This is a genomic window from Bradyrhizobium iriomotense (genome assembly GCF_018130765.1).
In the GTDB taxonomy this organism is placed as follows: domain Bacteria; phylum Pseudomonadota; class Alphaproteobacteria; order Rhizobiales; family Xanthobacteraceae; genus Bradyrhizobium; species Bradyrhizobium iriomotense_A.
On record NZ_JAFCJZ010000009.1, the window covers coordinates 170,441 to 227,101 of the forward strand.

A 56,661-nucleotide genomic window follows, 5' to 3' on the forward strand; every position below is an offset into this window, starting at 1 on the left:
TTTCTCTCGAAGCAGGCCTTCATAGGTCTGGTCGGCTATGCCTATCAGCAGGTCTCCGACGATACCGGCGGACTGCCAGCCCTCGGTGGCTTCAGGTCACGGGTTCTCGGCATCGGTCCGCAGTTCGGCTATCTTTTCCCGGTTGGCGGCATGCAGGGATATCTGAACATAAAGGGATATGGCGAATTCGATGCGGCGAACCGGCCGTCGGGCTGGAATACCTGGCTGACCTTTGCGATCTCGCCCGCCGCGCCTGAAAGCACCGTTGCGCCGACCCGGCACAGGGTGACGAAGTAAGGGGATCAACTGGAGGCACAAACCGGCAACCGGCTCTAGCGGCACGTAGGGAAATTGGTGCCGAGCTTGGTCGGAGGGGGCCCTATTGATCTGAGGGGCAAAAAATGCCGAAGAGCAAAACCATCTGGTTCGGTTCGTTGGCCTCAATCGCCGCCGTAGCGATTACAATCGCACCTACCGCAGCGCAGCAACCTAGGAATCCCAACATTGTCGTCATGCTCGCGGACAATTTGGGCTACGGCGAACTGGGCGTATACGGCGGCGGTATCCTTCGCGGCGCGCCCACGCCACGTATAGACGCACTCGCCAGTGAGGGCACGCGCCTACTCAATTTCAATGTTGAAGCGCAGTGTACGCCGTCCCGCTCGGCCCTGCTCACGGGGCGCTTTGCCATCCGTTCCGGCACGTACGAAGTTCCGGTCGGCGGCATCCCCGACGGATTGACACAGTGGGAAATCACCACCGCCGAGCTGTTGTCCGGGCGGGGCTATGCAACCGGGATGTGGGGCAAATGGCATCTTGGCAGCGCCGAAGACCGGATGCCTACCAATCAGGGCTTCGACGAGTGGTATGGCATCCCGCGCACATATGACGAGGCGATGTGGCCATCCCTCGACGAGACAAAAAGCATGTGGCCGTCGGTCGGAAACAGGCAGGGCTGGAATGCGACAGTCGTTCACCCCGAACATATCTATGAAGCACGCAAGGGCGATAAGCCTCGACAGGTCGCTGTGCTGGATGTGGATCACCGCCGCACCATGGACGCGGAGATCACCAGCCGTGCAGTGGAGTTCATCAAGCGCAACGCGAACTCAGGCAAGCCGTTCTATGCCTACGTTCCGTTCGCGCACGTTCACATGCCGACGCTTCCAAATCTTGAGTTCGCGGGCAGAACCGGTAATGGCGATTGGGCCGATTGCCTGGCCGAACTGGACTACCGCACCGGGCAAATCCTCGATGCCATCAAGCAAGCAGGCATCGAAAACGACACACTTGTGATATTCGCCAGCGACAATGGCCCGGAGGCAACCAACCCCTGGGAGGGTGACAACGGGCCCTGGCGCGGAACGTACTTCACGGCGATGGAAGGTTCACTGCGGGCACCGTTCATCATTCGCTGGCCCGGCAAGGTGCCGGCGGGCCGCATAAGCAACGAAATCGTTCACATCGTCGACCTCTTCACGACGCTTGCGCGGGTCGGGGGCGCAGAGGTCCCTACGGATCGCCCGATTGACGGTGTGGATCAGCTGGATTTCTTTTTGGGCAAGCAGGAGACCTCAAACCGCGAAGGGTTTCCCGCCTACGTGGCCGACCGGCTGTCAGCCGTCAAATGGCGAAACTGGAAAGTCCATTTGATCTGGCAGGAAACTATGTACGCCACGCCGCAGAAATTGCCCTTGCCGAGAATCATCAATCTTCTGACCGACCGGAAGGAGGAACGCGATGTTGCGGCGCAAAACTCCTGGGTCGCCGATCCCGCAGTGAGAATCATCGGAGAACTGGAAGCGAGCTTCAAGAGGTACCCTCCGATCAAACTTGGCACCCCAGATCCCTACACGCCGCCAGAGCCGGGTTTGATGCGCACGCGCCCTTGATTCCCCGCCTTCGGGGAAAGACAGCCGTAACTGGGTTGCAATCCGACCGCTACGTCGCCGTCAGCTTCACGCCCAGCCGTCCCGCCAGCTCCTGCACGAATTGCCAGGCAACACGACCCGAGCGGGAGCCGCGCGTGGTCGACCATTCCAGCGCCTCGCGCTCCAGGGCCTCGTCCTCGATCTTGATGCCGAAATGGCTGCAATAGCCGCGCACCATGGCGAGATATTCGTCCTGGCTGCAACGGTGAAAGCCGAGCCAGAGGCCGAAGCGATCCGACAGCGACACCTTTTCCTCGACGGCTTCGCCGGGATTGATCGCGGTCGAGCGCTCGTTCTCGATCATCTCGCGCGCCAGCAGATGGCGGCGGTTGGAAGTGGCGTAGAGGATGACGTTCTCGGGCCGGCCCTCGATGCCGCCTTCGAGCACGGCCTTGAGCGACTTGTATGAGGCGTCATTGCCGTCGAAGGAGAGGTCGTCGATGAACACGATGAAGCGGAAGCTGGCGTCGCGGAGCTTCTCCATCAGCATCGGCAGGCTCTCGATGTCCTCGCGGTGGATCTCGATCAGCTTCAGCCTGTCGGCGGCCTTGCGGTCCGCATTGATGCTGGCATGTGCCGCCTTCACCAGCGACGACTTGCCCATGCCGCGCGCGCCCCAGAGCAGGGCGTTGTTGGCGGGCAGGCCGCCCGCAAAGCGCTCGGTGTTCTCCATCAGGATGTCGCGCATCCGGTCGACGCCCTTGAGCAGGAACAGCTCGACGCGGCTCACCCGCGGCACGGCCGAGAGGCGGCCGTCGGGGTGCCAGACATAGGCATCCGCCCGTTCGAACGACTCGCGCTCGACGGCCGGGCTGCCCTGGGCGGCGAGGTGCGCCGCAATGGTCTCCAGCGCGCGGACGAGGCGCTCCTGGGAGAGGTCCGGGGACGCCTTAATGGTTGCCGTGGGGCGTTTTGCCGCGACGCGGGCGGGCTTGCCGGCAGAGGTACGGGGGCCTTTGCCGGCCGGGCTTTTGCTTGGTTTTTTGGGCATGTCCGAAGTTCCTGAGAATGCAGCCTTATCGGGCCTGACGGCGCGCCGCAAGGTGGCCAAATCGACGGTCTGGCAGCGTTGCAATTGGGGCAATGGCCGCTATAGTCCGCGCGAATTTGACCGAACCGGTCGCCCTTGAGGGCCTGACCGGCTTTCCCCCGTTCTCACGAGGATCGTCCGAATGTTCATTACCCCTGCGTATGCCCAGGCTGCGGGCGCCGGTGACACCAACAGCATGTTGATGTCGCTGCTGCCGTTCGCCCTGATCTTCGTGATCATGTACTTCCTGATTCTGCGCCCCCAGCAGAAGAAGGTCCGCGACCACGCCGATCTCGTGAAGAACATTCGCCGCGGCGACACCGTGGTGACCTCGGGCGGCCTCGTCGGCAAGGTCACCAAGGTCGTCGATGAGGACCAGATCGAGTTCGAGATTTCTGACGGCGTGCGCGTGCGGCAGATGCGCCAGATGATCTCCGGCGTGCGTGCCAAGGGCGAGCCGGCCAAGGAATCCAAGGATAGCGCGAAGGAAGCCGCCAAGGACGACGCCGCGTCGAAGTGAGCGCTTCCGCGAGTCTTCCGAATCTCCTGATCTGACAGGTCCAGTCGATGTTGTATTTCACGCGGTGGAGGGCGCTGGGGATTATCCTGACAGCGCTGATCGTGTGCCTCTGCGCGGTCCCGAATTTCTTCCCCGAGGCGCAGGTGAAGACCTGGCCGGCCTGGGCACAGCGCCGGCTCGTGCTCGGCCTCGACCTTCAGGGCGGCTCCTATCTGCTGCTCGAGGTCGATTCCAACTATGTGAAGAAGGAGCGGCTGGACCAGATCCGCGACGACGTTCGCCGGACGCTGCGCGACGCCAAGATCGGCTTCACCGGCGGCGTGACCGTGCGCAACGACGCGGCCGAGGTGCGCATCACCAAGGAAAGCGATGTGCAGCCGGCGCTCGCCAAGCTGCGCGAACTGTCCCAGCCGCTGGGCGGTCTGATGGGATCCAGCGGCCAGCGCGACCTCGAGGTGGCTGACGCCGGCGGCGGCGTGATCCGCCTGGGCATCCCGCAGGCCGCGATGCTCGACCGCATGCGCAAGACCATCGAGCAGTCGATCCAGATCGTCGAACGCCGCGTCAACGAGCTCGGCACCGTCGAGCCCGTCATCCAGCGCCAGGGCAATGACCGCATCTTGGTGCAGGTCCCCGGCCTCCAGGATCCGACCCGCCTGAAGGAGTTGCTGGGCAAGACCGCGAAGATGGAATTCCGCATGGTCGACACCTCCGTGCCGCCGGATCAGGCGCAGCAGGGCAGGTTGCCGCCGGAGTCCGAACTGCTGATGAGCGCCTCGCCGCCGCCCACGCCCTATGTGGTCAAGAAGCAGGTGCTGGTCGCCGGTGGCGATTTGACCGATGCCCAGGCGAGCTTCGACCAGCGCACGGGTGAGCCGGTCGTGAGCTTCAAGTTCAATACTTCGGGTGCGCGCAAGTTCTCGCAGGCGACCCAGGAGAACGTGGGGCTGCCCTTCGCGATTGTGCTCGACAACAAGGTGATCTCGGCGCCCGTCATCCGCGAGCCGATCACCGGCGGCCAGGGCCAGATCTCCGGCAATTTCACCGTTCAGTCCGCCAACGATCTCGCGATCCTGCTGCGCGCCGGCGCGCTGCCGGCGCCGCTCACGGTGGTCGAGGAGCGCACCGTCGGTCCCGGCCTCGGCCAGGACTCGATCGAGAAGGGCGAGCTCGCGGCCTATGTCGGCTCGATCCTGGTCATCGTCTTCATGCTGCTGACCTACCGGCTGTTCGGCGTGTTCGCCAACGTCGCGGTGGCCATCAACGTCGCCATGATCTTCGGCCTGTTGTCGCTGCTCAACGCCACGCTGACGCTGCCCGGCATCGCCGGCATCGTGCTCACCGTCGGCATCGCGGTGGACTCCAACGTGCTGATCTACGAGCGCATCCGCGAGGAGCTGCGCGGCGGCCGCAACGCGATCTCGGCGATCGACGCCGGCTTCAAGCGGGCGCTCGCGACCATCCTCGATTCCAACATCACCACCTTCATTGCCGCCGCCGTGCTGTTCTACATCGGCACCGGCCCGGTGCGCGGCTTCGCCGTGACGCTCGGCATCGGCATCATCACCACGGTGTTCACCGCCTTCACCCTGACTAGGCTGATCGTCGCCGGGTGGGTGCGGTGGAAGCGGCCGCAGAGCGTGCCGATCTAGGAGCCTGATCGTGACTCACACCGTTCTCATCGGGCTCGGCGTCCTCATTGCCATCCTCACCGTCGTCGCGGCGCTTGGCCTGCTGCCGTCGCTGCGCATCGTCCCCGACAATACCCATTTCGACTTCACGCGCTTCCGCCGCATCAGCTTCCCGATCTCGGCGGTGCTGTCGATCGTCGCGATCACGCTGTTCTTCACCCACGGGCTGAACCTCGGTATCGACTTCAAGGGCGGTACGCTGCTGGAGGTGAAGGCGAGGTCCGGCACCGCCGACATCGCGGCGATGCGCACCACGCTCGACGCCCTGGGTCTCGGCGAAGTCCAGTTGCAGCAGTTCGGCGGCCCCGAGAACGTGCTGATCCGCGTTGCGGAACAGCCGGGCGGCGACGCCGCACAGCAGGCCGCCCTGCAGAAGCTTCGTGGCGCGCTCGGCGACAGCGTCGACATTCAGCGCACCGAGGTGCTCGGTCCGCGCGTCGCCGGTGAGCTCCTGGCCTACGGCATGCTCGGCCTGATGCTCGCGATCGTCGCGATCCTGATCTATCTCTGGTTCCGCTTCGAATGGCAATTCGCGCTGGGCGCCATGATCGCCAACGTGCACGACATCGTGCTGACGATCGGATTCATGTCGATCAGTCAGGTCGATTTCGACCTGACCAGTATCGCCGCGCTTTTGACCATCCTGGGCTATTCGCTCAACGACACCGTCGTCATCTATGACCGGATCCGCGAAATGCTGCGGCGCTACAAGAAGATGCCGATGCCGCAGCTGCTCAACGAATCCATCAACTCGACGCTGTCGCGCTCGATCATCACCCATGTCACCGTGACGCTGGCCCTGCTGGCGCTGCTGCTGTTCGGCGGTCACGCCATCCACAGCTTCACGGCGGTGATGATGTTCGGCGTGGTGCTGGTCGGCACCTATACCTCGATCTTCATTGCGGCGCCGATCCTGATCTATCTCGGCGTCGGCGAGCATCGCGAGGATGCGCCCGATACGGCTACGCCGGCGAAGAAAAACAAGGCATGATCCGAACTGCAGGCCCTCGCAGGCGTTTGCGAGGGCGATAAGCTCATTCGGACGAACCAGATGGCCGGCGATCCCAACGCACCGCATTTCCCGCGCTCGGCGCCGATCGACGCCTATGGCAAGGGCGGCTTCGCCTTTGCCGGCATGTCGCATCGAGGATCGCTGCTGTGCCTGCCCGACGCGATCTGGGCCTGGGACGTGACGGACCCTGCGAAGATCGACCGCTATTCGCTGGATCGGGTATTCGCGGCCGCCAATAGCATCGACACGCTGCTGGTTGGCACTGGAACCGGCCACTGGCTGCCGCCGCCGGAGCTGCGCCAGGCGCTGAAGGCGGTGAGGGTGGTGCTGGACACGATGCAGACCGGCCCGGCCGTGCGCACCTACAACATCATGATCGGCGAACGGCGGCGCGTCGCAGCCGCGCTGATCGCCGTGCCATGAGCAGCGCTGCGCCGCCGGCCGATTCCGCTGCCTTCTGCGCCGATCTCGTGCGCGGCCACGACTTTCCGCGCTACGCCGCGACGCTGTTCGCGCCAGCCGCCGAACGCCGCGCGCTGCTGGCGCTCTATGCCTTCAATGTAGAGATCGTCCGCGTCCGCGACCAGGTGAGCCAGCCCTTGCCCGGCGAAATCCGCCTGCAATGGTGGACCGACATGCTGTCGGGCCATGTCCATGGCAGCGCCGAGGGCAATCCGGTCGCGGCCGAGTTGCTGCGCGCGATCCGCGATTTCGAGCTGCCGGTCGAGCCGCTGTCGCTGCTCGCCGACGAGCACCAGTTCGATCTCTACAACGATCCGATGCCGACCATGGCGGCGCTTGAGGGCTATCTGGCTGCGACCTCATCGGCGCTGTTCGGTCTGGCGGCCCAGGTTCTGGGACCATCGTCGGAGGCGGCCGAGCATCTCGCAAGGCACGCCGGGCTGGCGCAGGGCATCGCGCAGATCATCGCCAATCTGCCGCGCGATGCAGCGCACCGGCAATTGTTCCTGCCGCAGCAGGTGCTGGCGAGCCATGGCTGCAGCATGGAGGACGTGTTCGCCGGCAAGGAGACGCCGAACCTGCGTGCCGTGCTGGAGCAGCTCACGGGCGAGGCGCAGCAGCACGTGACCACGGCCTTGTCGCTGCTGGCGCAGGTGCCGCCGTCGGTGCGACCGGCGTTTCTGCTGCTAAGCCAGGCGCAAGCCGACCTCAGGCGCCTGTCACAGCCCGGGCGCAATCCGTTTGCGCCGCAGATTCCGTCGCGGCTGCGTACACTGTGGACGCTATGGCGGGCTTCACGTTCTCGGGAATTTACCAAATAGCGGTTGGCTTATCGCCTGGCCCAGGCAAATGCTCTATGCTGTCCCATGGCTGAGTTATCCCAAACCACGTCCTCCGATCTCAGCGGCCTTCCGGTCGCGCCTGATGACATTCACGCCGCCGCCGCGACCATCCACGGCGCCGTCGTCGAGACGCCCTGCAGCTACAGTCGCACGCTCAGCAGCATCTGCGGCTGCGATATCTGGCTCAAATTCGAGAACCTCCAGTTCACCTCCTCGTTCAAGGAACGCGGCGCGTTGAACCGGCTCACCGCGCTGACGCCCGAGGAGCGCGCGCGGGGCGTGATCGCGATGTCGGCGGGCAATCACGCTCAGGGCGTCGCCTATCACGCCAAGCGGCTCGGCATTCCCGCCACCATCGTGATGCCGATCGGCACACCGATGGTGAAGGTCGAGAACACCAGGCATCACGGCGCCGAAGTGATCGTGACGGGCGCGACGCTGGAAGAGGCGGCCGCCTTTGCGCGCAGCCGCGGCGAAGCCCGCGGCATGATCTTCGTCCATCCCTACGACGATCCGCTCGTCATCGCGGGGCAGGGCACAGTCGGCCTCGAGATGCTCAAGGCCGTCCCTGAACTCGACACGCTGGTCGTCCCGATCGGCGGCGGCGGGCTGATCAGCGGCATCGTCATTGCCGGAAAGTCGATCAAGCCGTCGCTGCGCGTGCTGGGCGTCGAGGCCTGGCTCTATCCGTCGATGTACAATGCGATCCATGACGGCAATCTGCCGGCGCGCGGCGACACGCTCGCGGAAGGCATCGCGGTGAAATCGCCGGGCAAGATCACCACCGAAATCGTCCGTCGCCTCGTCGACGATATCGCGCTCGTCAACGAAGCCGAGCTCGAGCGCGCGGTCGCGACCCTGATCTCGATCGAGAAGACGGTTGTCGAGGGCGCCGGCGCCGCTGGCCTTGCCGCGCTGATGTCCGATCCCTCCCGCTTCGCCGGCCAGAAGGTCGGCCTCGTCCTGAGCGGCGGCAACATCGACACGAGGCTGATCGCCTCCGTCCTCACGCGCGAGTTGGCGCGCGAAGGACGGCTGACCCAGCTTTCGCTCGATATTCCCGACAGGCCGGGTCAGTTGGCCGCCGTGGCGGCGCTGCTGGCCGAAGCCGGCGCCAACATCATCGAGGTCTCGCACCAGCGCACCTTCTCCGACCTGCCGGCCAAGGCGACGCTGCTGCAACTCGTCATCGAGACCCGCGACAGCGCGCATCTCGACGAGGTCATGGCGCGGCTCAGCGCATCCGGACTGAGCGCGCGCTGCACCTGAGCGCGCCGCTATTGCGGCGTCAGGCTCGCGAGGTGGTCGATCAGCCGGTCAATCTCGGCTTCCGTGTTGTAGTAATGGGGCGAGGCGCGCACGAGCGGCGGCAGCGCGCGGAGTTCGGCGTCGATGCGGGTGCTTGATGGATCCGAAGCGCCGATGGTGATGCCCGCCGCGGCAGCGCTGCGAACAATGGCGTCAGCCTCATGCCCCTCCATCGTGAAGCTGACGATGGCGCCCGGCGTGCGGCCGAGGTCGCGAATGGTGATGCCGCGAATGGAGGCGAGGCCGCTGCGAAGACGGCCCGCAAGCAGGCGGCAGCGCTGCTCGATCGGTCCCATGCCGATATCGAGGGCATAGTCGACGGCGGCGCCGAGTCCGAGCCGGGCCGCATAATTATTTTCCCAGGTCTCGAAGCGGCGTGCATCGTCGCGGAGCCGATATTCATCGCGCGACACCCAGGGTGCCGCGAAATGGTCGATCATCGGCGGTTCGAGCTGTTGCAACAGGGCGCGGCGGATATAGAGAAAACCGGTGCCGCGCGGACCGCGCAGGAATTTGCGCCCCGTCGCCGACAGCATGTCGCAGCTGATCGCTTCGACGTCGACCGGCATCTGGCCGACCGCCTGGCAGGCGTCAAGCAGATAGGGAATGCCGTGCGCCCGCGCGATCCTGCCGATCGCCGCCGCGGGATTGACCAGCCCGCCATTGGTCGGGACCCAGGTGATGGCGATCAGCTTCACGCGCGCGTCGATCATGCGTTCGAGCGCCTGGATGTCGAGTTCGCCCGTTGCGTCGCTCGGCACCACGTCGATGATCGCGCCCGTACGTTTGGCGACTTGCAGGAACGCGACATAGTTGGCGGCGTATTCCGCCTCGGCGGTCAGGATGCGGTCGCCCTTGCGGAACGGCAGCGCGTAGAACGCCATCTGCCAGGCAACCGTCGCGTTCTCCACGAGAGCGATCTCATGGGGCGCGACGTTCAGCAGACGCGCGACCGAGCCGTAAACCGCGTCGAGCCGTCGCGCCTCGCGGTCGGCGGCGGCATAACCCCCGATCTCGCTCTCGAGATCGATATGCCCCTTCATCGCCGCGACAACGGGAGCCGGCATGAGGGCTGCGCCTGCATTATGGAGATAGGCGAGCCGGGCGGCGGCCGGTGTGTCGGCTCGTATCTGGTCGATGTCGATCAAGTGCCGTCCCCACCTCTGCCATTGCCGGCCCTACGAATTAGGCTCGATGACGGGCGGGGGCAAGTTCGTGTGGTTGGACCGGTCGGCGCAGCCGTTTGGAATAAAATGACCGGTCCAGAGTCCATCCTGGTATCAGATTCCAATTCTGTGGCTATTTACCTGAACTTTTGAGAAATCCAGTGCCCCCGAACGCTATATCCTCCTGCATTGGAAAACCGGCCATGCAAGAGAAAACGCAGTCGTCGCGCCCGACCGGCGGGGCGCCCAGAACCAACATCGCCAGGCGGATCGACCTCACGACCCTGCGGCTGTTCATCGCCATCTGCGAAGAGGGCAATTTGACGCGTGCCTCGCAGCGCGAGGCGATTGCGCCCTCTGCCGTCAGCAAGCGCATGCATGACCTCGAGGAGGTTCTCGAGGTCGCCCTGTTCGAGCGGCATTCCACCGGCATGGCGCTGACGCCGGCCGGCGAGTCGCTGCTGCATCATGCGCGCGTGACGCTGCTCAATGTCGAGAAGATCGCGGTCGACATGGCCGAGCATGCGCGCGGCGTGCGTGGCCATGTGCGGATGCTCGCCAACCTGTCGTCGATCGTGGAGTTTCTCCCCGATGATCTGCCCGGCTTCTTTCGCTCGCACGAGCTCGTGCGCCTCGATCTGCAGGAGCGTCCCAGCGCCGATGTCGTTCGCGGCGTCGAGGAGGGCGTGGCGGAAATCGGCATCTGCTCGGCGGATGTGTCGACGCGCGGGCTGGAGCGGTTCTCCTATCGACGGGATCGCCTCGTCATCGTGGTGCGGTCCGACCATCCGCTTGCATCGGCCAGGGACGTCTCGTTCGCCGATACGCTCGACTATGACCATGTCGGCCTATTTGCGGCCAGCTCGATCTATCTTCGCTCTCACTACACGGCGCAGCAGATCGGCAAGTCGATCCGGCTGCGGGTTCACGTCCCGGGCTTTGATGCGGTGTGCAGAATGGTGCAAGCCGGCATGGGCATTGGCCTCATTCCCGACCGCGCCTTCGAAGTCCTCAGTCACGGCATGAATCTGACGGCCGTCGAGCTGAGCGACGAATGGGCCGATCGCGAACTGGTTCTGGTTGCGAGAGACCCCGCGGGATTGTCGGCGACAAGCCAGTTGATGCTCGATCACCTGCGGACGCCGCAGAGCAGGCCTCATTGACGTCGGTTTCCATGCCGTTCGTCATCCGCGAACGCGTGTTCATCAATGGATATTGGACTTGAGATACTGAGCTCGGCGACACCTCGATCAAAGAAGATCGAGGAGCGCCAGACATGGATGGGCCATTATCCGGAATACGAGTCGTCGAGCTCGGAACTTTGATCGCCGCGCCGTTTGCCGCGCGGTTGTTCGCCGAATTCGGCGCCGAAGTCATCAAGATCGAGCAGCCGGGCAGCGGCGATCCCTTGCGCAGGTGGCGCAAGTTGCATCAGGGCACTTCGCTCTGGTGGTACCTGCAGTCGCGCAACAAGAAGTCGATCGCGATCGACTTGAAATCGCCTGACGGCCGCGACGTGGCGCTGCGGCTCGCCGCGCAAGCCGATGTCGTGATCGAGAATTTCAAGCCGGGCAGCCTGGAGAGGCTCGGGCTGGGCTGGGATGTGCTGTCAAAGCTCAATCCCGACCTGACGCTGGTGCGCATCTCCGGGTACGGGCAGACCGGCCCTTATCGCGATCGCTCCGGTTTTGGCGCAATCGGCGAAGCCATGGGCGGGTTGCGCTTTACCACAGGCGACCCCGAAAGCCCGCCAGCCCGGGTCGGCATCAGCATCGGCGACAGCCTGGCATCGCTTCATGGCGTGATCGGCGCACTGATGTCGCTGCTGCGCGTCAAGACCGGGCAGGGCCGAGGGCAGGTGGTCGACGTCTCGCTCTATGAGAGCGTGTTCAATCTCATGGAAAGCCTCGTCCCCGAATACGATCTCATGGGGCATGTCAGGACCCGCACCGGCGGCACCCTGCCGGGCATCAGTCCCTCCAACACCTATCCGAGCTCCGATGGGCGCCACGTCGTCATTGCCGGAAACAGCGATGCGATCTTCAAGCGCCTGATGCAGGTGGCCGGCCGTCCGGACCTAGCGGACGATCCGGCCCTGGCCAGCAATGACGGACGCGTCCGCAGCAACGCCTTGCTCGACGCCGCTATTGCCGCGTGGACCTCGCAGCGAACGATGGACGAGATCCTCGCGAGCCTCGATGCAGCCGATGTTCCTGCGGGCCGGATCTATTCGGTCGCCGACATCGTCGACGATCCCCATTATGCAGCCCGCGACATGATCCTGCCGACCGAGCTGCTGGGTGATGTCACCGTGAAGATGCCGGGCATCGCCCCAAAGCTCTCCGACACGCCGGGTGCGGTCAGGTGGCCGGGACCGACGCTGGGACAGCACACCGATGAGGTGCTGACGGGCCTCGGCTTGCAGGCCGGCGATATCGCGCAGCTGCGCCGCAGTGGAGCAGTGCAATGATGGCGACGCCACCGGATATCATGATCCACGAAGTCGCTCCGCGCGACGGCCTCCAGATCGAAGCGAAGTGGGTCGAAACCGGCGACAAGATCCGGCTGATCAATTCGCTATCTGCGATCGGCTTTGGCCGCATCGAGGTGTCCTCGTTCGTGTCACCGGCATCTGTCCCGTCGCTGCGCGACGCTGCGGACGTCTTCGCCGGCATCGAGCGCCGGCCCGGCACGATCTACACGGCGCTGATCCCGAACCGGAAAGGCGCCGAGCTGGCGCTGGCGGCACGTGTCGACGAGCTCAATTTCGTGATGTCGGCGAGTGAGACGCACAACCGCGCCAACATGAACAGGACGCACGCGCAATCGCTGGCGTCGCTTGCCGAGATCGTGAGGCCCGCTCATGCCGGCGGCGCCTTGGTCAATGCGACCGTCGCAACCGCATTCGGCTGCCCATTCGAAGGCATGCAGCCGTTTGAAAAGGTGCTCGATATCGTCAAGCGCTATCTCGATCTCGGGGCCGACGGCGTCACGCTCGCCGACACCACCGGCATGGCCAATCCCGAGCAGGTCTCGCGGCTGGTGGCCAGGGTCTTGCTGCTGGTCCCGGCGGAGATGCTGACGCTTCATTTCCACAACACGCGCGGCCTCGGCCTCGTCAACGTGCTCGCTGCGCATGACACCGGCGCGCGGCGCTTCGACGCCGCGCTGGGAGGTCTCGGCGGATGTCCATTCGCGCCGGGCGCGACGGGCAATGTCTGCACCGAGGACCTCGTCAATCTCTGCCATGAGATTGGCTTGCGGACCGGTCTCGATCTGCAGCGCTTGATCGATCTCTCGGCCCGGCTGCCCGGCCTGGTCGGACATGAGGTGCCGGGGCAGGTCGCCAAGGCCGGTCGCCCCCGCGATCTGCATCCCATACCGGAACGTCTGCGGGGCTCCGGCTGAGCGGCCGCCACCAAATCTCAAAGCAAATTGGAGGAAACCATGACGATTGCCACGGCGGCTAACGCCGACCTCGGTGCTGGAATCACGGAGCAGCAGGTCATCAAGAAGATCGCGTGGCGGCTGATGCCGCTGATCATCGTCTGCTATTTTTTCGCGTTCTTCGACCGCGTCAACATCAGCTTCGCCAAGACCGCGCTGCAGGCCGATCTCGGCCTCAGCAACACCGCCTACGGATTTGGCGCCAGCCTGTTCGTCGTCGGTTACGTCCTGCTGGAAGTCCCGAGCAACATGCTGCTCTATCGCTTTGGCGCACGGCGCTGGATCGCCCGCATCATGATCTCCTGGGGGCTGGCGACGGCGGCCATGGTCTTCGTCCACAGCGAATGGCAGTTCTACGCGCTACGCTTCGTGATCGGCGCCATGGAGGCCGGCTTTGCGCCGGGCATTCTGTACTACCTGACGCTCTGGTTTCCGAAGTCGCATCGCGGCCGCATGACGTCCGTGTTCTTTCTTGCGACGGCGTTTTCGGGGATCATCGGCGCGCCGATCTCCGGCCTCATCCTCAACTATCTGAACGGGCTGCACGGTCTCGCCGGTTGGCAATGGCTGTTCCTTGCCGGCGGCATTCCATGCGTTGCGCTTGGCTTCGTCGTGCTGCTGCGCTTCGACGACGGGATCGCGCAGGCGGAATGGCTGAGCGATGACGAGCGCCGGCTGATCTCGGTCCAGCTCGATCGCCAGAAGAGCGAGATCGGCGAGCATTCGGCATGGCGCTCGCTGCTCATGCCCGGCGTGCTGTTGCTCGGGTTCATCTACTTCCTGATCCAGATCGCGTCCTATGGCCTCAATTTCTGGGCGCCCGATCTGATCAAGGCGGCCGGAGGAGGCAGCGCGGCCGCGATCGGCTTCCTGACCGCCGTACCCTACATTTGCGGCGCGATCTGCATGATCATCGTCGGGCGCTTGTCGGATGCGTCAGGCGAACGTCCGAAGTTTGTCGCCGGCCTGGTTCTGGTTGCGGCCGTGGGCTTCTTTGCCTCCGGTGCATTCGACTGGAACGTCGTCACGCTGGTCGGCGCGCTGGCCATTCTCGGCGCCGGCGTCGTTGCGTCGATTCCAACCTTCTGGACGCTGCCTCCGAAGATTCTCACCGGAGCGGGCGCGGCGAGCGGAATTGCCCTCATCAACACGCTGGGGCAGGTCGGCGGCATCGTCAGTCCGGTCATGGTCGGCTCGGTCAAGGATATGACCGGCAGCACGACGCCGGCACTCTACGTCATTGGCGGCTTGTGCGTCGTATGCGCCACGCTGCTCTTGACGGTGTTGCCGCGCGAACTGAAAGCCAAGGATTTGGCGGAACCCGTGCGGTAGCGACTGCGGCAATCGAGGCGGCCCGCCGCGGCTGAAGTCGTCTCGTCAGATGCAGAGGCTGAGCAGCTTGATGTGACAGCTGCTCGGCTTCGGCTTGCTGGCAGGCGCCGCCTCGCGCTTCACGGCGACCACCGGCTCCCCGTCGTTCTTCTTGCCTCTGCCTTTGCCTTTGCCCTTCGGCTCGTAATCGCCTGCGATCACCATCGCCCAATAGGTGCGTTTGCCGCTGGCGTTCCTGGCGCTCGCGATGCCGACGCGGGAGGCGTTGTGCAGCAGGAGGTTCTTGCGGTGCCCGGAGGAGTCGATCCACTGTCCCAGCGTCTTCTCGAAATTGTCGTAGCCGTAGGCGATGTTCTCGGCGGCGCGGCCCGCGCCCGCCGGTGCGACGCGCCGGTTGAACGGGCCAAGCGCATCGTGGCTGAGGTCGTCCTTCGCGGCCATGGCGCGCGCCTGGTCCATGGCGATGCGGTCGAGAGTTGAATCGCGGACAACGCGGACTTCACCGTGCTTGAGGCGGAAGCCGGAGATCAGCTCGGCCGGGGATTCGGCCATTGCGGGGGCGGCCGCCAGCAGCAGGACGCCGGCGATCAGGCCGCGAACCGTACGCTGCATCGTCATCCCCCCAGTGCCCATGACCCCGCCAAGCCCGAATTGTCCGACTGCTTCTCTATCGCCAATGTGGATGCTTCAAGGCACGGACCGCCACACTAGCCGGCCGGCAGGTCCGCCTCGAAATTGAACCGATCGCGCAGGTTCTTGCGCTGTTCCAGAATGTCCTTGAGGAAGGCGCGGTCCTGGTCGTTCTTCATCATCGGCTCGATCAGGTCGAGCTGGTTCATGGCGACCAGTTGCAGGATCTCGGTGCGCGGCTTGCCGCTAGTGTCGCGCGGTAGCGCGTGCACGACCTGGATGTGTTCCGGCGGTTTTGGACCTTTGGCCGCGGAAAGCTCGCTCCGGAGCTGGCCTTCGAGCGTGGCCTGATCCGCCTCGACGAAGGCGTAGAGGCCGACGCCGGAGCGCCGATCGGCAAAGGCGACGATGGCGGTGTCGCGCACGGCAGGATTCTTGAGGATCAGCGCGGCCAGCACCGGCGCATCGTTCACGAGCCGGCGGCCGCCGCCTTCGCGGTCGGTGAAGTTGAACAGGCCGCGGGTAATCGCGCGATAGACCTTCTTGCCGGTAACGAGCCATAGGCTCGCGGCAAACGATTTCTTCGCCAGGATTTTTCGCTCGCGCGGCGTCAGCGCTTCGGGCGCATAGGAGCGCTTGTGCTTGAGCAGGTGGCGGAGGTCTTCGTAGGCAAGGATGCGATAGAGCCGGCCGCGCCGGGTAAAGCACGCGGCAAGCTGGAAGTCCGTCACATAGGCGCGGCCGTCGCGGCCGACCAGCCAGTTCTGCTCCTTCGCGAGATCGTTGTGGCAGATGCCGGCGCGGCGCAGCCGTCGCAACGCCGCCTTGGCCGAACGGAAATAGGCGAGGTCGCCATGGGGCTTTGCCAGATGCAGCGCGACGCCGTCGACGAAGCCGCGCACCAAGGCGCGGCGGCCGGCCCAGAGCAGCTCGGGGCCGATATTCAGACCCTTGGCGAGCGCGAGCGCATGCTTCTCGCGTGCGAACAGATGCCGTGCCAGCAGGAATGACCACCACGGCACTTCGTCGAGCCGGCGCAGCACCGCGTCGACCTCGCCGGTCTCGGCACGGAAGCGGCCGCGCTCGACGGTCGAGAACACATCGCGCTTGAGCAGGACGCCCTCGGTCCAGCGCGCCGAGAGCTCTGCGGCGTCGTCTTTGGGGAGGCTCATCGAAAACTCACGCGGCGGCGGCAATGCGCAGGTGATCGGCGATCCAGCGATCGAGATCGGCGAGCGCCCGTGCACTCATCGCCTGCTTCTTGGCCACCGTCTTCTCGTTGCCGCGCAGGCGCGTGCCGTCGGGCTTCTTGGTCGGCGCGCTCGCGAGGGGCGGGAACAGTCCGAAATTGATGTTCATCGGCTGGAACGAGCGCGTGCCCGGTTCGATGGTCTCGATGTGGCCGCCGGTGATGTGGCCGAGCAGCGATCCCAGCGCGGTCGTGCCCGGCGGGCTCTCGAGCGTCTCGCCGCGCGCGTCCGCGGCCGCATAGAGGCCGGCGATCAGGCCGACGCTGGCAGACTCCACATAGCCCTCGCAGCCCGTCATCTGGCCGGCGAAGCGCAGCCGCGGCTGCGCGCGCAGGCGCAACTGGCCGTCGAGCAGCTTTGGTGAATTGAGGAAGGTGTTGCGGTGCAGGCCGCCGAGGCGGGCGAACTCGGCCTTCTCCAGCCCGGGAATGGTGCGGAAGATGCGCTGCTGCTCGCCGTATTTCAGCTTCGTCTGGAAGCCGACGATGTTGTAGAGCGTGCCGAGCTTGTTGTCCTGGCGCAGCTGCACGATGGCGTAGGCCTTCGTCGCCGGATCGTGCGGATTGGTGAGGCCGACCGGCTTCATCGGGCCGTGGCGCAGCGTCTCGGGCCCGCGCTCCGCCATCACCTCGATCGGCAGGCAGCCGTCGAAATAGGGCGTGTTGGTCTCCCACTCCTTGAACTCGGTCTTCTCGCCGGCGATCAGCGCGGCGACGAAGCTGTCATACTGCTCCTTCGTCATGGGGCAGTTGATGTAGTCGGCGCCGTTGCCGCCGGGGCCGACCTTGTCGTAGCGCGACTGGAACCAGGCCACCGACATGTCAATGGACTCGCGGTGCACGATCGGCGCGATCGCATCGAAGAAGGCGAGCGCGTTCTCGTCGGTCAGCGCGCGGATGGCATCGGCCAGCGGCGCCGAGGTGAGGGGGCCGGTGGCAACGATGACGTTGCTCCACTCGGCCGGCGGCAGGCCTGCGATCTCGCCGCGGGCGATCTCGATCAGGGGATGCTCGTTCAGTGCCTTGGTGACGGCCGCGGAGAAGCCCTCGCGGTCGACCGCAAGGGCGCCGCCGGCGGGCACCTGGTTGGCGTCGGCCGCGCGCATGATCAGCGAGTCGAGGCGGCGCATCTCCGCATGCAGCAGACCGACGGCGTTGTTGGCGGCGTCGTCCGAGCGGAACGAGTTGGAGCAGACCAGCTCGGCGAGCCCGTCGGTGCGGTGCGCCTCGGTCATGCGGTCCGGCCGCATCTCGTGCAGCACCACGGGCACGCCGGCTTTGGCGACCTGCCAAGCGGCCTCGGAGCCGGCAAGGCCCGCGCCGATCACGTGCACACTATTGGAATGGGATCCTGTCATGGGGCGGACAGGTAGCGCTTTTCGGCGACAAGTGGAATCGCCGAGATCGAGTTTTCTGCCTCCGGAAACGACAACGCCCGCACGAGGCGGGCGCTATCGGTCCGTTCCGGGAAGGGCTGAACGATATCAGCCCTGATACTGGCCGGCGGCAACGCGCGGGATGTCCGAGCGATCGAGGCCGATGTCGGCCAGTTCGCGATCGCTGAGCTGGGACAGCTCGGCAACATTGCGCTGATAGTCCCGGAAGGTCTGGATCATGCGGATGAGCGAGAGCAGCATTGGTAGTCTCCTGTAGTTCGATTCAGCCTTTGCTTTAGGCCTCATCGTTGAAATGAATATAGGTGAGAGTGGTGCAGTGCGAAAGTTCCGATGTTGCGATGCAGCTAAGCGAAGAGTGCATAGCATCGGTAAGGGGCGATTAACCTCTTGGCAGGCCCGCCCAAGAGCTGGGCGGGAGCAACCGCTTTCTGCAATAAAATACCGTGAAATCACGGAGTTAAAGCAGGCATTGCGGTTCCGATGAGGGTTGAAATAAGTCGCGATCCCGTGATCCGCAACACGTCGGGTCAGCTTGTAAGCCCAAGTCTCGCATGCGCGAATCGCATGAATCGCAGAAGCATATAAATGAATCTTGATTCGAAATTTTGCCAAGGGCGTCGCGCTTGCGGAACTGCGATTCGTCGGCACCGACGGCAGGGAGTGCTCTCAAGACTGTCGGCGAGCCCGGACGCATTCGCTGTGATCGCTTCAGGGGCTGACACGCCACGTTGATGCGGTGCACACACGCCAAGCGTGCGTCCCCTGATTACCAAGTTGTAATGAAAATCAGAAATTTCGCATGCGGCTCTGCGCGGCGCGCAACATCACGCAATTCTCGCGGGGAATTTATTGCGGCAAGTTGCCGCAACCGGAGGAAAGTCATGCCGCAGATTCCGGCAATGTCGCTGGGTCTGTCCCAAGAACAAGAGAAGGAAAGTAACATCATGACGAAGTTACTCGGGGTTATCGCAATTGCCGCCGTCGCATTCGCCGTCGCGCCGGCCCAGGCCGCCAAGCACGCCATGGGCGGCTGCAGCGGGGCCAATCTGGAGAAGACGGAGACCGCGATCGAGAACATGGCCGACGGTGACAGCAAGTTCGTCGCGCAGAAGGAGATCGCGGCGGCTCAGGACTCGCTGCTGAACGGCAAAATGGGCGCATGCGGCGCGCATCTGAACAAGGCGATGCACGCCACCATGGGCAAGTAAACGGGTAGGTAAACGCGACCCAAGAGAGGGCCGGTCGCTTGGCGGTCGGCCCTACGCATTCTTTCAAGTGTTGTCTTAGGGAGCGCGTGCGAGCTGGGCGGCGAAATAGGCGACGGTCTTGGAATAGACCTCGCTCTTGTTCCACTGCTGCAGCACCGCGAAGTTCGGGCTGCCCGGCTGCCAGTCCTTGCCGCGCTGCCAGCCGTAGCCGGCGAGATAGTTGGCGGTGGAGGCGAGCACGTCGGGCGCGTTGTGCAGGAGATCGCGCTTGCCGTTGCCGTCGAAATCGACGGCATATTTCATCCAGGACGACGGCATGAACTGGGTCTGGCCGAGCTCGCCGGCCCAGGCGCCCTTCATGTCGGCTGGCGCGAGGTCGCCGCGCTGGACGATGCGCAGCGCATCCAGCAGCTCGGCGCGAAACTGATCGGAACGACGGCAGTCATAGGCCAGCGTCGCCAGCGAGCGGATGGTGGCGAACTTGCCGGTGTTGACGCCGAAATCTGTCTCCAGACCCCAGATCGCGACCAGCACTTCGCCCGGCACTCCGTAGGTCTGCTCTATGCGCGACAGCACCGAGCCGTATTGCTTCATCATGTTGGAGCCGCGCGTCATCCGCGGCGGCACCATGCGGCCGGAAAACTCTTCAAAGGTCTGGGTGAAGACCTTTTGCGACTTGTCGCGGTTGAGCACGCTCTGGTCGAGCGTCACGCCGGCCAGTCCCGTGGCGATGGCCTGCTGCGAAATACCTTTGGCCGCGGCGTCGGCTTTGAAATCCGCAAGCCAGGCGTCGAAATTGCCCGAGCCGCAGGCAGCAGCGGAAAGCGCTGGCTGGGCGGAGAGGATTGACGCGGAGAGGGCGAGGGCTGCGAGAGCGAGACGAGAAATCGTCGGGGTCATCAGATGAAATGGATTCCGTGATGTGATCTGACCGGCTGCGCAATTTTGATTGTAACCGCGGCCAAAGCAAGGCGCATGACAGGCCGATCCTGCCCGAAGCCGGGCAGGATCGGATGTCACGAGATCGTTAAGCGTCCGTTCGATTCCGCCACGGAAAGAGATTGGCCGGGAAATCGGCGGCCGGTTTGCGCGGACGATGCGGCGGAGGCGGCACGGGCCGCGCGCCGGGTTCGGATACGATCACCTTGCGGTAGAGATGCCACGTGGCGTGGCCGAGCAGGGGGATCACGACGGCGAGACCGAGGAACGCCGGGATCGTGCCAAGCGCCAGCAGCACGGCGACGATCAGGCCCCAGGCCGCCATCGGCACCGGGTTCCTGGCGACGACGCGCAGCGAGGTCACCATGGCTTCGAACGCGCCGGCATGGCGGTCGAGCATGAGCGGGAACGATACGGCGCTGATGCAGAGCGCAGCGAGCGCGAACAGGAATCCGGTGCCGCAGCCGACCACGATCAGCCACCAGCCTTGCTGGGTCGTCAGCACGCGCGTCAGGAAATCCGAGATCCCGGCGACGCCCTCATAACCGAACGCGGCGACATAGATCGCCTGCGCGGTCGCAACCCAGGTGACGAAAAGAGCGAGCAGCAACGTGCCGAGGCCGAGCATCGCGCCGAACGAAGGCGAGCGCAGCACCTCCATGGCATCCCAGGCGCTGGCCTCCTCATAACGTTCGCGCCGGCTGGAGAGCTCATAGAGGCCGAGGGCTGCGAACGGGCCGATCAGGGCGAAGCCTGCGGCCAGCGGAAACAGCAGCGGCAGCACCGAATAGCCCATCACCACGCGGGCGAGCACGAGGCCCAGCACGGGATAAATCACGCACAGGATGATGGCGTGGCTCGGAACCGCCTTGAAATCCTCCCAGCCGCGCTGGAGCGCCTCGTGCAGGTCGGACAGGTGGATGGTTCGGATGACAGGTCCAGCCGCATCAGTGGGCCGGGCCGTCGTGGGTACATTGCCCTGGTAGAGTGTGGCCATGGTCGCTAGCTCCCTTGCTGGGCAGCCGCACTCGGCGCCAGCAAACGGCGCAAGCGGCCGCTCTTCTCTGAGTTTCGCGATTCCAACCAGACGCGAATTCCGGACGGGATCGCGAGTTGCGCTGTGAGGCTACTCCCAATTCCGAGTCCTGTCCCTCACGCCTAGGTGAAATTCGATGCCGCAGCGCAACCTCGATGATGTCATTCGGCCGTCATTTCGCCGCAGATAAGCTGATGCTGGTTGTCGGCTCGCAGAACTCCGCGGGCACAACGCAGTAACTTCGTCTATAAGTGGTCACTCAAGGCCTTCCAACGGATCCTTTTCGGGGAACAGACATGAGCATTTTCGGGAAAATCATGAGCGCGATCTTCGGCAGCCAGCCGGCTTCCGCCGTGCCCGCCGGTGGCGCAGCGCCAGCCGGTGCCCCCGCAGGCGCCGCGCCGGGTGCATCGGCGCCGGCAGCCGCGCCGATGGCGGCCGTCGATGTCGCGGCCATCGTCGACAAGGCGGTTGCCGCGCACAAGGGCGAGAAGCTGGAATGGCGCACCTCGATCGTCGACCTCATGAAGGCGCTCGACATCGACTCGAGCCTTGCCGCGCGCAAGGACCTCGCCAAGGAGCTCGGCTATAGCGGGGACATGAACGACTCGGCCAGCATGAACGTCTGGCTGCACAAGCAGGTGATGTCCAAGCTCGCCGCCAATGGCGGCAAGCTGCCGCCTGAGATCAAGCACTGACCGATCCCTCGGTTGTCGAAGGGCCCGCGCTCGCGCGGGCCCTTTTGCGTTCAGGCGACGAGGTCTGCATCCTCCGGATGCTTGTCGAGATAGTCGACGACGAAGCCGCAGCCGGCGATCACCTTCCTGCCGTCGCGGCGGATCAGATCCAGCGCACCCTTGACCAGCTCGGAGGCGATACCGCGGCCGCGCAGCGCGCGCGGCGTCTCGGTGTGGGTGATGATCACCGCCGACGGCGTCAGCCGGTAATTGGCGAAGGCGATGTCACTGCCGGCATCGAGCTCGAAGCGGCTCTTGTCCTTGTTGTCGCGTACCGATGCCGCCATGCGAAATCCTTCCGAAGTGATGTCTGCAGTTGATCTAGGGCATGATCCGGAAAAGTGTGAAGCGGTTTTCCGAAAAGATCATGCTCGAACAATAACCTAAAGCGCGATGACGCGCTTTAGGCGGCTGAACCGGTCCTTGCCAAGGTGCGACCAAGGGAGGTTGCCGCAGGGGAGATATCCGGAAAATGCGTGTCCCGCTCAGCGCCATGGCCTTGCTCGCCGCGCTCGCTTCGACGGCAGCGATTCCGGCTGCGGCCGAAGGCGGTCCGGCGTGGGAGGCGTGCGTCGGGCCGACCAGCATGCCGGACCAGCGGGTCACGGCCTGCTCGAGCGTCATTGACACTGGAAGCGAGACCGGTCGCAGGCTCGCAGGCGCCTATTGCAATCGCGGCCATGGACTCACCGAGAAGCGCGAGTTCGACGCTGCGCTGTCCGATCTCGACGAGGCGGTCAGGCTCGCGCCGGACTATGCCTGCGCCTACAACAACCGTGCCCGTGTCTATAGCTTCAAGCGCGACTACGATCGTGCCATCGCCGATTACGACCAGGCCATCAAGCTCGATCCGGCCATGGCGCTGGCCTACAGCAACCGCGGCGAGTCCCGCTTCAACAAGGGTGATCTCGACGGCGCCGTTGCGGATTTCGACGCGGCGATCAAGCGTGACCCGAACTATGCGACCGCCTATGCCAATCGCGGCTTCGTCTATGCCCGGAAGCACGACACCGCGCATGCGCTTGCCGATTACACCACGCGGATCAAGCTTGCGCCGGATCTGCTTGCCTATATCGACCGCGGCAACGTCTATCGCGACAGCGAGCAGCTCGACCGTGCGGCCGCCGATTATGGCGAGGCAATCCGGCTCGCGCCGACGGATGCGCGCGGCTGGCGCAATCGCGGCATGATCCGGCTGTACCAGGGCGACAACAAGGGCGGCCTTGCCGACTACGATAAGGCGCTGCAATACGATCCCTCAGACGTGTTCTCCTGGAATAACCGCGGACAGGCTAAGCTGCGGCTCGGCGACAGGCAGGGTGCGATCGCCGATTTCAGGAAGGCGCTGGAATTGAAGCCGGGCTTGCAGACGGCGCAGGAGTCGTTGAGGAAGCTCGGGGCGCTCTAGCTGCGGTGCGATATGAGTTGATCCGTCGAAATAATCCTCGCTCCCGCTCTTGCGCGGTCGCCGGCGGTTCCCACGTGTTCCACAGGACATACGTCCGAATGCGGCAGGCAGGGTCGCCAGACATTCGGAAGTCGTGATCGCCAGCCGCCGACGTGTGCCTCTGTTAGAGGAGGGTACGATGTCGGACTTTGGTTTCTTGAATACTCATCGCACGTGGGAAGATTGGTCCGGGATGCTGCTGGGCGCATTGATTGTCGTCTCGCCGTGGTTTCCCATCCAGGATCAGCCCGCGATCTCCGGAGATCAGATGGTCATCCTGAATGCGGTCGCGGTCGGCCTGATCGTGTTTGGCATCAGTCAGCTCGAATATGTCGCGCTGCAGCGTTGGCAAGAAGTGGCGACGATCCTGGTCGGATTGTGGCTCATCGCCTCGCCCTATACCCTCGGCTATTCCGGCGAAGGGTTCCTGCGCATCTACCACACGAGCCTCGGCGCGGCGGTGGTGCTCCTTGGTGTGCTGCTGCTGTGGCAGGACTGGGACCTGAATGACCAGGACCTGCTCAAGCACGGGCAATAGGCCGCAGATTGCAGCAGGCCCGCCCGGTTACGGGCGGGCCGTGTGCTCATCGCTGCACCAGATCCTGATAGTCCGGGTGCTTCTCGATCCACGCTTTCACGAACGGGCATTGTGGGATCAGCTTCAATCCGGCGGCGCGAACCTGGTCGAGCGCGCCTTGCACCAGCTTCGAGCCGACGCCCTTGCCGCCGAGCTCCTTCGGCACTTCGGTATGCTCGAAGGTGATGACATTGCCGTCGAGCTTGTAATGCTCGGTGGCAAGGTGGCCCTCCACCTCGAGCTCGAAGCGGTGGTGGGCTTTGTTGTCGATGACGTCGCTCATGTCGTCTTCCGGTCAGCTCTTGAGCGAGTCCGTCAGCATCTTGCGGATCGACCAGGCTTCGCCGTCGGAGGCGCCCCTGATGTCGTCGATGCGCCAGCTACCGGCCTCGCGCACGAAGTCGTAACGCACGACCAGATCAGTGGGTTTCCGGTCGTTGCGGTGGCCGGTCATGGTGACCGCGATTGTTTCCTTATCGGCCTCCATCTTCTCGGCGTCCAGCTTGAACGACTTCACGTCCGGTTCCTGCGAATTGGTGACCGGATCGAAATCGACCGGCCCGACGTCGCCCTTCGGCGTATGCGCATCGGCCTTGGCCCACAGCGCGACCAGCGCCTTGGAGAGATATTTGGCCTTGGCCGCCTTGTTCTCGATGATGAAGGCGCCGCCGCCATCGCCCTTGCCCTTGGCGGCGCGGGTGTAGATCGCGGTCAGGATGGCGAGGGGGCGGTGGGTGCGGGGGCCTGGGCGAGCGCGGGGCCGACGCCGGCGAGAAGGAAAGTGGCGATGAGGCTGCGACGGGTGAGCATGGAGTGTCCTGGTTGGGGCTGCGCATGTCAGTAGAGCTTGATTGTGCCCGGCAGGTTCAAATGCGAAGGCCGATCAGAGCGGCTCTGATCGGCCTTGGCCATGCGTGCATCGGGTTACCCGGGGCGTCTGTGATCAGTACTTGATCAGTACTTGGCGACGACCGGGCCGGCCGAGAAGTGATAGTTGACGCCGACCCGGGCGATCTGCTCGCGGAACGGGGTCGATGTCGTGAACACGATGGCTGGAATGGTGGACGAGGCGACGCTCAGCGTCCGCCGGCCGAGGTCGACGTAGAGATACTCGGCCTTGAAGCTCCAGTTCGGTGCGAACATCACTTCGGTGCCGGCGCCGGCGGTCCATCCGGTGCTCGTCCCCGAGGAGGCGCCGCTGGCGCAGATGGTCGCGCCCACGACGCATCCGCCGGTCACGTCGGTGGTGCTGAACGAGGATTTGGTGCGGCCATAGGCGAAACCGCCGGTGCCATACAGCAGCCATTGCGGCGCCACCAGCACGCCGATCCTGCCGCGCACGGTGCCGAACCAGTCGATGCCCTTGCTAACCGTCGTCGAGGTGGCATCGAAGCCGACCGGCGCAAGCGCCTGGGTGGTTGAGCCCTTAACGTCCGCGCCCTGGAAGTCGGCCTCGAGGCCGACCAGCCATTGCGGGGCGATCTGCCAATTGTAGCCGGCCTGGATACCGCCGATCACGCCCTTGGCCGAGGGCGACAGCGCGGTCGGAAATGAACCGGCCGCGACCAGTGCGGCGAGCGGGGCCGCCAGTGCCGGATCGGTCGACAGGACGGAGATACCCGTGGAGCCCGTGCTCCAATCGTAGCCGACATTGCCGCCGACGTAGAAGCCATTCCAGGTCTGAACCGGGGCGATCGCTTTCACCGGCATCTTGTAGGTTGGTGCAAGATCCGCGGCATGCGCCGGTCCCCAGGCCGTCCCCAAAGCCGCCCCGGCTGCCACGACGCTAGCGAGCGCCAGTTTCTTGATGTTCTTCATTGGCCCAATTCCCCGATTCCGACGTGGTTTTACGCTACAAGGCGGCTGAACGCTGTGACCAATTAGCAACTCCGAGCAGGGATCGCAGCCCGGTCCGGCGGCCCCCTCCTGAGTTGCCTCACATCAGGTGGAAATTGGCCGAGGTCAGGCTCGCCAACGCGGTGTTGGTGATGGTGACCACGTGATTGACGTCGAGTGTGAGCACGGTGTCCGCCCCGACCTGATGCAGGTCCGCGAAGACGTTGGCGAGACTTCCGAACTGCGATGCCTGCAGCTGAATGTCGTCCAGAGCCGCGTGGAAGTTGTTGATGGTGTTGTGACCGAAATCGCCGGCGAACACGAATGTATCCCGGCCGTAATTGCCGGCAATCAGCGTGTCGCCGGGGCCGCCGATCAGGATCTCGTGGGCGTTGAAGGTCGATGCCGCCGTGATGGTGGCGCCGCCGGCGCTGCCGTCGAGGACGGTGTTGCCATAACCGCTGGTCGCCGATCCGCCGGCGGGAACGAGCACGAAGTTCTGGTTGCCGCCGATCACCTGGACGGTCAGCGTCGAGGTCGAGGGCGCCGCGTGGCCATTGCTCGCGGTGTAGGTGAAGTTGTCATAGGCGACGCCGGAGACGCCGCCATTGGCTGCGTAGGAATAGCTGCCGTCGGCATGCACCGTGAGGCTGCCATAGGCGCCTGCGATGGTGTGATCGACGGCGCCGGCGAGCCCGTTGACGGCGTTGACCACGACGTGATCTGCCGGGTTGGTGTCGGTGTCGTTGGCGAGCAGGCCGTGCGCGGCATCGGCGGTGACGGTCTGGCCGGCGACGACATGATTGCTGTCTGCGTGCGCCGTGACGAGTGAATCGATCACGGCAAGCCCGGTGAATGTCGTAGCGATATTGCCGAGATTGGCGGCGTTGCCGGCGAGGTCGCCGATCGCTCCGCCATGCAGATCGATGCCCGTGACCGCGAGCGCAGATGTGAGCGTGTCGCCGGCTCCCACCGTGTAGTTGAACACGAGCTTGCTGGAATCATGCAGTGCCGCGGTCGCAGCCGCATCGTAGGTGGCGACGCCGTTATCGTTGAGCGAGAGGGTTGGCGTGCCGCCCGGCAAGGTCACGGCCTCGCCGAAGGCCACTGTGATCGCGACAGACTGGCCGGCTCCGACCGCGCCGCTCGCGGGCGATGCGTTGACGGCGACGATATCCGGCGCCTGCGTGTCGATTTGCAGGATCCCGGCGGGGTTGATGGCGCCGCCCGGCAGGGTGAGATCGTTTCCGGCGAGATCGCGGATGGTCCCTGCATTGAGCAGGATCTGGTTGACCGCGAGATCGCTCGTGTTCTCGCCCGCGGCCACGAGATAGCTGAAGGTCAGCGCGCTGCTGCCGCTGCCGCCGGTATAGGTCGCAACCCCGCCATCGTTGAGCTGCATCGTCGGCGTGCCGCCCGTCAGATCGACGTTGACCGCTTCGCTGAGATTGAGCGTCAGGATGACGGTATGACCGGCGTTGAGATCGCCGCTGCCTGCGACGATGCCGGTGCCGGAGCTTGCGATCGACGTCACCGTCGGCGCGATCGAATCCACTAGCACGCCGGCGGTCGAGCCGACATTGTTCAGCGTCAGGACGGCGGCGTTGCCGGCCGCGTCCTTGATCGTGCCGCCGTTGAGAACGATCGCACTGCCGAGCGCGACGCCGTTGGCATCATTCTGCCCGGCAGGCACGGTGTAGCGGAAGATCAGCGAGGAGGCGCTACCTTGGCCGACATATTGGGCTTCGACGAGACCACCGGTGTCCAGCGTGAGAGTGACTTCCGGCGTGCCCGTCACCGACACCGCCTCGCTGAAATTGACCGTGAAGTCGAGATTCTGGCCGGCGACGTAGGTGCCGTTCACGGGCACGCTCACCGAAGTGACGGCCGGGGCGGTGTGCTGGACGGTGTAGACGGCGCCGCCGGTAAATCCGCCCGCGACGGCGTTGCCGGCGGCATCGGCAATGCCGGTGCCTGACGCGTTCAGGTCGAGGCGCAGCGTGCCGTCGCCGGTCACGCCGTTGACCGTCACCGTATAGACGTTGCCGCTGACGGGCGTCACGACGATGCCGGTGTCGGCGACGCTGCCGGTGCGGGTCGCCGTGAAGTCGCTCGCGTCGACACCGGTGACGTCTTCCGAGAACGTCACCGTGAACTGATCGCTTCCGGCATTGTTGGGGCTCGAACCGTTCGCGACGATCGACGAAACGCTCGGAGCGGTATGTCGAATGGTGTAGACGTCGCCGCTCGTGAAGCCCGCGCTGGCGCCATTGCCGGCAGTGTCGGTGACGCCGCTCGAACCGCTCTTGAAATCGAGGCGCAGCGTGCCGTCGCCGGTGACGTCGCCGACAGTCACCGTGTAGGTCTTCCCGTCGGCGGAGGTGATCTGGCTGATGCCGGTGGTGGAGAGGGCGGCACCCCCCGGTGTGTTGGTCGTGGTCAGGGCGAAGTTGGCGGCGGTCAGGCCGCTGACGCTCTCCGAGAAGGTCACCGTGAATTGTTCGGAGCCGGCGTTGTTCGGGCTGGCGCCCGACGCGGCAATCGACGTCACGGTCGGAGCGGTGTGATCGATCGTGTAGGTCTGTCCGGTGAAGCCGGCCGATATCGCGTTGCCGGCGCGATCGGCGATGCCTGTGCCGGACGCGTTGAGCTTGAGGCCGAGCGTACCATTGCCCGTGACGCCGGTGACCGTCACCGAATAGACGCTGCCGCTGAAGGGCGACACGACCATCCCGGCGTAGGAGACGGAGCCGCCGGTGACGATAGTGAAGTCACTCGAGTCGACCGCGTTCACGATCTCCGAGAAGGTGACGGTGAAGGTCTCGCTGGTCGCGTTGCTCGGATTGCTGCCGGCCGTGTTGATCGACGAGACCACGGGGGCGGCGGTGTCGATCGTCAGGTGCAGGTCGGTGGCCGTGCCGGTCAGCACCGCATCGTTGCCGGAGCCGTCCTTGATGGTGCCGCCATTCAGGAGCAGGCTTTGCACCTGGAGGTCACTGCTGCTGTCGCCGGCCTGCACCGTATAGCTGAACATCAGCGCGGTGCCGCCGCTGCCGCTTTGATAGGTCGCGACCACATTGTCGCTGAGCTGGAGCTCTGGCGCGCCGGTGACGTTCACCGGGTCGGTGAAGGTCACCGTGATGGTGACGACCTTGCCGGCATTGAGATCGGTCGCATTGCCTGTGGTCGCTGCCGTGACCGAGCTGACGAGCGGGACCTGGACCAGACTGACCGTGCTGGTCGCCGTGTTGCTGGTCCCGCCGCTGGACGAGCCGTCGGTGACGCTCCATTCGATGGTCCGGGAGCCGGGCGCGGTCGATCCGGGCGCGCTGAACGTGATCGATTCCAGCGCAGTTTGATAGTGCGCGAGCGTGTCCGTGCCGCTCAGCGTGAGCAGTCCGGTGGCGGCGTTGTAACTGCCGGTGATGCCGTTCTGGTTGATGAAGCCCAGCGTGTCGCCGCTGACGAAGCCGCTGGCGATCTTGATGGTTGCTCCGGTCAGATTGCCGCCGCTGTCGGGGTCCGCGACCGTCAACGTGCTGTCGAGCAGGGCCGCCGCACTGCCCACCGCATAATTCAGGCTGGCGCCGGCGGTGACGGTCGGCGCGGTATGGACGACGCCGAGCACGCTCGCCGTCAGGGGCACCTCGCTCGAGATGAGCGTCGTGGAGGCGGTGCCGTATTGCTGGCCGAGCTCGACCTGGTTGCCTTGGGAGTTCGTGCCCACACTCGCGACGGCGCGACCGGTCAGGTCCGGCAGGGCGAAGGTGGATTGGCCGTCGCCGCCATAAGTGGTTCCGACGAGCGCAAACAGGGTCTGGTTCTGTGAGATCGACAGTAGCTGGCCCCGACACTCGGCCCAGCCGTGCGCCAGCATATAATCGAGATCCGCGCCCTTTCCGGCGTAGGCAATGATCTCGCCGATCCATGGAGCGGTGTCTGAGTACGAGCCGCTCTGGGAGGGAAATACGCCTTCGAGAGAGATCAGATAGTGCAGAGCGATGGAAGGTTGGTAGTTGCTGAAGTCGGTTGAAGCTCCGACCGGAGAGGGCAGGTTCGACGTCGAGAGTGTAGCCGTATCCTGGCCGACGACCGTGCCAAGTTCGAAATCGCCGATCGAGTTCGTTCCGACCCCGATGATGGTGCGGCCGGTGAGGTCCGGCAGCGCGAACGTCGTGACCCCATCGCCGCCATAGGTCGTGCCGATGGCGTTATACAGGTTCGGATAGTCAGCGATGTTCAGCAACTGGCCTGCCGCCAGCAGATATCCTGTCGGCGCAAAGTTGCCGAGGAACGGGACAATCTCGCCGGCGACGTCGAGCCAGTTCGAGGCTGAGCTCGCGCTCGGTCCGCCCGTGTTGATGAGGTAGTTGACGGTCAGCGAAGGCTGATCGTTGGTGAATGCCGTTCCAGAGCCGAAGCCCGACGGCAGGTTCTGGGTCCCCAGCGTGACCGTGTCCGTGCCGTAATTGGTTCCGAGCGAAAAATTCGCGCTGTTCTCGGAGCCGACCGCGAGCGTGGCCTGGAGGTTGGGCAGCTCGAAGGTGGTTTGTCCGTTGCCGCCATAGTTCGTGCCGAGCAGCGAGAACAGGGCGGTGTTCTGGGCGATCGACAGGAGCTGCCCGCTGGCCATCGCCGTGTGGCTGGGAGCGAAGCTTCCGGCGAAGGTCCTGATGGACCCGAGGTCGATGGTGCCGGGATCGGACGTGCCGTCTCCATGCGCGGGATAGGTGCCCTGGAGCGGGATCAGCTGGGTCAGCCCGAGCGACGGCTGATCGTTGTTGATCGGGGATGCCGTGATGTTCGTGTTCGTGCCGTCCGACACCTGCCAGGTAATGTCGCGAACCTGGTGCGTGCCGCCGCCGGTCGGATCGCCGTTCCCCGAAAAGCTGTAGGTGATCGAGCGCAGCGCATCCTGATAGTCTGCGACCGTGTCGCTCCCGCTCAGAGTGAGGATGCCGTTGGCGGAATCGTAGCTGCCGTGAATGTTGTTCTGGTCCGTGAAGTTCAGCGTGTCGCCGGCGACGAAGCCGACGAGACTCACCACGGCGGATGAGAGCGTCGAGGAGGAGCTGTCCGTTACGGTCAGGTTCGGTGCGATGAACACGGCGGTGCCACCGCCGTGAAACGCCGCTGACGTGCCGGGGGTCAGGTTGATGATGCCGAGCGTGGTGCTGAAATTTGCAAGCGCCTGCTCCGCGAAGGGAGCGTCGATGGCAGTCGCTGCCGGAGCGGTCGAGGCGTCGAGCGTCCAGCTCGCGGGATCGGCATTGCCGATCGCATGCGTCGCGGCGTCGACGGTGACGCCGCCGGCGTAGGCGGAGAGGTCCGAGATGAACTGGCTTCCGGCTGCGCCCGCGGCCGTGTCGCAGGCATAGAGGGCGAGTGTGCCGTCGGATGCGAGCGAGGCGCCGATCGCGGAGAGTGCGGCGGCATCGCTTGCGAGATCCGCGTCGTCGATGATCGAGGAGCCGATCTCAATCTCGCCTGGAGCGCCGTGACCGACGATCGAGATCGACGAGAGCCCGGTCAGGCCATTGTCCTTGAGGATGGCTGCAATCTGGGCGAAGCCGTCGCTGGCGCCGTTGAGGACAAAGGCCTGCTCGTCCGGGGCCAGCCCGTCCAGCAAGGCATCGATGTCGGAAACGCGGGAATCAATGAAAACAACTCTTCCCATACTCACCACATTCCACGCCGAAACGGCGCATATCCACCTTGGAAGCCAGCGGTAGGCCAGCCAAACAAATGCATTAAGCAGACGTTAACTAGCGTGAAGCTTGCGCCGGAACAAGCCTGCGCGGCACATGCAACCGGAGCGCGATCGATGCCGTGCGAGGAAAATATCGCGTTTTTCCGCGTGATTTTGCGATGATTGTTTGAAAACGAGACACCGCGCGGGGCGCAGCGCTTCGCCGTTCATCAATGGCGGTTGATCTTGGCGCGCACGATGGCGCTGACCGGCACGCGTGACGGGCTCGCTGCGCACCGGCTCCGGCGCGGCGGCTTCCCGGCCTGGGGCTTCAATCCGATGGCTGTCAGTCCGCGGCCTTGGCCACGCGCGTGTCTTCGCTCGGCTGCGGGCGGAGGCAGCCCTGGCAGATAACGAGGGAGCGGTTGACCCCGGCGTCCTGCTCGGCCTCGATGCTGTCCTGTGCCTGCCACCATTCCTTCGAATAGGGCTGAAGTCCGGCTTGCGATCTGGTGCGCTCGGAGGCGACGGCAGCGGCACGCGTCGTTCGCGATGCTCCGGAGGCAGCGCGCGGCTGATTGGGATCCTCGCCGGCGCCATCCCAGGCGTAGCGTGCAGGCTTGAAGGCGGGGTCGGAAGCCAGATGCGCTTGCGGGGCCATGGCACATCCGGCGAGCGCCAGCGACAACAGGAGGAGGGCGGGCGCTTTGACCATGATGCGGCACTCTGTACACGAGAACTGAGCGAGGTTGCGCCGATCATGTTTAAAATTCCTTGAACGATAGCGGGCGCGCCGGCGACAAACGCGCATGCGCTGTCTCATTGTCTTGCTCGCTCTGCTCACAACCGCTGCACGCGCCGACGACGCAAAGCCGTTCGATCCGGCCGGCTATCCGCCCGGCGTGCAGAAGGCGCTGCGTTACGCCAATGAGGAATGCGAGAGCCAGGGCGGAGGTGCGGTGAGCTTTGCGCCGGACACGGTACGCAAGCTCGACCTGACCGGCGACGGCCGCGACGATTACATCGTCGATTTCCGCGACACAAAATGCGGGGAACGCGAGACCACCTATTGCGGAACCGGCGGCTGCGTCATGAATATCCTGGTCACGCTGCCTGATGGCAGCGTGCGACCGGTGTTCGACGGCTATGTCCGCAGCTACAAGATCGTGGCGCCGCCGATGAAGCGCGGCGCTGCGCGCGTTGTCCGGTTCGATCTGCACGGCAGCTATTGCGGCGGTTTTGGCGCGCAGGCGTGTTCCAAGGAGAAGGCGATCACGGCAACGCCATTCGCGTTTAGGCAACCGTAGGGCAGATGTGCGGCTAGCGGCCTTGCAGGGGCGCCGGCGATGGCGATAAATGGGCTGTAATGAGCGGGCGGCTTGCGCGCCGTCCGCGCTCGAAGAGGAAGCCCGATGCAGCCCCTGCGCATGTCCCGCCGCGTCATGAATCTCGCCTATATGCTGACGCAGAATGCGCGGCGGCATGGATCGCGTCCCGGTTTCGTCTGGGGCGAGAGATCCTGGACCTGGCGCGAGATCGACGCGCAGGTCTCGGCGCTGGCCGCGGCGCTCGCCGCACGCGGCGTTACGAAGGGCGACCGCATCCTCGTCCACTCCAAGAACGGCGACGAGATGTTCTTCTCGATGTTCGCCGCGTTCCGGCTGGGTGCGGTCTGGGTGCCCACCAACTTTCGCCTGATGCCGGATGAGGTCACCTATCTCGCAGAGGCTTCCGGCGCGAAAGCGTTCCTGTGCCATGTCGATTTTCCCGAGCATGCGGCGGCGGTGAAGGGCGGTGCGCTGCAATTCACATGGAGCCTCGACGGCAAGGCCGCGTTCGGTGAGCGCTCGGTGGCAGATGCCATCGCCGCGCAGGCCGGCGCCGACGTCGCCAATGCCGACGTCGAATATGACGATCCCTGCTGGTTCTTCTTCACCTCCGGAACCACCGGCCGATCCAAGGCGGCGGTGCTGACCCACGGCCAGATGGGATTTGTCATCACCAACCATCTCGCCGATCTCACCCCCGGCGTGACCGAAGCGGATGCCTCGCTGGTGGTGGCGCCGCTGTCGCATGGCGCAGGCGTGCACCAGCTGGTGCAGACGGCGCGCGGCGTGCGCACTGTGCTGCTGCCGACGGAGAAATTCGACATCAACGAGGCGTTCCGCCTGATCGAGGCACATCGCGTCAGCAATCTCTTCACGGTGCCGACGATCCTGAAGATGATGGTCGAGCATCCCGCCGTCGACAAATACGATCATTCCTCGCTGCGACAGGTAATCTATGCGGGCGCGCCGATGTATCGCGAGGACCAGAAGGCGGCGCTGACGAAGCTCGGCAAGGTCATCGTGCAGTATTTCGGCCTCGGCGAGGTCACGGGCAACATCACCGTGCTGCCGGCGGCGTTGCACGATCCCGAGGACGGTCCGCATGCGAAGATCGGCACCTGCGGTTTCGAGCGCACCGGCATGCAGGTCTCGATCCAGGATAATGAGGGCCGCGAGCTCAAGGCGAACCAGAGCGGCGAGATCTGCGTGATCGGACCTGCGGTGTTCGCGGGCTATTACGACAACCCCGAAGCCAACGCCAAGGCATTCCGCAACGGCTGGTTCCGCACCGGCGATCTCGGACACATGGACGAGGAGGGCTTTGTCTACATCACCGGCCGTGCGTCCGACATGTACATCTCCGGCGGCTCCAACATCTATCCGCGCGAGATCGAGGAGAAGATCTTGACGCATCCCGCGGTTGGGGAGGTTGCCGTGCTCGGCGTGCCCGATGCGACCTGGGGCGAGGTCGGCGTCGCCGTATGCGTAGCGCGCGAAGGCGCGAAGGCGGTGAGCGAGGCCGAGATGGCGGCGTTCCTTGCACCGAAGGTGCCGCGTTACAAGATGCCGAAGCGCTTCTTCTTCTGGGAGGCGTTGCCGAAATCCGGCTACGGCAAGGTGCCGAAACGGATGGTGCGCGACGAGCTCGAAGCGCGCGGGCTGCTCGACCTCGACAAAATCAAGGCAGGCTGAGCGTAGGTGATGCGAAGTATCAAGCAGCCCGGCGCGCCCGTCGCGGAGCGCATTCAATGCGTGGAGGCGAGGGGACGCGCCTTTACGTTCACGCTTCAGGCAGGCGTGCCGCTGCTGGAGGCTGCGCGGCGCGGCTTTGCGGCGGAGGGATTTGCCGGCGGCGTGCTGAATTTTCGCCGCGGCGCGCTCGGGCCGTTCGGCTATGTCATGCCGGCGTTGTCGAAGACCGGCGAGAATGCCGCGTTCTACAGCGACACCTATCGGCCCCAAGGCATCACACGCACGAAGCTCGGCAGCATGACGCTCGGCACGCGCGACGGCGCGCCGTTCTTTCATTGCCATGGGCTCTGGACCGAAGCCGATGGCAAGGCAAGCGGCGGCCACATGCTGCCGGACGAGACCATCGTCGCCGAGCCGTTCGAGGTCGCGGCGTTCGGCATCGACGGCGCGACGTTCACCGCCGAGCCTGACCCGGAGACCAATTTCAAGCTGTTCGGGCCCGTTGCCGCTGCGAGCACCGGCGCGCGCACGACCAGCCGCGCCTTCGCGCTCCGCCTGCGGCCCAACCAGGACTTCGCCGTCTGCCTCGAAGACTTTTGTCGCACGCACGGCATCGCGCGCGCGAAGATCCACGGCGGCGTCGGCTCGACCATCGGCGCGCGCTTCACCCATGGCGGCGTGACCGAGCCGTTCGCGACGGAGCTTGCGATCACGGCCGGTGCGATCGGGCCGGGCTCTTCGGGCACGCTCGAAGCCACGCTCGAAATTGCCCTGATCGACTACACCGGCGGCATTGCGGAGGGGCGTCTGATCCGTGGCGACAATCCCGTGCTGATGACCATGGAGCTGGTGCTCGAGGTGTTGGGCTAGGATCGGCGAGCGATCATCAGTGAGAACGTAGTTTGGCAATGGCCAAGTACGTAGAGTCACTTATCCCCGATCCTGATCCCTGAAAGAGATTGAGCAGGGGAGATTGAGCCTGACCGGCGCTCTGGCCGTTTTTGACATCATACATGGCGGAGAAACGGCCTAGCAGCTTTTCAACCTTCGCGGGATCTGAGAGATCCTTGATCTTCATGAATTTGTCCACGAACTTGGCCTGCTGATCGATCGGCATCGCCGCCATCGAGTCAGGCAGGTTGAAGGTGGTCCTGAACACCTCCGAAAGCGCCTTGTCGGCAAGAATGTCGTATGCCGACGTGATTTCCCCCGCCTTGCGCTGGAAATAGAGCGCCAGGCGCACGCCGGGATTCGTATCCCCCTGCTGCTGCTCGAGGCTTTGCTGGAGATAGTTCGCCTGTGTTTCCCGCAACTGGACTTGCTTCTGAGGACCAACCATCACAAGGCGCGCGACATTGCCCTTGCTGTCGAAATTGAACGACGCCGCGATTTCGGCAAAGCGAGGATCGCTCTCGGTGTTCGCAAAGCTCTTGGGGTTGTTCAGATCGGACGCGAAGATCTTCTTGAGATAGTCGGTGCTGACCTTCTTGGGGTCCAGGCCCTTGGCGACGAGAATGAAATCAACCATCTTCCGGTTCGCAAGCAGCTCGGAAACACTGTCTATGCCTGCGATGGCTTCCTGATAGGACGTCGCGTCTTTCTGGGCCTGTTCCCGAACTGCCTTCTGCTGCTCAGGGCTTGCCTGTTTCACGACTGCAATGACGTAGTCCTTCGCGATCTCGAGGACTTTTGCCGGGTCCTGAGCCACCAAGGGGGTCGTCAGATTGCCTTTTGCGTCGAAGTTGAAGGCCCGCGCGAGCTCGACGTACCGATTGTCCTTGAGCGTATAGACGTAGCTCTTGGGATCGCTGAGGTCGCTTTCGAGGACCGCCTTGATGGTGTCCTGCGAGACCTCTGCGGGATCGAGGCCGACGGCGCCCAGCGCAAAATTGTACACGGCCGGCGTCGATACGAACGCCTGGACGGAATTGACCTTGAGGACGGCCGATCTGAATTGCGTGATTGCCAGAGCTTCGCTCAGCGGGCTTGCCGCCGCATAGACCTCGGACTTGCTGTCATCGAACCACTGTTTTGTGAGCGTGACATTTGCGGCAGTCTGAGCCGACTGGCCTGGCGGAAGTGACCCGTCAGGCAGAAACTCGAACGCGCCGGCCAGGTCTACGAGGTTGCCGATCCCCGCGATCTGGTCGCTGAGGCTGGATACGCTCTTGGTGTATGTTTCCAGGTGATATTTTTCGACCAGGATCTGGACGTTCAACTGAGCCACGTCGGCGCCCGGTTGCGAGAGCTGGGCCGTGTAGTCGGCGATCTTGGTATTGGTGGCGGCCACGTCCGATTTGGCTTGAGTGAGCTGGGCGTTGAGGCCGCTCAGCTGAGACGCGAAGGTGGTGTTGACGTAGCTGTTCGGATCGGACGGATCACTGCGCAGGACCTGGCTTATCGTGTCGCGCGGCCACTTGGTCTCATCGATCCCGAATGCCGAATAGACGTAGTTGCGGAGACGATCGTTGTTCAGGAGCTGGTCTGCACTGGTGATGCTGCCGATCTGGGCGCTGTAGTAATTCGAATCATCTGCAAGCGCATCGACCTGGCTTTTCTTGGTTGCCGTGTACAGACCGATCATCTCATCGGTCTGGTTCTCCGATTGCGCAACCGGCGTCGCAGTGCCGTTGAAGGAAAATGCCGCGGCAAACTCCCGATAACGCTTGTCGACCAGCTTGTTGACGAAGCTCGTTGCGTCGGAGAGGTCGCTCTCCAGCACCTTTTTCATGAAAGCCTTGGCATACGCCATGTCTTCCAGACCATACGCCTTCATCGCATAATGATAGAGGCGATAGTCCTTCATGAGATCGTCAACGGTCTTCACCTTGCCGATGTTGGCTTTGTAATAGGCGGCCTCTCGCGCGACATCGGTCTGCTGTTCGACCCGCGTCAGGGACTGCTTGAGATGGCGCGAAATATAGTTGTAACTGAAATACGTTGACACCATCGCGCATTCCTCGCGGCTTCTTACGGTCCTGGACTTCCGTCAATCATTGCCGGGTCGCGAGGTGGGGGCCGGCTTCATGCCGGCGGCTGTCTCACAGCTACGTTTTCTTAGGGCGATTCCGGGCCACAATCGAAGGTTTTAATTTGTGTCAAAGTGACGCGTACCGTGTTTTGTTGCTGTTTGTTTCCGTTTGTTTCTCAGATGCAGCTTACGCGAGGATGGTGTTCCGGATATGTTCCGTCCAAAAGATGGATCGGAATGGTTGGGAGCCGGACATGAGCCGAAGAAGCGGTCGAACGATCAACCTGCCGGCGCCATATTTGAAGCGGGTCTGGCTCGACCTGTCGCGGGTTCACGATCGCGAGGCCTATCCGTTCTGCCTGCCGATCTTCCCGGATGCTTTCGAGCTTAACTTCGAGGCCGCCATCACGATCATCGTCGGAGAGAACGGCACCGGGAAGTCGACGATCCTCGAGGGTATCGCAGCGCTCGCCGGCTATGACGATGCCGGTGGCGGCAAGGGCTACATGCCGGTCGACCATTCCGAGGCGCGGGAGAAGATGGGCGGCCAGCTGTCCAAGGCTTTGCGCGCCAGCTGGCTGCCGAAGATCACCAATGGCTGGTTCTTCCGCGCCGAGAGCTTTTTCTCGGTCGCGCGATATCTCGACAAGGCCGCACGTGATGCCGGTCAGGTCGGCCCGGATTTCCTGTCGCATTCCCATGGCGAAGGCTTCCTGCGTTTCTTCGAGGAGCGCTGCCAGCGCCAGGGCATCTTCATCTTCGACGAGCCGGAATCGGCGCTGTCGCCGGCGCGCCAGATCGAATTCCTGAGGCTGTTGCGACGCATGGACGAGTCCCGCATCTGCCAGGTCATCATGGCGACCCATTCGCCGATGCTGATGGCCTATCCCAACGCACAGTTGCTGCGGCTCGGGAAATACGGGCTGGAGCCTGTCACGGTGGAGCAGACGGATCACTATCGGGTCATGCGGGAGTTCTGTGACGACCCGCGCGGGTTCGTGGAGGCGACGCTGGCTGAGTAGGGGCGCATCCGATGCCCACACGCGTGTCCCGGACAAGCTGCAACGCGTGAGCGTTGCGGCGCAGAGCCGGGATCCAGAAGCCGCACATCTCGCTGCTGCATGGGCCCCGGCTCTGCAGCGCACCGCCGAAGGGGCGCTGCGCTGCGTCCGGGGCACGAGAGCCCGAATTTATCTCGCATTGCTACCCGCATCATACGCGCGGTTTCCCGTTCTCGCGGCGTGCTCCGCCCGAGCTTTGCAGTCGTCACACCCTCTGAAAGTGCCGAGGGCGCAGGGAAGGCCGGGTGCCGGCTGGCACCCACGGTCCACTGTGCGAAAATTGCGCTACGAGAAGCTGCACAGCGGCATACAGATGAAGCCCAACACACGGCCTTCCCTGCGCAGTGGTTTGACGGCTTATGTCGTGCTCTCCCCGGGGAGCGATGCACTATTGCCCCCGTCGCCCTGCGGATGGCTGACGCGCCCGCCCGGTCGGGCAGCACACGTCACCGCAAGACTTGGCGCACAGACCCCGGGCGCCAGGACCACACGATTTTGCCGTACGCAAGGCTGCACCGGTCGTGTGCGCGCGGTCGTTGCTCACGGAGTGACCCGCCCTGCAAACCACCTTCGCGCCGACGCCGCCTCACGTCCACCACGTCCCATCCCGCGTGTCGTGACGATCGCGATACGCCCCTCGGACCGGGCTGGGATGGCTGCAACATGCGATAATTCCGAATTCGCGTAAAGCGAATTGTTTTCATCGCGACGCATTGACCCGGGTCTGGTGTGTTTTGCCTGTCGCGCAACGCAAGGGATGGTGTGGATGTGAGCCATCGTCGCCGCAACGGCGCCACGAACCGGTCTCCCCTCGGCCCCAAAATGCGCTACGATGTTCCCAGCGCGCCTCAAGTCGCGCAGATCCAAGAGTGAGGAAACGGTATGAGGATAGGAAGCGGAACGGCGATCGCCGGGGTGGCGGCGCTGGCGGTGGTGGGGATGGCCCTGACGACGGCGTTCGAGCCGGTTTGGGCCCACGGGCCGACCCGGCAGAAGGTCCGGGAATCCATCGAGATCAACGCACCCCCGGCCAAGGTGTGGGCCGTGATCGGCAATTTCCAGGACATGAGTTGGCTGCCGCCCGTCACCAAGACCGAGGGCGAGAAGGGCAACGAGATCGGCGCGACGCGGAAGCTGACGCTGACCGGCGGCGCCACCGTGGACGAGGAACTCTACAAGTTCGACGCGGCCGCGATGACCTATTCCTACCGGATCACCACCGTCGACGTGAAGGTGCTGCCGGTCACCAACTATTCCTCGACGCTGACGGTGACGCCGAGCGCCGACGGCAAGGGCGCGACGCTGGAATGGGCCGGCGCCTTCTACCGCGGCTTTCCCAACAACGATCCGCCGCCGGAGCTGAGTGATGAGGCCGCCAAGACGGCGGTGAGCGGGCTCTACAAGGCCGGCCTCGAGGCGCTGAAGAAGAAGATCGAGAGCGGAAGCTGACCGTGCGGATGCTGGTCCTGGCGGCGCTCGCCGCCAGCCTTGCTTGCCCGGGCGGCGCCTCCGCCGAGGAGGCGTTTGTCACCAACCAGCTCAGCGACGACCTGATGGTCGTGGACCTCGCTGGCGCACGCAGCGTTGCGACCATCCCGATTGGCGGCAAGCCGGCCGGCATCGCCGTCAGCACCGACGGGCGCTTTGCCTATGTGACGAGCCCGGACGCCAAGGCGGTGACGGTGGTGGACGCTGCGACGCGACAGGTCGCAGGCCGCGTCGAGGTCGGCGGTGGACCGCTCGGCATCGCCGTCGCCCCCGACGGCAAGACGGTCTATGTCGCGGACTGGTATGCGGCGGCGGTCCGGGTGATCGATACGGCCTCGCGCAGCGTCACCGCCAGCATCGCCGTCGGCGCCTCGCCGTCGGGGCTGGCGGTGACGCCTGACGGCAGGCTGCTGCTCTCGGCCGACCGCGACGACGACAGCGTCTCCGTGGTCGACACCGCAACGCGCCAGCGCAAGGCGACCATCAAGGTCGGCACCCGCCCGTTCGGCGTCACCATCGATGCCGAGGGAAAGCGCGCCTACACCGCCAATGTCGGCTCCGACGACGTCTCGGTGATCGATATCGCGGAGGCCCGCGAGATCGGCCGCGTGCCGGTCGGAATGCGCCCCTATGCGGTGGCGCTGACGCTGGGCCGCGGCTTCGTCACCGACCAGTATGGCGGCACCGTCAGCGTATTCGATCTGGCGAGTCTCAAGCCGGTCAAGCGCATCAATGTCGGAGACTATCCCGAAGGCATCGCGGCAACCGCCGACGGCAAGCGCGTCATCGTCGCCTGCTGGGAGAGCAATACGCTCGATATCATCGACGCCGCCGAGCTGAAGGTCGTCGGCGAGATCAAGACCGGTGACGGCCCGCGCGCGTTTGGGGCGTTTTTGCGCAGGACGGAGTAGGGCTCTGTAGGGTGGGTTAGCGTCAGCGTAACCCACCTCTTTGGTGTCCGCGGTGACGGAAGTGGTGGGTTACGCCAAGCGGTCTGCGCTTCGCGCAGTCCGCAGGGCTAACCCACCCTACGGCACCTTTGACGCGGCGAAGTCTCGCAACTTCACGAAAAAATCCTTCAGGATCGAATTGCGGTCCACATAGGTCACGTAGCGGATCGGATGCCGCCGGCGGTCGACGCTCCACGTCATTTGATCCGTGAGGACGGGAGCGGGGATGATCACGCTCGGCGCCCACACGGGGTTGAGCAGCCAGCCGACCGGCGCCATGTCCCAGATTTCCTTGGCCCAGCCCATGTGGTCGGACGAATATTCCTTGAAGCGCATGGCGAGAAACGCGCCGATGCTGCCGTGGGGTTCGACGTATCGTTCGATCTCCGGCACCGTCGAGTGAAGGCGCGAGGTGACGCCCATGCACGGGACGAGGACGAGCGGCACGCCGCTGTCGAGCAGCACCTGCGCGCCGCCGACGTCCTGCCTCAGATTGAACTCGACTGTGTGGGGCCATTCCAGCGCATGGCCGCCGAGCCAGACCACGACGATACGGTCGATGATCTCGGGCGCCTTCAGCAGCGCCGAGGCGACGTTGCTGATGGCGCCGATGGCGATGACGTAGAGCGGATTGTCAGGCGTGCCCGCGCGCGCCCGGGCGATGAGGTCGTCGACGGCCGGTGACGTCCGCGCCGTCTTGCCTGGGCCGACATAGTCGGTGACGCCGCGATGAACCAGGCCTTCCGGCGCGACGTTGAGGCGGTCGAGCAGGCGCAGGATTTCCTGATAGCTCAGCTCCATGCCGTGGCCGGGACTGTCCGCGCGCGCATTGAAGAACGGCGCGGCGTAGATCGCCTCGACATCGAAGCGCTCCTTCGACAGCAGCATCTGCACCAGCGCGAACTGGTCGTCGATCTCGTTATAGGTGTCGGTGTCGAGCACGACACGCACCTTGCCGACCGGCGGCTCCAGGAGCTTGAGGCGGCTTGCGTCCGTGAGTGTCATCGGCGTCTTTCCGAACAATTCGTAGGGTGGGTTAGTCCGCGGCTGCGCGAAGCGCAGTCCGCGGCGTAACCCACCTCTTCTGCCTCGGCGGATACGAACAGTGGTGGATTACGCTTCGCTAATCCACCCTACGTTCTCGCATAAGACATCCGCAATCTCCTCCATCTGGGCGAAGATGTGATCCGGCCCCAGCGCCCGCAACGCCGCCGGGGCCGCATAGCCCCAGCACACCGCACCGCAAGCGATGCCTGCAGTCCGCGCCGCCTCGATGTCGCGGACCTCGTCGCCGATCGCGATCACCCGGTTTGGCTCCACGCCGGCGCGGCGGACGACCCGGCGGAATTTTGCGGCCTTGCCGAACAGCGACGCCGAGCAGTCGAACTGCGAAAACAGCGCGGCAGCCTCGCCGAGCTTCTCACGCGCATTGGCCTCGCTGTCGGACGTCACCAGCGCGAGCTGCACGCCGTTCTCAGCCAGTGTCCGCAGCATCGTCTCGACGCCCACAAATAGCGAAATCTCAGCTGCTGCCTCCGCCTTCAGCCGCCGCGCATGCCGCGCGATCGCCGGCAGCTTCCACAAGGGCACTTCGAGCCGGCTGAGTATCTCGCGGCTCGAGGCATGCCGCAGCCCCTCGATGTCCTCATCGGCGACCCGGCGAAAGCCGAAGCGATCGGCGACATCGTTGATGGTGCGCAGGAACCAGGGGAAGCTGTCGGCGAGGGTGCCGTCGAGATCGAAGATGGCGAGGGAGTAGGGCATGGAGGAAGGGGAGTCTGGTCGAACTAAGTGGCCGGATGTACAAGACGGAAACAGGAAGACAAAGATGACGGTCGATCAGATTCAACTTAGCAAGTTCTTGAGCTTCGTGCTGAGACACAAGCCCGATGAGATCGGCTTGACGCTCAGTGCCAAGGGCTGGGTCAATATTGACGAACTGCTTGAGAAAGCCAATGCAGCAGGGACGACGTTTGACCGAGCTGACCTGCTCGGCGTCGTCGCAAGCAGCGACAAGAAGCGATTTTCGCTGTCCGCCGACGGGCTGAAGATCCGGGCAGCCCAAGGGCATTCCGTATCGGTGGAGCTCGGTTTGCCACCCCAAGAACCGCCCTCAGTCCTCTATCACGGGACGGCGACGAGATTCGTCGAAGCGATCCTCGCGGAGGGGTTGAAACCGCAGGCGCGCCAACAAGTGCACCTGTCCTCCGATGAGGTGACCGCGCTGCGGGTCGGACAGCGCCATGGCAAGCCCCACATCTTCAAGGTCGATGCCGGCGGCATGCATGCGCGCGGGTTCAAGTTCTATCGCGCCGACAATGGGGTCTGGTTGACCGAGACAGTGCCGCCGGAGTTCTTGGCCCCGGCGACGAGCAAATGACATAACGGGAGGCCGCTACTCCGCCGCCTCGCTCGTGCTCCGCCGCTTCGGTTTCCTTGCCTTCTTCAGCACCGGCTCCAGGAACTTGCCCGTATAGCTCCTTGGCGCCTTGGCGATGTCTTCCGGCGGGCCCCAGGCGACGATCTCGCCGCCGCCGTCGCCGCCTTCGGGGCCGAGGTCGATGACCCAGTCGGCGGTCTTGATGACTTCGAGATTGTGCTCGATGACGACGACCGTGTTGCCCTGCGCGACCAGCTCGTGCAGCACCTCCAGGAGCTTCTTGACGTCATGGAAGTGCAGGCCGGTGGTGGGCTCGTCGAGGATGTAAAGCGTGCGGCCGGTGGCGCGCTTGGACAGCTCTTTTGCCAGCTTGACGCGCTGGGCTTCGCCGCCGGAGAGCGTAGTCGCCTGCTGGCCGACATGAATGTAGTCGAGGCCGACGCGGTGCAGGGTCTGGAAGGTTTCGCGCACGCGCGGCACCGCCTTGAAGAACTCGGCGGCTTCCTCGACGGTCATGTCGAGCACGTCGGCGATGGACTTGCCCTTGAACAGGACTTCCAGCGTCTCGCGGTTGTAGCGCTTGCCCTTGCAGACGTCGCAGGTGACGTAGACGTCGGGCAGGAAGTGCATCTCGATCTTGATGACGCCGTCGCCCTGGCAGGCCTCGCAGCGGCCACCCTTGACGTTGAAGGAGAAGCGGCCGGGCTCGTAGCCGCGCGCCTTGGCTTCGGGCAGGCCCGCGAACCATTCGCGGATCGGCGTGAAGGCGCCGGTATAGGTCGCCGGATTCGAGCGCGGGGTGCGGCCGATCGGCGACTGGTCGATGTCGATGATCTTGTCGATGTGCTCTAAGCCCTCGATGCGGTCGTGCGGGGCGGCGCCTTCGCTGGCGCCGTTCAGCTTGCGGGCGATGGCGCGGTAGAGCGTGTCGATCAGAAGCGTCGACTTGCCGCCGCCGGAGACGCCGGTGACGCAGGTGAACAGGCCGAGCGGAATCTCGGCCGTGACGTTCTTGAGGTTATTGCCGCGCGCGTTCACCACCTTGATGGTGCGGCGGTGGTTCGGAGGGCGCCGCTCGGGCACCTCGACCTCGAGCTCGCCGGTGAGGTACTTGCCGGTCAGCGATTTCGGGTTGCGCATGATCTCGGCGGGCGTGCCTTCGGCGACGATGTTGCCGCCGTGCATGCCGGCGCCGGGGCCGATGTCGAGCACGTAGTCGGCAAGCCGGATGGCGTCCTCGTCATGCTCGACCACGACCACGGTGTTGCCGAGGTCGCGAAGCCTCTTGAGGGTGTCGAGCAGGCGCGCGTTATCGCGCTGGTGCAGGCCGATCGAAGGCTCGTCCAGCACGTAGAGCACGCCTGTGAGGCCCGAGCCGATCTGCGAGGCCAGGCGAATGCGCTGGCTCTCGCCGCCGGACAGCGTACCGGAGGAGCGGGACAGCGTGAGGTAGTTGAGGCCGACGTCGAGCAGGAAGGTCAGGCGCTCGCGGATCTCTTTCAGGATGCGGCCGGCGATCTCGTTCTGCTGCTTGTTCAGCGCGTCCGGCACGGTCTCGAACCACTCGCCGGCCTTCCTGACCGACAGCTCCGAGATCTCGCCGATGTGCTTGTCGCCGACCTTGACGCAGAGCGCCTCGGGCTTGAGCCGAAAACCCTTGCAGCCCTCGCAGGGTACGTCGTGGAAATACTTCGCCAGCTCCTCGCGCGCCCACTCGCTCTCGGTCTCGCGGTAGCGGCGATTGATGTTGGTGATGACGCCCTCGAACGGCTTCTTGGTGTCGTAGGAGCGCACGCCGTCCTGGTAGGAGAACTTGATCTCGTCCTCGCCGGAACCGTAGAGGATCGCGTCCTTGGTCTTCTTGGCGAGGTCCTTCCACTTGGTGTCGAGGGTGAACTTGTAGTGCTTGCCGAGCGCGGTCAGCGTCTGCTCGTAATAGGGCGAGGACGACTTGGCCCAGGGCGCGATCGCGCCCTTGCGCAAGGACAGCTCCTTGTCGGGAATGACGAGGTCCTCGTCGACATGCTGCTCGACGCCGAGGCCGCCGCAGGCGGGGCAGGCGCCATAGGGGTTGTTGAACGAGAACAGGCGCGGCTCGATCTCGGGAATGGTGAAGCCGGAGACCGGGCAGGCGAACTTTTCCGAGAACAGGATGCGCTCGGGTCCGCTCTTGTCGTGGATCTTTGCGGTCTTCTTTTTCTCTTCCGCAGGCGCGGCTGCCGGCGCGTCGGCGAACTCGATGACGGCGAGGCCCTCGGCGAGCTTCAGCGCGGTCTCAAAACTTTCGGCAAGGCGCTGGCCGATGTCGGCGCGCACCACGATGCGGTCGACCACGACGTCGATGTCGTGCGGGAATTTCTTGTCGAGCGTCGGGGCTTCCGCAAGCTCATAGAAGGTGCCGTCGATCTTGACGCGCTGAAAGCCCTTCTTGAGCCATTCGGCGAGCTCCTTCCGGTACTCGCCCTTGCGGCCGCGCACGACGGGGGCGAGCAGGTAGAGGCGCGTGCCCTCGGGCAGCGCGAGCACGCGGTCGACCATCTGCGAGACGGTCTGGCTTTCGATCGGAAGACCCGTGGCCGGCGAATAGGGTACGCCGACGCGGGCCCAGAGCAGGCGCATGTAGTCGTAGATCTCGGTGACGGTGCCGACGGTCGAGCGCGGATTCTTCGAGGTCGTCTTCTGCTCGATCGAGATCGCCGGCGACAGGCCGTCGATCTGGTCGACGTCGGGCTTCTGCATCATCTCCAGGAACTGGCGCGCATAGGCCGACAACGATTCGACGTAGCGGCGCTGGCCCTCGGCATAGATGGTGTCGAAGGCGAGCGAGGACTTGCCGGAGCCGGAGAGGCCGGTGAACACCACCAGCTTGTCGCGGGGAATCTCGACGTCGATGTTCTTGAGGTTGTGCTCGCGCGCGCCGCGGATCGTAATTGCGCGCAGGCTCGAGCCCGCGTTCTGTTGTTGGCGCTTCGCCTTGATCACTTCATCCATCCGAGTTGCCCTCAAGGAAGCCCAAAGGTGCGCGATCGCGCCAACAAAAAAGGCGCGCTTCGCCCGGAACCGGGATCGGCGCCGATGGGGTTGGCAGCGAACGTAGGAAGAACGGAGACGGATTTCCAGAGGGAGTTGCGAATCGTCAACGGAATGTTGGCGTGCTGGCGGCATCTGGCAGCAGCTGGGCGAGCGGAACTACGCTGGAGCGTGCTGCCAAACAAAAAGGCCGGCGCAAGGCCGGCCTTTCGTAACGCGAGTGCGTCGGAGACGAAGCTTAGTACTTCGCGACCACCGGGCCGCCGAAGGTGTAGTTGAGGCGGACGGTGCCCATGTCGACGTCCTGCTTGATGCGGTCGATACGGTCGTTGATGCCGACAATCGTAAACGAGTTGTTGCGCTTGCCCATGAACAGATGGTCGTACTCGATCGCAACGGACCAGCCCGGCGCGAAGCCGAATTCGAGGCCGGTGCCGACCGCACCACCCCAGCGCGTCTCGCTTGCGCTGTCGATGACCACGCCGGCCACCGTACCATTGTACTTGGCGTGCGTGACGGCCGCGCCACCCTTCACGTACCAGAGCACGTTGTTCCAGGCATAGCCGACCTGGCCGGTGAACAGGCCAAGCGCGTCGATCTTGGTCTCGTTGACCAGCGGCGCGAGCACCAAGCTCGTATTCGAACCCTTCAGGTTTGCCCAGTCACCCTGGGCTTCAAGGCCGAATACCCAGTTGGCCGACTGCCAGCGATAACCGATCTGGCCACCGACGATGCCGCCGGTCGCATTGTGACAGCCTTCGGCCGTGTCCGGACCCGCAACGCCGAAGATATTGTTGACGTCCCAGCAATTGTGGCTGGAGCCGCCACCGGCGTTGGCGCCGATGTAGAATCCGCTCCAGTTGTAGATCGAGGCCACGGCGACCGGCGCCTTGGTATAGGGGCGGGCCGCAAGATCGGCCGCCGAGGCCGGTGTCAACGCGCTGAGCACGAACAGACTGGCCGAAGCCAGCAAAACCTTCTTCATCTGATTCCCCAGTTCCGTTTCTCTTTGTTGCCTTCCGCAAGGAAGAGCAGCGGACCCTATGAGCCAACTGATGTCATAGCTCTACACCATTGAATCCTAAGGTTGTGTCACCGGATAGCCACATCTCGCCGAAAACGCTAGTGGCGGGATGGCGTATATTACGACGTGTGAAGATGACCAAACAAAAAGGCCGGCGCGAGGCCGGCCTTTCGTAACGCGGGTAGCGTCGGAGACGAAGCTTAGTACTTCGCGACGATCGGGCCGCCGAAGTGATAGTTCACGCCGACCTGCACGGTGTGGAAGTTGATCGTGCCGGTGTTCACAGGAGCGCCGAGGCCCGAGAAGTAGGTTTCGCCGCCGAGGCTGCGATAGAGGTACTCGCCCTTGACCGACCACTGCGGAGCAAAGAACGCTTCGACGCCCGCACCGACGGTCCAGCCGGAGTGCCACTTGGTGTCGGAGACGGTCACGCCAAGTGCGCTGACGCTGAGCTTGTTGTCGATCCAGGCGTAACCACCGGTGCCGTAGAACAGGACCTGGTTGACGGCGTAGCCGATGCGGCCGCGGACGGTGCCGAGTGCGTCGGTCTTGGAGGAGACGGTGACGCCGAGAGCGGTCGCGGAGGCGCTGACGTCAGCCCAGGAACCGTCGGCCTCGATGCCGAACACGACGTTGCCGGTCTGCCAGTTGTAGCCAGCGGTGCCACCGACGAAGCCACCCTTCATCTTCGGGTCACCCGAAGCGTTTTCCCAGGCGCCGCCACCGACGATACCGAGGTAGAAGCCGGTCCAGTTGTAGACCGAGGCCACAGCCACAGGAGCCTTGGTGTACGGGCGGGCCGCGAGATCAGCCGCCGACGCAGGGGCAGCCAGAGCGAACAAACAGGCCGAAGCCAACAAAACCTTCTTCATTTTTAACCTAATCCCAGTCCCAGTTTCTGTTGTTGCCTTCCGTGAACGGAAGGGCATCGGACGCCGTGGTCCAACTGGCGTCGTGCTTACACCAACGAAGCCGCAAGTTGTGTACCCGAAAAGTCACAACAGCCACAAAACGTCACAATCGCTGACGGATCCCTCGGCTCGCGCCCAGCAAAAAGGCCGGCGCGAGGCCGGCCTTTCGTTCGTCAGAAGAGAACTATCCTTGCGATCAGTACCTGGCGATCGCCGGGCCGCCCCAACGGTAGTTCAGGCGGATGAGGGCGAGATCGACGTCCTGACTGATGCGTTCGGTCTGAACGAAGGCTCCGCCGAAGATGAAGTCGACGTTTCGGGTGCCGAGGAAGATGTGATCGTACTCGAAGCCCACCGACCAGTTCGGGGCGAAGCCAAATTCGACTCCCGCGCCGACCGTTCCGCCCCAGCGTGTTCCGTTGGCCGAACCGAAGGTCGTGCCAGCACCCACAAAGCCCGGCGCGACGATGAGGTCGTATCTGTCGTCCACGACGGCGCCGCCGCCCTTTACGTAGACCAAAACGTTATTCCAGGCATAACCGACCTGACCGGTAATCAAGCCGAAGGCATCGACCCGCGTACGGTTCTGCTGATCTGGCGCGGTCGGGCTGATGTTGCTTCCACTGAAGTCAGCCCAGTTGCCTTGGCCTTCCACGCCAAACACCCAATTGGCCGACTGCCAGCGATAGCCGACCTGACCACCGACTGTGCCGCCCGATGAGTTATGGCAGCCGTCGTCGATCAGCGTACCGGTGACCGGCGTCACGAAGTCCCAGCAATTGCGGCTTGAGCCCCAGCCGCCGTTGATGCCGATGTAGAAGCCGCTCCAGTCGTAGATGGTCGCAACCATCGGGGGCGGAGCCTTGGTGTAGGGACGCGCCGCCATATCCGCCGCGCTTGCGGGAGCCGACAGGCCCAACGCCACGGCACCGATTGTACCAATCAAAATCTTATTCATTGCAGTCTCCCCGGGTCAGGTCCGCTTCTTGAGGTCCCCGAAGCGGCCAATCAGGCGCGACGCCCATATGAACTCAATTCCGAGGCAACGGTAGCCTAAGGGGGAGGCAGAGTCCGTCTCTGAAATGCAACAGTCGCAAGCCAAGTGCGAGGCGTGTAACTTTATGAATGTTAAGCGCTTTTCGCTGATTGGGGGAACTTGAAAAGGTTCCATCCATTGCGCGCCATTTGAGCGGCATGCAGGCACCGCCGGAGCCGAACATGCCGTGCTCGCCCCGGAAGAACAAATCTGGAACAAGCCGGCAGGCGATGCTATATGTGGGGATAACCCGAGGGCTGGTGGGCTGATCGGTCCGCGCAAGCGTATAGGGTCGCCTCAAACAGGTTGCGGCGGACTGCGGGGCGCGCGGCGCGGCCTTTACGAATTCAGTTGCATTTGGAGTGGAGAGCGGCGATGGCGGGAAGCGTCAACAAGGTCATTCTGGTTGGAAATCTCGGCAAGGATCCTGAAATCCGCCGCACCCAGGACGGGCGGCCGATCGCGAATCTGAGCATCGCGACCTCGGAAACCTGGCGCGACAAGAACAGCGGCGAGCGCAAGGAAAAGACTGAGTGGCATCGCGTCGTGATCTTCAATGAGGGGCTCTGCAAGGTCGCCGAGCAGTATCTGAAGAAGGGCGCGAAGGTGTACATCGAGGGCGCGCTCCAGACCCGCAAATGGACCGACCAGAGCGGCGTCGAGAAGTACTCGACCGAGGTCGTGCTCCAGGGCTTCAACTCGACGCTGACGATGCTCGATGGCCGCGGTGGCGGCGGCGGAGGCGGCGGAGGCGGCAGCTTCGGCGACGAGCCGGGCGGCGATTTCGGCTCCTCCGGTCCGGTCAGCAGCGCGCCGCGTCGTCCCGTTGCGGCCGGCGGCGGCCGCAATAGCGACATGGACGACGACATCCCGTTCTAGCAGATAGGATTTTCCGAAAGTAAAGTTTCGGGGCGATTTCTTAGACCTGGCAACGGGTTATGAGAAATCGCCCCGATTGTTTTTGTAAAGCATTGCTTCAGCTAGATTGTAGGATTCGTTGTTTGTAAAGTTTTGGCAGAAAACCCGCTTATTTTTCTGATGAAAATCTTTCCAACGTGCGATCGTTCGGGAGTTGCGCATTCTGGTGGACGAATTTGGGGAAAACCGGATGAGGATTCCTCCACGGACGTCGGCGGCGTTTCAAAACCTCTGCAAAAATAGGGCTTCTGCGGGCTTCGAAGTTTGCCGCCCGTTCGCTCAGCTTTGTAAAGATTGGAGCGAAATCGTCCGCTTGCTCTGAGGGTTAAACGTCATTTTGCGGTCTTGCCTTTGCAATTAGGGCGTTTTGGGCTGCTCGTGAGATTTTAGGGCCATCATCCAGTGCCCGAGTATCTCGCCGATGTGGCAAGAAATTCCGCCTTTTCACACCAAAACCATTCGTCTGGAGGAAGGCGACGAGTTCGCTTTCACAGTCGACTCGCAGGAATTGCCGGTCGATTGGCCGAACCTCTATTGCGTCGCGCATCTGCGGCCCACGACCATGGCCCTGAGGACCATGGAAACGCACATGCACGCGGTTTGCATGCTGCATAACTGGGCCGCGGGCCGCGAGATCGATCTGCGCCAGCGCATCGAGAGCTTCGAATTGTTCAGCCGGGAGGAACTGGCTGCTTTGCGGACCGAACTGCGGGTCAACCTCAATCATCGCGCGCGCCAGATGGAGGGTAAGAACTCGCGGGGAAAGTCGGTTGTCTCCGCCTCGGTATGGAGGGCCCGATGCACGGCGATCCGGGATTACGTCGCGTTCCATGCCGACAACACGCTTGGACGGATGTCAGCCCGGGACAGCCGCATCGCGGAAGCGCGGCTTCGGCTGGCCGACTTCAAGGAGGCCGTCGTCGGAGAGATTAGAATCCGTAAACAGACGACCCGAGAGGGCCTGAGCGATACCGATCGCGAACTCTTCTTGAAGGCCATCACGCCTGGCGATCCCAGCAACCCCTTTAGGCCTGCGCACCAGGAGCGAAACTACGCCCTATGGCTGCTCTACTACGATGCCGGCGTGCGCAAGTCCGAGGCGCTGATCGTCAAGGGCAAGGACCTCGACCTCAACGGTGATGCGCCCATGGTCACCGTCCATCGCCGGCCGGATGACCGCGAGGATCCACGCAAGAATACACCCAAGACAAAGACGTTGGCTCGGCCGTTGCCGCTGACGCCGAGGTTGGCGCGAGCCCTCAACAATTACATCACTCGCTCTCGCAGGACGTTTCCTGGCGTGAAGAAGTCGCCGTACGTGTTCTTCTCGCAACAGGGCAAACCGCTCTCGGGCTCGACCGTCACGTACATGTACAGGCAGCTGCGCGAGAAGGTGCCCGGCATCCCCGCCAAATTCTCCACGCACGTCCTTCGCCATACCTGGAATGATCGATTTGGCGACGGCGCTGAAGAGCTCGGAACGCCGGAGGCAATGGAGAAGCATGCCCGCAACCAGAGCCAAGGGTGGACGCGCACCTCGGAGCAGGGCGACCACTACCAGGGTCGGCGCATCCGCAGGCGAGCTCGGACGATCATGCTCAAGATGCAGGACAAGAGCACCCGCGAGGTCGAGGAATGACAGCGAAGCGAGATCTTGAGCATGAGCCCGGCTTCGATTTTCCGAGCCAAGGCGTAATTCATGATCGCGCCGGTGTTCCGGTTGATGCGACCGGATGGGTTTGGAAGCTGAATCAGCTGAGACGGGTGCGTCATGACCTGGATTTCCGCAGGCTCCAGATTGACTCTCTCGCCCTGCTTACAAGCGTCGTTCTTTATCTTGCCGCGCGAATCCAGGTGGTATCCACGGATGATGTTGGCAACACTTTTAGCGCTCTAGCTTACCTGCATCGCTCTGAGCATTTTAGAGCCTGTGCCGCGAACGGTGCGGGAATCGATGAGCGGCTTATCAGCGAACTCCGGCAAGTTCCTCGACTTGTCCACTACCGCCTTGGCTATGTTCGAGCGTGGTATCGATGGTGTGCTCAACAAAAGCTTCCGCAGTTTTCGTCCGATGTCGCTGCGACGCTCGACGAGCTGGTGATCGGCCGCAATGAGCAGGGTCGCGCCGTTCGCACCAGAGATCCTGTCAAAGGGGCATTTGACGAGCTCGAATACATAGCCCTGACGACCGCGCTCCGGGCCTCTGCGAGCTCATCGGTTCTTGATCTCGAGGAACGCACGGCATTGTGGCTGGCTATAGGCCTGGGCTGCAATCCCTTGGCGTACGCACTCCTGCGGGAGGAAGATTACAAGCCGATAGTGGAACACCGCACGGGTCGGATCCTGCACCTGCTCTACGTGCCCCGTATCAAGAAGGGGGACGAGGAATTTCGTTCCCAGTTTCATCCGGAGATCCTGAACGAGGACATGGGCCCCCTGGTCGCGGCCCTCATCGCGCAGAACAAGTTGCGACGTGAAGCGGAGGGCTGGGCTGACGAGTATGGCCATCCGTTGTTTGCGGCGGCCCAGCCGCGACTGGATCTTCGTGGAACGCTTCGCGAATATGCGATGCACGTTCCTCCCCAAGAGATTGCCGGGATGATCGAGCGCGCAGTTCGCAAGCTCGGCGTAAAGTCCCACCGGACCGGAGATTATCTTAGGGCTAATCCAAGACGGTTTCGCCGGACTTTCGCAACCCGCGCCGTCGAGGAAGGAGCCTTTCCCGTTGAACTCGCCATGATGCTCGACCATTCGGACCTGCAGACGGTCCAGGTCTATTACGAGACCCGTTCGAACCAGGTTCAGCGGCTGGATGCAGCCTTGGCGTTGAAACTGGCGCCGCTCGCGGACGCCTTCATGGGACGGGTGGTGGTGGACGAGAGCGAAGCTGTGAACGGCGGTAATCCCGCAAAGCGCATTCCCTGGTTTCGTCGCCAGCCGGGCCAGGCCCCGGAGCGCAACGGTAACCTCGGGACGTGCGGTGCCGGAGCCTGCGGCCTCTATGCGCCGATCTCCTGCTACACCTGCGAAAAGTTTCAGCCCTGGAAGAATGGTCCGCACCGCGAAATGCTCGATTGGCTGTGCTCCGAGCGCGTCCGGCGCGAGAAGGACGGGCGGGATCCGCAGATCGTCCGCCTTCACGACGCGACCATCCTGGCGGTCGCCGAGGTCGTAACCCTGTGTGAAGGAGCCGCGGAATGAGCGTTCCCGTTGCGCCGGCGCCCCGGTCAAAGGCCAACCCTGCTCGGCAGAGCAGCCGCACGACCAGTGCCGATATTCTCAATCTTCCGTCCCGGATCGAGCGGGACTGCAGGGCCAATTTAGCGGCGCTGGTCGATCATGCACGCAAACTCCAAGTGTTCGGCCCCGACGTCGATTTTGACGCTCCTGTTTGGGATATTACGTCCACCCGGAAGCTCAGACCGACCTCCGCCCAGGTGCGGAAGCTCTACTTCATGACCCGGGGGAAGGGCCGCGCCAGCGACGAGGGACGCGAAGTCATGGCCCGCCCGTTTGGCGACCTGATCCGCTCGATCGTCGTCCTGCGCGAGTTCGCGCGACCATTCGGGTCCCACACCAAGGTCGTCGACGCGAGCAAGGCTCTCTACGAGGTTCTCCGAGACCAGAACTATGATCCCGCAGAGCTGACCTCCGAGCACTTTGCTCGAGCGGCGCGGTTGCTCAAGGAGCGGATGAGCCGGACTTCGAGCTATTCGCAGGCCTGTGCCCTCGTCGAGATTGCGAAGTTTTTGAACGATCGGGTGCTCACCAAGGCAATCATCTCCTTCCGGAATCCGATCAGTCGTGAGGACGACATCGGATCGCGCATCGATGATAAGGCAAGATCCCGCCGCGCCGAGAAGATGGCCAGCGAGGAGGTTATCGATGCGATCATCGCGATGACCTCCATGGTGACACTCGACACGGACATCTTGCGGGCGCGTATCGTGGAGCTCCTGTTCTGTGCACCCTGGCGCATCAACGAGGTTTTGAACCTTGCGGTGGACTGTATCCGCACGGAAAAGGCGACCTCGAACGGGGAGCCAATCCTCGACGCCTCCGGACAGCAGGTCGAGAATTTCGGCATCGCCTATGGCGGATCGAAGGGGTACCCGGATTCGGTGAAGTGGATCCCGACGGCCATGGTCGACGTCGCAAAAAAGGCCATCGCCGATATCACCCGGATCACGCAGCCGGCGCGTGACGTCGCCAAGTGGATGGCAGCGCATCCTGGGCGTGCTTTCCTACCGCCGCCATGGCGGTTGGCGGATCCCGAAACGGAGGTGTGGTCGCGCGATCTGCCGAATCTGCTCGGCGTTTCAAATTTCAACGCCGGGCGCCTCACGCTGCATGACTGGGGCGTGGAGCCGAAAGAACGACGCAAACTGCCGGGCCAGCCCGGAATTCCCCAGTGCGTCTACCGTCTCGGCGACATCGAGCAAAAGCTGTTGGAGCTGCAGGCCAAGTTGCCGGCGGATGCTCCTCGGCCGCTCGAAGAATACCTGCTCCTGCTGCCGCTGCATTTCTTCCACCCGGTTCGCAACAGCTTCGAGTCGATCGTGACGATCTTCTCCGACCGGCACATGCGGACGTTCCTGACCGGGTCGGGATATGTGAAATCGGTGTTCGAAAGGCTGGATCTGCGCGACGAGCACGGCAAACCCTATAATCTCCGCAGCCACGCCGTTCGCCACTATCTGAATACGCTGGCTCAGGAAGGCGGCGTCTCCCAGCTCGATATCGCCCGCTGGTCGGGCCGGAAGAACCTGCATCAGAATTCGGTCTACGACCACATGAGCGGCATGGCGCTCGCCGAGGTGACCCGCGAGGCATTGAAAACAGGCGCCGCGATGGGGTCGGTGGTTGAGACCTTCAAGCGCTTGCCGCCCGTCGAGCGCGAGGAATTTCTCAAGGCCCGCTTTGCCACCGCCCACACGACCGACATCGGCATGTGCTTTCAGGACTGGACGCTTGCGCCGTGCCACAAGCACGGGGCCTGCGCCGACTGCGGCGAGCATCTGCTCATCAAGGGAGACGCCAAGCAAGCCGCTCGGACTGAGCAGATGCTGCAGGAGCAGAAGGCAATACTCGCCCAATGCGAGAGGGAGGTCGATGAGGAGTACGGCGCCTCGAACTACGTGGACCACAATCGGAAGATCGTAGCTGGCCTGGAAAAGGCCCTAGCGGTTCACAACGATCCGAACATTCCGGATGGCACCTTGGTGCAGCCATGGGATGAGCCAAAAGAGGATGAGCCTGTCTCTTGATTCTTATGTGGGGTTTTCCGCGGTTCGGCACGGGGGTATGCTGGAGGAGAATTGCAATGAGCACGGACAAGAAAGACCTCACGATCTGCGGCGGGGACGACTTCCTGGCCGAGCAGGGCATCACCGATCCGGACGAGTTCAGGGTCAAAAGCCACCTGTCCCACGAGATCGCGACCATCGCCGAGCAGCGCGGCCTGACCCCGGCCGACGTGGCTCGGCTCGCCGGCGAACCGGAGCAGGATCTCGATCGGATCATGAACCACCGGCATGGCGGCTACGAGGTCCGGCGACTCATCAAAGTGCTGACCGCACTGGGCGCCGACGTCGGCATCACGGTGTTCCCGGACAGCGGCCACGATCGTGGCGTCGTGCTGCCGGAGACGGTCAGGAAAACCAAGGAGCAGATCCTGCGCGAGCTCGCGGAGATGGATGAGATCGACTATCAGCCCGAGCCTCGCCTCTAGCATACGTCGAAAGACACCCGTATCACCGTCAAGCTATTCAAACCGAAATGTCGCGCGCCGGCGTGCTGTTTGAGGCTCTAAAACGGTTGCCGCAGGTCAGATGAGCCGATAGCTCCAGAAGAGGGATTTAGGTGGCCTTTGATGGTGCGGTGGCCGGCGCGGCGCCAGGGCCGGCGCGGAGGCAGTCCACATACTTCGGTAGGCCGCATCCTGTCGCAAGTAGGGTCAAATAGTCCTCCCACGTCGGATTGGACTTCGTGAGGTTCGCCGCGGCCTCGCGCGTTGCGGCCTCCATCACTTCCGGCTTTGAGATAGCCAGCTCTGTTAAAAAATCATCGGGAGACTGCACCTGCACCCCAAGTGTCTTCAGCGCCTCGAAATCAAAGTCCCGCAGATTGTTCGTCACGAGGATACAGGGCGCGATTGCCGCGGCCGCCGAGGCGACATGACGGTCTTTCACGTCCGTCTTTCCGATGACTTGGTTCGGATCGAACCCCGTCACGATGGCATCCGGAAAGCCCTTTCTTATGAGCGGAAGAGTGTGCGCCTCAATGCGTGCTCGCGTGCGCGGCTCCATGTTGCGCAGCCATTCCTCTTCGATCTGTCCGCTCCACTTGACCTCGAACAAGTCGTTCTGAGCCAGTTGGAGCAGCAG

Annotated in this window: 49 protein-coding genes and 1 pseudogene (2 of these 50 only partly in view); 28 read left to right on the forward strand and 22 right to left on the reverse strand. The window is 63.8% G+C overall.

The features are described from left to right. Positions 1–297 carry the end of a SphA family protein gene (locus JQ635_RS17680; RefSeq protein WP_211411111.1) on the forward strand. Its footprint begins 771 nt before the window's first position, so only the last 297 of its 1,068 coding nucleotides appear in the window; the start codon falls outside the window, past its left edge; it ends in the stop codon at positions 295–297. A gap of 104 nt (positions 298–401) precedes the next feature. Beyond that, positions 402–1,892 carry an arylsulfatase gene (locus JQ635_RS17685; protein WP_211411112.1) on the forward strand — a complete coding sequence of 497 codons (1,491 nt, stop codon included), beginning with the start codon at positions 402–404 and terminating at the stop codon, positions 1,890–1,892. Positions 1,893–1,941: 49 nt separating this feature from the next. On the opposite strand, the gene JQ635_RS17690 is transcribed toward JQ635_RS17685, so the two are convergent. Beyond that, positions 1,942–2,922, reverse strand: coding sequence for an ATP-binding protein (locus tag JQ635_RS17690; RefSeq protein WP_211411113.1), 981 nt, complete (start codon positions 2,920–2,922; stop codon positions 1,942–1,944). Between the two features lie 181 nt (positions 2,923–3,103). Between JQ635_RS17690 and yajC the strand changes: the two genes are divergently transcribed. The 6 genes from yajC to JQ635_RS17720 are packed head-to-tail and all read left to right on the forward strand — an operon-like array spanning position 3,104 to position 8,757. Continuing rightward, a complete protein-coding gene (gene yajC / locus JQ635_RS17695; RefSeq protein ID WP_211411114.1) occupies positions 3,104–3,481 on the forward strand; it encodes a preprotein translocase subunit YajC in 378 nt (125 codons plus the stop codon). 47 nt (positions 3,482–3,528) lie between these two features. After that, positions 3,529–5,133, forward strand: a complete 1,605-nt coding sequence (gene secD, locus JQ635_RS17700) for a protein translocase subunit SecD (RefSeq protein ID WP_211411115.1) — start codon at positions 3,529–3,531, stop codon at positions 5,131–5,133. A gap of 10 nt (positions 5,134–5,143) precedes the next feature. Then, positions 5,144–6,163 (forward strand): protein translocase subunit SecF, encoded by a 1,020-nt coding sequence (gene secF / locus JQ635_RS17705; RefSeq protein WP_211411116.1) that lies wholly within the window; start codon positions 5,144–5,146, stop codon positions 6,161–6,163. A gap of 60 nt (positions 6,164–6,223) precedes the next feature. Then, the gene (locus tag JQ635_RS17710; protein ID WP_018642181.1) at positions 6,224–6,607 is read left to right on the forward strand and encodes an Mth938-like domain-containing protein; all 384 of its coding nucleotides are present in this window, start codon (positions 6,224–6,226) and stop codon (positions 6,605–6,607) included. Then, positions 6,604–7,467 carry a phytoene/squalene synthase family protein gene (locus JQ635_RS17715; RefSeq protein ID WP_211411117.1) on the forward strand — a complete coding sequence of 288 codons (864 nt, stop codon included), beginning with the start codon at positions 6,604–6,606 and terminating at the stop codon, positions 7,465–7,467. The genes JQ635_RS17710 and JQ635_RS17715 overlap by 4 nt, the downstream gene beginning before the upstream one ends. A gap of 45 nt (positions 7,468–7,512) precedes the next feature. After that, complete coding sequence (locus tag JQ635_RS17720; RefSeq protein ID WP_211411118.1) at positions 7,513–8,757, forward strand: threonine ammonia-lyase; 1,245 nt, start codon at positions 7,513–7,515, stop codon at positions 8,755–8,757. A gap of 8 nt (positions 8,758–8,765) precedes the next feature. Here JQ635_RS17720 and JQ635_RS17725 read toward each other — a convergent pair whose 3' ends face one another. Then, positions 8,766–9,944 (reverse strand): aminotransferase class V-fold PLP-dependent enzyme, encoded by a 1,179-nt coding sequence (locus JQ635_RS17725; protein WP_211411119.1) that lies wholly within the window; start codon positions 9,942–9,944, stop codon positions 8,766–8,768. A gap of 221 nt (positions 9,945–10,165) precedes the next feature. Here JQ635_RS17725 and JQ635_RS17730 point away from each other — a divergent pair, with 221 nt between their 5' ends. The 4 genes from JQ635_RS17730 (at position 10,166) to JQ635_RS17745 (ending at position 14,741) form a co-directional block, all read left to right on the forward strand. After that, positions 10,166–11,125: a LysR family transcriptional regulator gene (locus tag JQ635_RS17730; protein ID WP_211411120.1), complete on the forward strand. Its 960-nt coding sequence runs from the start codon at positions 10,166–10,168 to the stop codon at positions 11,123–11,125. A gap of 113 nt (positions 11,126–11,238) precedes the next feature. After that, a complete protein-coding gene (locus JQ635_RS17735) occupies positions 11,239–12,432 on the forward strand; it encodes a CaiB/BaiF CoA transferase family protein (protein WP_211411121.1) in 1,194 nt (397 codons plus the stop codon). Then, a complete protein-coding gene (locus tag JQ635_RS17740; protein ID WP_211411122.1) occupies positions 12,429–13,370 on the forward strand; it encodes a hydroxymethylglutaryl-CoA lyase in 942 nt (313 codons plus the stop codon). Before JQ635_RS17735 ends, JQ635_RS17740 begins: the two co-directional genes overlap by 4 nt. Positions 13,371–13,409: 39 nt before the next feature. After that, positions 13,410–14,741: an MFS transporter gene (locus JQ635_RS17745; RefSeq protein ID WP_211411123.1), complete on the forward strand. Its 1,332-nt coding sequence runs from the start codon at positions 13,410–13,412 to the stop codon at positions 14,739–14,741. Between the two features lie 45 nt (positions 14,742–14,786). On the opposite strand, the gene JQ635_RS17750 is transcribed toward JQ635_RS17745, so the two are convergent. The 4 genes from JQ635_RS17750 to JQ635_RS17765 all read right to left on the reverse strand — a co-directional run bounded on the left by JQ635_RS17750 (position 14,787) and on the right by JQ635_RS17765 (position 18,257). After that, positions 14,787–15,353 carry a CAP domain-containing protein gene (locus JQ635_RS17750; protein WP_211411124.1) on the reverse strand — a complete coding sequence of 189 codons (567 nt, stop codon included), beginning with the start codon at positions 15,351–15,353 and terminating at the stop codon, positions 14,787–14,789. A gap of 95 nt (positions 15,354–15,448) precedes the next feature. Then, entirely contained in the window at positions 15,449–16,543 is a 1,095-nt protein-coding gene (locus tag JQ635_RS17755) for an AMP-binding enzyme (protein WP_211411125.1), read from the reverse strand. Between the two features lie 7 nt (positions 16,544–16,550). Next, complete coding sequence (gene trmFO / locus JQ635_RS17760; protein WP_211411126.1) at positions 16,551–17,978, reverse strand: methylenetetrahydrofolate--tRNA-(uracil(54)-C(5))-methyltransferase (FADH(2)-oxidizing) TrmFO; 1,428 nt, start codon at positions 17,976–17,978, stop codon at positions 16,551–16,553. A 126-nt stretch (positions 17,979–18,104) separates the two neighbouring features. Continuing rightward, positions 18,105–18,257: a DUF1127 domain-containing protein gene (locus tag JQ635_RS17765; protein WP_211411127.1), complete on the reverse strand. Its 153-nt coding sequence runs from the start codon at positions 18,255–18,257 to the stop codon at positions 18,105–18,107. Positions 18,258–18,898: 641 nt separating this feature from the next. Here JQ635_RS17765 and JQ635_RS17770 point away from each other — a divergent pair. Continuing rightward, a complete protein-coding gene (locus tag JQ635_RS17770; protein ID WP_211411128.1) occupies positions 18,899–19,225 on the forward strand; it encodes a hypothetical protein in 327 nt (108 codons plus the stop codon). Positions 19,226–19,300: 75 nt separating this feature from the next. Here the strand turns inward: JQ635_RS17770 and JQ635_RS17775 are convergent, their stop codons facing one another. Both JQ635_RS17775 and JQ635_RS17780 read right to left on the reverse strand, forming a co-directional pair. Then, positions 19,301–20,125 carry a lytic murein transglycosylase gene (locus tag JQ635_RS17775; protein WP_211411129.1) on the reverse strand — a complete coding sequence of 275 codons (825 nt, stop codon included), beginning with the start codon at positions 20,123–20,125 and terminating at the stop codon, positions 19,301–19,303. A gap of 127 nt (positions 20,126–20,252) precedes the next feature. After that, a complete protein-coding gene (locus JQ635_RS17780; protein ID WP_211411130.1) occupies positions 20,253–21,161 on the reverse strand; it encodes a DUF2189 domain-containing protein in 909 nt (302 codons plus the stop codon). A gap of 335 nt (positions 21,162–21,496) precedes the next feature. On the opposite strand from JQ635_RS17780, the gene JQ635_RS17785 reads away from it, so the two are divergent. Further along, positions 21,497–21,898 carry a DUF3597 domain-containing protein gene (locus JQ635_RS17785; RefSeq protein WP_211411131.1) on the forward strand — a complete coding sequence of 134 codons (402 nt, stop codon included), beginning with the start codon at positions 21,497–21,499 and terminating at the stop codon, positions 21,896–21,898. A 50-nt stretch (positions 21,899–21,948) separates the two neighbouring features. Here JQ635_RS17785 and JQ635_RS17790 read toward each other — a convergent pair whose 3' ends face one another. Then, positions 21,949–22,224 (reverse strand): GNAT family N-acetyltransferase, encoded by a 276-nt coding sequence (locus tag JQ635_RS17790; RefSeq protein ID WP_211411132.1) that lies wholly within the window; start codon positions 22,222–22,224, stop codon positions 21,949–21,951. A gap of 185 nt (positions 22,225–22,409) precedes the next feature. On the opposite strand from JQ635_RS17790, the gene JQ635_RS17795 reads away from it, so the two are divergent. After that, positions 22,410–23,345 (forward strand): tetratricopeptide repeat protein, encoded by a 936-nt coding sequence (locus tag JQ635_RS17795; protein ID WP_211411133.1) that lies wholly within the window; start codon positions 22,410–22,412, stop codon positions 23,343–23,345. A gap of 178 nt (positions 23,346–23,523) precedes the next feature. Then, the gene (locus JQ635_RS17800; protein ID WP_211411134.1) at positions 23,524–23,922 is read left to right on the forward strand and encodes an SPW repeat domain-containing protein; all 399 of its coding nucleotides are present in this window, start codon (positions 23,524–23,526) and stop codon (positions 23,920–23,922) included. Positions 23,923–23,968: 46 nt separating this feature from the next. Here the strand turns inward: JQ635_RS17800 and JQ635_RS17805 are convergent, their stop codons facing one another. The 5 genes and pseudogenes from JQ635_RS17805 to JQ635_RS17825 all read right to left on the reverse strand — a co-directional run bounded on the left by JQ635_RS17805 (position 23,969) and on the right by JQ635_RS17825 (position 32,201). Next, positions 23,969–24,244, reverse strand: coding sequence for a GNAT family N-acetyltransferase (locus JQ635_RS17805; protein WP_211411135.1), 276 nt, complete (start codon positions 24,242–24,244; stop codon positions 23,969–23,971). Between the two features lie 12 nt (positions 24,245–24,256). Next, positions 24,257–24,771 (reverse strand): annotated as a pseudogene (locus JQ635_RS17810) (DUF3828 domain-containing protein). 144 nt (positions 24,772–24,915) lie between these two features. Continuing rightward, positions 24,916–25,779: an outer membrane protein gene (locus tag JQ635_RS17815; RefSeq protein ID WP_211411136.1), complete on the reverse strand. Its 864-nt coding sequence runs from the start codon at positions 25,777–25,779 to the stop codon at positions 24,916–24,918. Between the two features lie 118 nt (positions 25,780–25,897). Continuing rightward, positions 25,898–31,474, reverse strand: a complete 5,577-nt coding sequence (locus tag JQ635_RS17820) for a tail fiber protein (protein ID WP_211411137.1) — start codon at positions 31,472–31,474, stop codon at positions 25,898–25,900. 358 nt (positions 31,475–31,832) lie between these two features. Then, entirely contained in the window at positions 31,833–32,201 is a 369-nt protein-coding gene (locus tag JQ635_RS17825) for a hypothetical protein (RefSeq protein ID WP_211411138.1), read from the reverse strand. A 94-nt stretch (positions 32,202–32,295) separates the two neighbouring features. Between JQ635_RS17825 and JQ635_RS17830 the strand changes: the two genes are divergently transcribed. The 3 genes from JQ635_RS17830 to JQ635_RS17840 all read left to right on the forward strand — a co-directional run bounded on the left by JQ635_RS17830 (position 32,296) and on the right by JQ635_RS17840 (position 35,376). Continuing rightward, complete coding sequence (locus tag JQ635_RS17830; RefSeq protein ID WP_211411139.1) at positions 32,296–32,793, forward strand: hypothetical protein; 498 nt, start codon at positions 32,296–32,298, stop codon at positions 32,791–32,793. A gap of 105 nt (positions 32,794–32,898) precedes the next feature. Then, complete coding sequence (locus JQ635_RS17835; RefSeq protein ID WP_211411140.1) at positions 32,899–34,506, forward strand: acyl-CoA synthetase; 1,608 nt, start codon at positions 32,899–32,901, stop codon at positions 34,504–34,506. 9 nt (positions 34,507–34,515) lie between these two features. Then, complete coding sequence (locus JQ635_RS17840; RefSeq protein WP_211411141.1) at positions 34,516–35,376, forward strand: PCC domain-containing protein; 861 nt, start codon at positions 34,516–34,518, stop codon at positions 35,374–35,376. A 16-nt stretch (positions 35,377–35,392) separates the two neighbouring features. Here JQ635_RS17840 and JQ635_RS17845 read toward each other — a convergent pair whose 3' ends face one another. Beyond that, a complete protein-coding gene (locus tag JQ635_RS17845; RefSeq protein ID WP_211411142.1) occupies positions 35,393–37,456 on the reverse strand; it encodes a DUF1217 domain-containing protein in 2,064 nt (687 codons plus the stop codon). A 275-nt stretch (positions 37,457–37,731) separates the two neighbouring features. On the opposite strand from JQ635_RS17845, the gene JQ635_RS17850 reads away from it, so the two are divergent. From JQ635_RS17850 to JQ635_RS17860, 3 genes are all read left to right on the forward strand, one after another. Next, positions 37,732–38,499: an AAA family ATPase gene (locus JQ635_RS17850; RefSeq protein ID WP_211411143.1), complete on the forward strand. Its 768-nt coding sequence runs from the start codon at positions 37,732–37,734 to the stop codon at positions 38,497–38,499. Positions 38,500–39,420: 921 nt separating this feature from the next. After that, the gene (locus JQ635_RS17855) at positions 39,421–39,987 is read left to right on the forward strand and encodes an SRPBCC family protein (protein WP_211411144.1); all 567 of its coding nucleotides are present in this window, start codon (positions 39,421–39,423) and stop codon (positions 39,985–39,987) included. A gap of 2 nt (positions 39,988–39,989) precedes the next feature. Next, positions 39,990–40,937 carry a cytochrome D1 domain-containing protein gene (locus JQ635_RS17860; protein ID WP_211411145.1) on the forward strand — a complete coding sequence of 316 codons (948 nt, stop codon included), beginning with the start codon at positions 39,990–39,992 and terminating at the stop codon, positions 40,935–40,937. A gap of 117 nt (positions 40,938–41,054) precedes the next feature. Here JQ635_RS17860 and JQ635_RS17865 read toward each other — a convergent pair whose 3' ends face one another. Both JQ635_RS17865 and JQ635_RS17870 read right to left on the reverse strand, forming a co-directional pair. Then, positions 41,055–41,981 carry a nucleoside hydrolase gene (locus JQ635_RS17865; RefSeq protein WP_211411146.1) on the reverse strand — a complete coding sequence of 309 codons (927 nt, stop codon included), beginning with the start codon at positions 41,979–41,981 and terminating at the stop codon, positions 41,055–41,057. Between the two features lie 108 nt (positions 41,982–42,089). Beyond that, complete coding sequence (locus JQ635_RS17870) at positions 42,090–42,740, reverse strand: HAD family hydrolase (protein ID WP_211411147.1); 651 nt, start codon at positions 42,738–42,740, stop codon at positions 42,090–42,092. A gap of 64 nt (positions 42,741–42,804) precedes the next feature. On the opposite strand from JQ635_RS17870, the gene JQ635_RS17875 reads away from it, so the two are divergent. Then, entirely contained in the window at positions 42,805–43,356 is a 552-nt protein-coding gene (locus tag JQ635_RS17875; RefSeq protein ID WP_211411148.1) for an RNA 2'-phosphotransferase, read from the forward strand. A gap of 15 nt (positions 43,357–43,371) precedes the next feature. Here the strand turns inward: JQ635_RS17875 and uvrA are convergent, their stop codons facing one another. From uvrA to JQ635_RS17895, 4 genes are all read right to left on the reverse strand, one after another. Next, positions 43,372–46,347 carry an excinuclease ABC subunit UvrA gene (gene uvrA / locus JQ635_RS17880; RefSeq protein WP_211411149.1) on the reverse strand — a complete coding sequence of 992 codons (2,976 nt, stop codon included), beginning with the start codon at positions 46,345–46,347 and terminating at the stop codon, positions 43,372–43,374. A gap of 277 nt (positions 46,348–46,624) precedes the next feature. After that, positions 46,625–47,371 (reverse strand): outer membrane protein, encoded by a 747-nt coding sequence (locus JQ635_RS17885; protein WP_211411150.1) that lies wholly within the window; start codon positions 47,369–47,371, stop codon positions 46,625–46,627. 239 nt (positions 47,372–47,610) lie between these two features. Next, complete coding sequence (locus JQ635_RS17890; protein ID WP_211411151.1) at positions 47,611–48,282, reverse strand: outer membrane protein; 672 nt, start codon at positions 48,280–48,282, stop codon at positions 47,611–47,613. Positions 48,283–48,517: 235 nt separating this feature from the next. Continuing rightward, on the reverse strand, positions 48,518–49,279 hold the full coding sequence (locus JQ635_RS17895; RefSeq protein WP_211411152.1) for an outer membrane protein: 762 nt from the start codon (positions 49,277–49,279) through the stop codon (positions 48,518–48,520). Between the two features lie 453 nt (positions 49,280–49,732). On the opposite strand from JQ635_RS17895, the gene JQ635_RS17900 reads away from it, so the two are divergent. The 5 genes from JQ635_RS17900 to JQ635_RS17920 all read left to right on the forward strand — a co-directional run bounded on the left by JQ635_RS17900 (position 49,733) and on the right by JQ635_RS17920 (position 56,006). Continuing rightward, positions 49,733–50,236 (forward strand): single-stranded DNA-binding protein, encoded by a 504-nt coding sequence (locus JQ635_RS17900; RefSeq protein ID WP_211411153.1) that lies wholly within the window; start codon positions 49,733–49,735, stop codon positions 50,234–50,236. Between the two features lie 460 nt (positions 50,237–50,696). After that, positions 50,697–51,914 (forward strand): tyrosine-type recombinase/integrase, encoded by a 1,218-nt coding sequence (locus tag JQ635_RS17905; RefSeq protein ID WP_211411154.1) that lies wholly within the window; start codon positions 50,697–50,699, stop codon positions 51,912–51,914. Then, positions 51,911–53,476 carry a tyrosine-type recombinase/integrase gene (locus JQ635_RS17910; RefSeq protein WP_211411155.1) on the forward strand — a complete coding sequence of 522 codons (1,566 nt, stop codon included), beginning with the start codon at positions 51,911–51,913 and terminating at the stop codon, positions 53,474–53,476. Before JQ635_RS17905 ends, JQ635_RS17910 begins: the two co-directional genes overlap by 4 nt. Then, positions 53,473–55,542 carry a hypothetical protein gene (locus tag JQ635_RS17915; RefSeq protein WP_211411156.1) on the forward strand — a complete coding sequence of 690 codons (2,070 nt, stop codon included), beginning with the start codon at positions 53,473–53,475 and terminating at the stop codon, positions 55,540–55,542. The genes JQ635_RS17910 and JQ635_RS17915 overlap by 4 nt, the downstream gene beginning before the upstream one ends. Before the next feature lie 56 nt (positions 55,543–55,598). After that, the gene (locus JQ635_RS17920; protein ID WP_211411157.1) at positions 55,599–56,006 is read left to right on the forward strand and encodes an XRE family transcriptional regulator; all 408 of its coding nucleotides are present in this window, start codon (positions 55,599–55,601) and stop codon (positions 56,004–56,006) included. A gap of 127 nt (positions 56,007–56,133) precedes the next feature. Here JQ635_RS17920 and JQ635_RS17925 read toward each other — a convergent pair whose 3' ends face one another. Continuing rightward, on the reverse strand, positions 56,134–56,661 hold the 3' portion of the coding sequence (locus JQ635_RS17925; protein WP_211411158.1) for a hypothetical protein. It continues 63 nt past the right edge of the window; only the last 528 of its 591 coding nucleotides appear in the window; its start codon lies beyond the right edge, outside the window; it ends in the stop codon at positions 56,134–56,136.

Excerpts from the sequence above, each read along its gene's own strand:
- JQ635_RS17750 (WP_211411124.1), bottom strand. The coding sequence starts at position 15,353 with ATGCAGCGTACGGTTCGCGGCCTGATCGCCGGCGTCCTGCTGCTGGCG.
- yajC (WP_211411114.1), top strand. The coding sequence starts at position 3,104 with ATGTTCATTACCCCTGCGTATGCCCAGGCTGCGGGCGCCGGTGACACC.
- secD (WP_211411115.1), top strand. The coding sequence starts at position 3,529 with ATGTTGTATTTCACGCGGTGGAGGGCGCTGGGGATTATCCTGACAGCG.
- JQ635_RS17890 (WP_211411151.1), bottom strand. The coding sequence starts at position 48,282 with ATGAAGAAGGTTTTGTTGGCTTCGGCCTGTTTGTTCGCTCTGGCTGCC.
- JQ635_RS17815 (WP_211411136.1), bottom strand. The coding sequence starts at position 25,779 with ATGAAGAACATCAAGAAACTGGCGCTCGCTAGCGTCGTGGCAGCCGGG.
- JQ635_RS17905 (WP_211411154.1), top strand. The coding sequence starts at position 50,697 with ATGTGGCAAGAAATTCCGCCTTTTCACACCAAAACCATTCGTCTGGAG.
- JQ635_RS17865 (WP_211411146.1), bottom strand. The coding sequence starts at position 41,981 with ATGACACTCACGGACGCAAGCCGCCTCAAGCTCCTGGAGCCGCCGGTC.
- uvrA (WP_211411149.1), bottom strand. The coding sequence starts at position 46,347 with ATGGATGAAGTGATCAAGGCGAAGCGCCAACAACAGAACGCGGGCTCG.
- JQ635_RS17765 (WP_211411127.1), bottom strand. The coding sequence starts at position 18,257 with ATGCTGCTCTCGCTCATCCGCATGATCCAGACCTTCCGGGACTATCAG.
- JQ635_RS17740 (WP_211411122.1), top strand. The coding sequence starts at position 12,429 with ATGATGGCGACGCCACCGGATATCATGATCCACGAAGTCGCTCCGCGC.
- JQ635_RS17825 (WP_211411138.1), bottom strand. The coding sequence starts at position 32,201 with ATGGTCAAAGCGCCCGCCCTCCTCCTGTTGTCGCTGGCGCTCGCCGGA.
- JQ635_RS17790 (WP_211411132.1), bottom strand. The coding sequence starts at position 22,224 with ATGGCGGCATCGGTACGCGACAACAAGGACAAGAGCCGCTTCGAGCTC.
- JQ635_RS17885 (WP_211411150.1), bottom strand. The coding sequence starts at position 47,371 with ATGAAGAAGGTTTTGCTGGCTTCGGCCAGTCTGTTCGTGCTCAGCGCG.
- JQ635_RS17900 (WP_211411153.1), top strand. The coding sequence starts at position 49,733 with ATGGCGGGAAGCGTCAACAAGGTCATTCTGGTTGGAAATCTCGGCAAG.
- JQ635_RS17770 (WP_211411128.1), top strand. The coding sequence starts at position 18,899 with ATGCCGCAGATTCCGGCAATGTCGCTGGGTCTGTCCCAAGAACAAGAG.
- JQ635_RS17870 (WP_211411147.1), bottom strand. The coding sequence starts at position 42,740 with ATGCCCTACTCCCTCGCCATCTTCGATCTCGACGGCACCCTCGCCGAC.
- JQ635_RS17735 (WP_211411121.1), top strand. The coding sequence starts at position 11,239 with ATGGATGGGCCATTATCCGGAATACGAGTCGTCGAGCTCGGAACTTTG.
- JQ635_RS17915 (WP_211411156.1), top strand. The coding sequence starts at position 53,473 with ATGAGCGTTCCCGTTGCGCCGGCGCCCCGGTCAAAGGCCAACCCTGCT.
- JQ635_RS17875 (WP_211411148.1), top strand. The coding sequence starts at position 42,805 with ATGACGGTCGATCAGATTCAACTTAGCAAGTTCTTGAGCTTCGTGCTG.
- JQ635_RS17855 (WP_211411144.1), top strand. The coding sequence starts at position 39,421 with ATGAGGATAGGAAGCGGAACGGCGATCGCCGGGGTGGCGGCGCTGGCG.
- JQ635_RS17745 (WP_211411123.1), top strand. The coding sequence starts at position 13,410 with ATGACGATTGCCACGGCGGCTAACGCCGACCTCGGTGCTGGAATCACG.
- JQ635_RS17910 (WP_211411155.1), top strand. The coding sequence starts at position 51,911 with ATGACAGCGAAGCGAGATCTTGAGCATGAGCCCGGCTTCGATTTTCCG.
- JQ635_RS17730 (WP_211411120.1), top strand. The coding sequence starts at position 10,166 with ATGCAAGAGAAAACGCAGTCGTCGCGCCCGACCGGCGGGGCGCCCAGA.
- JQ635_RS17840 (WP_211411141.1), top strand. The coding sequence starts at position 34,516 with ATGCGAAGTATCAAGCAGCCCGGCGCGCCCGTCGCGGAGCGCATTCAA.
- JQ635_RS17850 (WP_211411143.1), top strand. The coding sequence starts at position 37,732 with ATGAGCCGAAGAAGCGGTCGAACGATCAACCTGCCGGCGCCATATTTG.
- JQ635_RS17715 (WP_211411117.1), top strand. The coding sequence starts at position 6,604 with ATGAGCAGCGCTGCGCCGCCGGCCGATTCCGCTGCCTTCTGCGCCGAT.
- JQ635_RS17845 (WP_211411142.1), bottom strand. The coding sequence starts at position 37,456 with ATGGTGTCAACGTATTTCAGTTACAACTATATTTCGCGCCATCTCAAG.
- JQ635_RS17920 (WP_211411157.1), top strand. The coding sequence starts at position 55,599 with ATGAGCACGGACAAGAAAGACCTCACGATCTGCGGCGGGGACGACTTC.
- JQ635_RS17755 (WP_211411125.1), bottom strand. The coding sequence starts at position 16,543 with ATGAGCCTCCCCAAAGACGACGCCGCAGAGCTCTCGGCGCGCTGGACC.
- JQ635_RS17830 (WP_211411139.1), top strand. The coding sequence starts at position 32,296 with ATGCGCTGTCTCATTGTCTTGCTCGCTCTGCTCACAACCGCTGCACGC.
- JQ635_RS17775 (WP_211411129.1), bottom strand. The coding sequence starts at position 20,125 with ATGACCCCGACGATTTCTCGTCTCGCTCTCGCAGCCCTCGCCCTCTCC.
- JQ635_RS17820 (WP_211411137.1), bottom strand. The coding sequence starts at position 31,474 with ATGGGAAGAGTTGTTTTCATTGATTCCCGCGTTTCCGACATCGATGCC.
- JQ635_RS17720 (WP_211411118.1), top strand. The coding sequence starts at position 7,513 with ATGGCTGAGTTATCCCAAACCACGTCCTCCGATCTCAGCGGCCTTCCG.
- JQ635_RS17805 (WP_211411135.1), bottom strand. The coding sequence starts at position 24,244 with ATGAGCGACGTCATCGACAACAAAGCCCACCACCGCTTCGAGCTCGAG.
- JQ635_RS17895 (WP_211411152.1), bottom strand. The coding sequence starts at position 49,279 with ATGAATAAGATTTTGATTGGTACAATCGGTGCCGTGGCGTTGGGCCTG.
- JQ635_RS17690 (WP_211411113.1), bottom strand. The coding sequence starts at position 2,922 with ATGCCCAAAAAACCAAGCAAAAGCCCGGCCGGCAAAGGCCCCCGTACC.
- JQ635_RS17710 (WP_018642181.1), top strand. The coding sequence starts at position 6,224 with ATGGCCGGCGATCCCAACGCACCGCATTTCCCGCGCTCGGCGCCGATC.
- JQ635_RS17795 (WP_211411133.1), top strand. The coding sequence starts at position 22,410 with ATGCGTGTCCCGCTCAGCGCCATGGCCTTGCTCGCCGCGCTCGCTTCG.
- JQ635_RS17785 (WP_211411131.1), top strand. The coding sequence starts at position 21,497 with ATGAGCATTTTCGGGAAAATCATGAGCGCGATCTTCGGCAGCCAGCCG.
- JQ635_RS17835 (WP_211411140.1), top strand. The coding sequence starts at position 32,899 with ATGCAGCCCCTGCGCATGTCCCGCCGCGTCATGAATCTCGCCTATATG.
- JQ635_RS17780 (WP_211411130.1), bottom strand. The coding sequence starts at position 21,161 with ATGGCCACACTCTACCAGGGCAATGTACCCACGACGGCCCGGCCCACT.
- trmFO (WP_211411126.1), bottom strand. The coding sequence starts at position 17,978 with ATGACAGGATCCCATTCCAATAGTGTGCACGTGATCGGCGCGGGCCTT.
- JQ635_RS17800 (WP_211411134.1), top strand. The coding sequence starts at position 23,524 with ATGTCGGACTTTGGTTTCTTGAATACTCATCGCACGTGGGAAGATTGG.
- JQ635_RS17685 (WP_211411112.1), top strand. The coding sequence starts at position 402 with ATGCCGAAGAGCAAAACCATCTGGTTCGGTTCGTTGGCCTCAATCGCC.